Below are 57,485 nucleotides of genomic sequence, written 5' to 3' on the forward strand. Positions count from 1 at the left end.
CGGGGTCGCCTCTCTCATTTCATGGGGCCAACGGCATCAGCCCAGCTTGGCGCGGCCCTCCACTCCCTGCTCCGGGATGGCTATCACCACGGCAACTTTCTGGCGTACCCGCTGGGCGATGTCGTGGCTGTGGTTGCAGATGTTGCTTTGGTAGTGGCGCAGGCGCCAGATAGCAATGACGCGGCCCGGGGCCGCGTCATCTTCAAAGAGGGTTTGCTGTTTGGCATAGATCGCAGCTATTACTCTGCGTCGAAATCTTCGATCTCTTTACCCAGCGCTTCCATGATGGCGCGCACCTCAGCGGGAACGCTGTCCGGATGATCCTTGCGCAGATCGTCGTCGCAGGGCAGCGGTTGGCCGGTGAAGGCGTGCAGGAAGGCTTCACAGAGCAGCTCACTGTTGGTCGCATGGCGCAGGTTGTTCACCTGGCGACGGGTGCGCTCGTCGGTCAACACCTTCAACACCTTGAGCGGGATCGAGACGGTAATCTTCTTGACCTGTTCGCTCTTCTTACCGTGTTCCGCATAGGGGCTGACGTAGTCGCCGTTCCACTCTGTACCCATGTTCCACCTGTTCTCGTTTGGCCGTGAGCACGGATTTTAACCCTTAAGGAAATTAATGGCAATCCAACAGCAAAGCCATTTAGACGTCTAGAAGTGTTGACGGCTTTTTTATGCTGGCGTATGGTGGTTCACCATAGGCCAGCAATGGCAGGATAGCCGTGGCAGAGGCAGAGCGGCCATCGCCCAGAGACAGTTCAAGGAGAGAGTGACATGACCCACAAGGCCACCCAGGCGGTACGCACCGGGATTGAGACAGACACACAGCACGGTGCCGTGGTGCCGCCCATCTACCTCTCCAGCAACTACACCTTTGCCGACTTTGGCGAGCCCCGTCAATACGATTATGCCCGATCCGGCAACCCGACCCGCACCAATCTGGCGGACGCACTGGCGGCGCTGGAAGGGGGCGCCGGCGCCGTGGTGACCGGCACCGGCATGGGCGCCGTTCATCTGGTCACCACTGCCCTGCTCAAGGCGGGGGATCTGCTGATCGCCCCCCACGATTGCTACGGCGGTACCTGGCGTTTGTTTGAGTATCTGGCGGCCAAAGGCCACTACCGGGTGCAGTTCGTCGATCAGGGTGATGCAGCCGCGCTGGCCGAGGCGCTGGCGCAGAAGCCGGCGCTGGTGTGGGTGGAGACCCCCTCCAACCCCCTGCTGCGGGTAGTGGATATCGCCGCCATCGCCGCCGCCGCCCATGAAGTGGGTGCCCAGGTCGTGGTGGACAACACCTTCCTCTCGCCCCTGCTGCAACAGCCGCTGGCGCTGGGTGCGGATCTGGTGGTGCACTCCACCACCAAGTACATCAACGGCCACTCCGACGTGGTGGGGGGCGTGGCCATTGCCAAGGAGCAGACACTGGCCGAGTCGCTGGGGTGGTGGGCCAACTGTCTGGGGCTCACCTCCGGGGCGTTTGACTCCTACCTCACCCTGCGCGGTCTGCGCACCCTGGCCCCCAGATTGCGCGCCCATCAGGAGAACACGGATCGCATCCTTGCCTTCTTGCAGCAACAGCCTCTGGTCAAAAAAATCTATCACCCCAGCCTGCCGACCCATCCGGGCCACGATATTGCGCGCCGTCAACAGTCCGGTTTCGGCGCCATGCTAAGTTTTGAACTCGATTGCAGCGAGGCCGGATTGCGTACCTTCCTCGCAGCACTCACCCTCTTTTCGGTGGCCGAGTCCCTCGGCGGGGTGGAGAGTCTGGTGGCCCATCCAGCCAGCATGACCCACAGGGCCATGACCCCGGCGGCGCAGCAGGCAGCAGGCATCAGCGCCCAGCTGCTACGGCTGTCGGTTGGCATAGAACACGGTGAAGACCTGGTGGCCGATCTGGCTCAGGCTTTTGAACAGGTGCAGCAGGCAGAGCAGGTAGCGAAGTAATGGAACAGCAGCAAGGAGAGATCGCGGTGGTAACAGTAGCAGGATTGAAGCGGCGCCATGTGCACAAGTTTGGTGGCAGCAGTCTGGCGGATCCGGTCTGCTATCGCCGGGTCGCGGCGATAGTCGAGCAACAGGTCGGCGGGAACGAGCTGATCGTGGTCTCCGCCGCTGGCAAGACCACCAACCGGTTAATTCAGCTGGTGGAGCTGGCCGAGGTGGGGGATGAGGCCGCCGGTGAAGCCATCTCCGCCCTGCAAGCCTATCAGCAGAGCCTGATCGACGGCCTGCTGGAGGGGGAGCTGCAGCTCGATCTCAGCCAGCAGCTGGCCGACGACATGCAGCTGATCGCCAAGACCCTGGAGGGGCAGTTTGACCGCTTCGCCCGCAACGGCCTGCTCGCCTTTGGCGAGGTGTGGTCGGCGCGCCTCTTGGCGGCCCTGCTCACCAGCCGCGGCGACAAGGCCATCTGGCTCGATGCCCGCAGCTTCCTGCGCGCCGAGGACGGTGCCCTGGTCAAGGTGGATACCGCCCTTTCCAGCGAGCTGCTCAAGGCGCGGCTGGCCGAACATGCCGGTCGTATCGTGGTGACCGGTTTTATCGCCGCCGACATGGAGGGGCGTTCCCTGCTGCTCGGGCGCAATGGTTCAGACTACAGCGCCAGCCTCCTGGCCCTGCTGGCGGATGGTGAATCCACCACCATCTGGAGCGATGTGGCGGGGGTCTACAGCGCCGACCCGCGCCGGGTCAAAGAGGCGCGTCTGCTGGAGCGCCTCAGCCTGGCAGAAGCGAACGAGCTGGCTCGGCTTGGCTCCTCGGTATTGCACTCGCGCACCCTGCAACCGGTGGCTGACAGCCGCCAGCGCCTCACCCTGCGTTGCAGCTACAACCCGGACGAAGGCTGCACCCATATCCTGCGCCGTGCGCCGCGCTCCGGCGGTGCCCGCATCGTCTCCTCGGTGGATCAGATAGCCCTGATCGAGCTGAAAGTGCTGCCGCAGACCCACTTTGATCAGACAGTCGCGGTCATCGAGGCCCATCTGGCCCGTCATCGCCTCAATCCGCTCACCCTGCAACGCCAACCGGATCGGCGGGTGCTGCGTCTGGCCTACACCCTGGAAGTGGCGGAAGGGGCGTTCGAGATACTGCGCGACTTCCAGTTGCAGGGCAGCTTCACTGGCCTCATCCAGAAAGAGGGGTTCAGTCTGGTGGCTCTGGTGGGGGCCGGGGTAACCGATAACGCCGAGCAGTGTCACCGCTTCTATCAGCTGCTGGCGGATCAGCCACTGGAGTTTGTGCAGGTAGCCAGAGATGGCCTGAGTCTGGTGGCTGTAGTGCGCCAAGTGGTGCTGGAGCCACTGCTGATCGCCCTGCACAGCGCCCTGTTCAGCCGCCCGACCCGGGTTGGGCTGGTGGTGTTCGGCAAGGGGAATATCGGCGGCCACTGGCTGAGCCTCTATGGCCGCGAGAAGGCCCGACTCGAACATGAACTCAATCTGGCGCTGACTCTCTACGGGGTGTTCAGCTCGGAAGGGGGCTTGCTGGACGAAGAGGGGATGGATCCCCTCAAGGTGCAGGACAAGTTCAACCCCAAGCCGCTGATCTGGCCCGAGCTGCTGGCCCAGCTGGAGCAACACAGCTTCGATACCCTGATAGCCCTCGACATGACCGCCAGCGAGACGGTGAGTCGCTACTACCCGGATTTCGCCCAGCTCGGCATCCACATCATCGCCGCCAACAAGTTTGCCGGTGCCGCCGACAGCGAGTTTTACCAGCGCATCAAACAGACCTGCCGCGACCATCAGGTGCAGTGGCGCTATAACGCCACCGTGGGGGCCGGGCTGCCAATTCAGTCCAGCATCCAGATGCTGCGCCAGAGTGGCGACCGCATTCAGGGGGTCTCCGGCATCTTCTCCGGCACCCTCTCCTGGCTGTTCCAGCAATATGACGGCACGCGCCCCTTCTCCGAGCTGGTGGACGAGGCGTGGCAGCACGGCCTGACCGAGCCGGATCCCCGCGAAGATCTCTCCGGTCAGGATGTGAGGCGCAAGCTGCTCATTCTGGCGCGGGAAGCGGGCTTTGAGCTCGACTCCGCCGACATCGAGCTGGAAAATCTGGTGCCCGTCTCCCTGCGCAAGGCGAGCACGGATCAGTTCATGGACAGGCTCAAAGAGCTGGATGGCCCGATCCAGACCGCCTTCGAGGGAGCCAGGCGCCTGGGCAAGGTGCTGCGCTACGTGGCCCGCTTCGAGCACGACGGCAAGGCCAGGGTTGGACTGGAAGCGCTGGAGCCCCACCACCCGTTCGCCAACCTGCTGCCGTGCGATAACATCTTCGCCATCGAGAGCGACAGCTATCGCACCAACCCGCTGGTCATTCAAGGGCCGGGCGCAGGCCGGGAAGTGACGGCTGCCGCCATCCAGTACGACCTCTGGCAAATCTGCGCCAGCCTGTAAGAGCGGATAAGCAGTTCAACAACAGAGGCGCCAATGGCCAATGCCAGTCAGTTAAGCATTTTTTTGTGACTGAATATTCTAAATTTTGAATAACAGAAACGGTGCCATGGTTAACGCGTCAATTTGGCTGAAACCTTTGCCCTGACTGTCATCCAATAAAAAGAGGGAGGCATTATGCCTCCCTCACTCTCTGACCCTTATACCTAGCGGGTTGGTACTCAAACTCTCTTAACTGACTTGCATTAGAGCCACTGGCGCTTTTTTTTATTTCGGGTCAGCCAATTTGCAAGAGGATGCGCCTTTAATGCGGAGTGCCGGTAACAGCTGCTGAGGGGAAGTATGGCAGGCAAAGGCGTGGACTAAGCACAATACAGGAAATCACATGGCAGGCCACTGGCCGTTCAAGGTAATGCAATCCTGACGAAATTTTTCCCATGGTACAGGATCCTTGACCCCGTTCAGGTTCAACCCCATGTTGATCAACATGCTTTGAAAGATGCGCAACTGACGCAGAACATGGAATTCCGCTTGTTCCCGAGAAAGGTTGGCCACAAGCACTTGGGCAACCACGTCGTCAACGGCGTAACCGTACTTATGACGAAAATCATCTAGGGTGCTCTCGAATGTCGAATCTCTGAGCTTTTTGAGGGTGGCTGGTGGCATTGTGGAATAGGCTTGGGCTTTAGTAATCAGACCATCACAGATCATGATGGTGTCAGCGGTATTGGCACCTGCAGCGAAAGAGGCGAGGAGAGCCAGCAGATAGAGTGGGCGCATGGAGAGGGGTCATCCGTTGAAGATGAAGTTATTATGCTGCAATCAAGTACCTGTGAAAAGGGCGCCAATCTGGCGCCCTTTTCCTATTTGCATTGCTGCCAGCCATCAACCCGTGTTGCGCATACCTGCCGCAATACCGGCGATGGTAACCATCAGCGCCTGATCCAGCTCGGGGTGCAGGGTCTCCGGGTTCTTGCGCGAGCGACCCAGCAGCTCGACCTGCAGCACGTTGAGCGGATCCGTGTAGGGGTTGCGCAGCTTGATGGACTCCTTGATCCAGGGCTGGTCGTCGAGCAGATCGCCCTGCGGGCGCAGCTCCAGCACCACCTGAATGGAATCGGCAAGCTCCTGGCGCAGCTGTTTGCCCAGGCCCCACAGCTCCTTGGGTACCAGACGGGTGTCGTAGTACTCGGCGAGCCAGAGGTCGGCCTTGAGGAACACCATCTCCAGCATCTCGAGGCGAGTGCGGAAGAAGGGCCACTGGCGGCTCATCTCTTCCAGCACGCTCTTCTGACCGTCGGTGATGGCCTGTTGCAGCCCCTTGTGGGCACCGAGCCATGCCGGCAGCATCAGCCGGTTCTGGGTCCAGGCGAAGATCCAGGGGATGGCGCGCAGGCTCTCGACGCCGCCGTTGGGCTTGCGCTTGGCCGGGCGCGAGCCGAGCGGCAGCTTGCCGAGTTCCATCTCGGGGGTGGCGGCACGGAAGTAGGGCACGAAGTCCGGGTGGCCGCGAACTATGCTGCGGTAGTGATCGCAGGAGACGGTGGCCAGCTGCTCCATCACGGCGCGCCAGCACTCCTTGGGCTTGGGTGGCGGCAGCAGGTTCCCTTCCAGCACGGCGCTGGTGTAGAGGTTCAGGCTGTGGATGGCCACTTTCGGCAGGCCGAACTTGAAGCGGATCATCTCGCCCTGTTCGGTCACCCGCAGGCCACCGCGCAGGGATCCCGGCGGTTGTGAGAGGATCGCCTGATGGGCGGGGGCGCCGCCACGGCCGACGGTGCCGCCACGGCCATGGAACAGGGTGAGGCGCAGCTTGTTGGCCTCGGCCAGTGCCACCAGGGATTCCATGGCGGCGTACTGGGCCCAGCCAGCGGCCATCATGCCTGCATCCTTGGCGGAATCCGAGTAGCCGATCATCACGTACTGACGACCCTGGATGTAACCGCGATACCAGTCCACCGACAGCAGGCGTTCCATCACGGCGGTGCCCGCCATCAGGTCTTCCTGGGTCTCGAACAGGGGGGCGACCGGCATGCGGAACTTGCAGCCAGCCTCTTTGAGCAGCAGTTGCACCGCCAGCACGTCAGATGGTGCGCCGGCCATGGAGATGATGTAGATGCCGAACGCATCCGGGTCGTGTTGGGCGATCACCCGACAGGTGTCTATGGTCTCGCGGGTCTCGTCGCTCGGTTCCCAGTCGGTAGGGATCAGCGGGCGGCGGGAGTTCAGCTCGTTGAGCAGGAAGGCTTGCTTGTCGTCCTCGCTCCACTCGGCGTAGTCGCCCATACCGAGGTAACGGGTCAGCTCGGAGAAGACCTGACCATGGCGTTCACCATCCTGACGGATATCCAGCTTGACCAGATGGATGCCGAAGCAGGCCAGCTTGCGCAGCACGTCCAGCAGCATGCCGTCGGCGATGTTGCCCATGCCGCAGGCGTGCATTGAGTGGTAGCAGAGCTCCAGCGGCTCGCGCAGCTGGGCCGTGGTCTTGACCAGATCCCGGCTCTCGCTCACCTGACCCTGCACCTTGGCGGTGAGAAATTCCTGGGTTTCGCGCAGCTGTTCACGCAGCTCACGCACCAGCGCGCGGTAGGGCTCGGGGTGATCGCCCACCCGCTCGCGCACGGCGTCGGTGCAGTCTGACATGGAGAGCTCGGAGGTGAGCTCCTTGATGTCCTTGTAGAAGAGGCTCACTGCCATCCAGCGGCCCAGCTCCAGTACTTCTGCGGTCACCTTGGCGGTGACGAAGGGGTTGCCGTCACGGTCACCGCCCATCCAGGAGGTGAACTTGACCGGTGCGGCATCCAGCGGTAGCCGCACACCCAGGTGCTGTTGCAGACGCTCGTCCAGGTTGCGCATGAATTCGGGAATGGCCGGCCACAGGCTGTTTTCCACCACGGCGAAGCCCCACTTGGCTTCGTCCACCGGGGTCGGGCGCTGCTCGCGGATCTCGTTGGTGTGCCAGGCCTGGTTGACCAGCTGTTCGATGCGATTGAGGATCTTGTCCCGTTCGCGGGGCAGCAGGTCGGAGAGTTCCAGCGCCTCCAGGCAGTCGTTGAGCTGGACGTGCTTGTGGATCAGGGTGCGACGGGTCACCTCGGTCGGGTGAGCGGTCAGTACCAGATCGATATCCAGCTCGCGCACGGCCTGGATGATGGCCTCCTGCGTCAGGTTGGAGGCCTTGAGCTTGGCGAACATCTGCTCCAGCGGGTCCGGGGTGCAGACCTGCTCTTCGCAGCGACGGGAGATGGTGTGGAACTGTTCGGCCACGTTGGCCAGGTTGAGGAACTGGCTGAAGGCACGGGCTACCGGCAACAGCTCGTCATCGCTCAGGGTGCGCAGGGTATCGAGCAGACGTTCCCGGTCAGCCTCATTACCTTTGCGGGAGGATTTGGCCAACTGGCGAATGGTTTCGATCTTGTCGAGGAAGGCTTCTCCTTGATGATCCTTGATGGACTTGCCCAGCAGTTGACCCAGCATGCCTACGTTGGCGCGTAGCGCGGCGTACTTTTCGTTCATTCCACATCCTTATCTGGTTGGTGTCTCTCTCCATCCGAGGTGAGAGACAGCCTCACTTATTGTTGTGTGATTACAACATATGCTCCGTCATCTTAGGGCGACAATCTACCCAGATTATCTGCGCAAGGTCAAATAACAGGCCGATTCAGAACATGTATTTCCCTCACCTGTCCCGAGGCGGCATGTTATGTAACTTACTTACATTTCCGTCAACTCAGAGGCAAAACCGGCGGATCAGGTGTTGCAGCACCGCCGTGGTCGGCTTGACGAAGGAGAGATCCAGGTATTCGTCCGGTTGATGGGCCTGAGTGATATGGCCTGGGCCCAGCACTATGGTCTGGCATCCCAACTGCTGGATAAAGGGCGCCTCGGTGCAGTAGTTGACCGACTCGGCGGCGCGACCGCTCGCCTTCTCGGCCTCGCGCACCAGCTCTGAGTCATCCGCGCAGGCATAGGCGGGGATGGGTTCGTGCAGGTGTTGCAGGTGCAGGCAGCCCGGCTGGTGGATTTCGATGGGGGAGAGCGCCTCCTTCAGCATGCCCATCAGCTCGTCTGGCCCCACCTGCGGGGTGGGGCGCATATCTATGTGCAGTTCACAGCAGCCGCAGATGCGGTTCGGGCTGTCGCCACCCTGGATGTAACCGAGGTTCAGGGTCGGTTGCGGCACCGCGAATCGGTAGTCGGCATAGGTCTCTTCCAGATGCAGCTGCAGGCGCAGCACCCGACCCATGGCCTGATGCATGATCTCCAGCGCATTGACGCCGTTGGCGGGATCCGAGCTGTGACCGCTCTTGCCGGTAATGCGGATCGCCTCCGACATATGCCCCTTGTGGGCCACCACGGGCACCAGTCCGGTGGGTTCGCCGATCACCGCGTAGTCGGGTTTGATCTCGGCTGCGGCGGCGATGGCGCGTGCCCCCGCCATGGTGGTCTCTTCGTCGGCGGTGGCCAGGATGCGCAGCGGCTTGCTCAGCTTGGTGAGATCGATTTCTTTGAGCGCTTCCACTATGAAGGCGAAGAAGCCCTTCATGTCGATGGTGCCGAGGCCATACAGGCGGTTGCCCTCTTCGGTCACCTTGAAGGGATCTTTGCTCCAGGCGCCCTCGTCGAACGGGACAGTATCGGTATGGCCAGCCAGTAGCAGGCCGCCCTCGCCCTGGCCGATCGTCGCCACCAGGTTGAACTTGCCGGGCAGGTCCGGCAGCGCCGTCACTTCACACTGAAAGCCGAGCTGGCCGAACCAGTCGGCCAGCAGCCTGATCACCGCCTCGTTGCTCTGATCCCAGCGGGGATCCGTGCTGCTAATAGAGGGAATCGCAATAATATTCTTATAAAGTGCAAAAAAATCCAGATTGGCCATCAGCTCCTCCTTGCGTCCCCGGAACGTTTCTGTTAGAAAATACAAATGCAAAGTGAGTGCATGAATATTCTGTGAGTTTGCCTGAATTCGTGGCTCATCAACAAGGCTTCTAGTTGTAAGGGAAAGTTAATGTTCTGTCACCTGATCTATAACCGACGACACAACCCCGCCTGAATTGCCCCTCCGCACTCGTTGCATTGAAGGGGCGGTTCCTCACCCCTTGCACTGTCTGCAGCGCCATGCTGTGAATTTCGAACCCTGACTTGGAATACTCAATAATGCTTAACACCGTTATCGTCGGTGCCAGTGGCTACGCGGGAGCCGAACTGGCCGCACTGGTCCAGAACCATCCACAACTCAAGCTGTTCGGCCTCTACGTGTCGGCCGGCAGCCAGGATGCGCACAAGCCTTTCTCTTCTCTCCATCCCCAGTGGGTCGGTGCGCTGGATCTGCCGCTGCTGCCGCTGGACGAGGATGGCATGACCCGGATCCTGACCCAGGCCGATCTGGTGCTGCTGGCCACCGCCCACGAGGTGAGCGCCACGCTTGCGCCCCAGTTTCTCGCCAAGGGTCTGCCGGTGTTCGATCTCTCCGGTGCTTTCAGGGTCAAGGATCAAGGCTTCTACGACAGCTTCTATGGCTTCACCCACGACAGCGAGCAGTGGCTGGATCAGGCCGCCTACGGTCTGGCGGAATGGAACAGCGATGCCATTGTCGCCGCCCAACTGATCGCCGTGCCGGGTTGTTACCCGACCGCCTCCCTGTGTGCCCTCAAGCCGCTGCAGCAGGCTGGCCTCATCGCCAAGGGGTGGCAGCCGATCATCAACGCCGTGTCCGGGGTCTCCGGCGCCGGTCGCAAGGCGGCCATCAACACCAGTTTCTGCGAAGTGAGCCTCAACCCCTACGGCACCTTCAACCACAGACATCAGCCGGAGATCAGCCACCACCTTGGCTGCGAGGTGCTGTTCCAGCCTCACCTTGGCAACTATGTGCGCGGCATCCTGGCCACCATCTATGTGCAGCTGGCGGATGGCGTGACGCCGACTCAGGTTGAGCAGGCCTACCTCAAGGCCTACGAAGGCAAGCCGCTGGTGCGCCTCACCGGCCAGATGCCCTCCATCCGTGGTGTGGCAAGCACCCCTTACTGCGATATTGCCTGGCAACAGCAGGGCAACATGCTGGTGGTGGTCTCTGCCATCGACAATCTGCTCAAGGGTGCCGCCTCCCAGGCTGTGCAGTGCATAAATATCAAATTCGGATTTGAACCGGCCACCGGCCTGATTTAAGGACTTAAGGAAGGATTGCAACGATGGACAAACAGACGCTGGTTATCAAGCTGGGTGGCGCCCTCATCGAGAACGACGAGGCGCTGACCGCCCTGTTCGCCACCCTCAAAACGTTTCTGGATGAGCAACACAGACCCCTGGTGCTGGTGCACGGTGGCGGCTGTCTGGTGGATGACCTGCTCAAGGGCTTGGGTCTCTGCTCCACCAAGAAGAACGGCTTGCGGGTGACCCCGTTCGAGCAGATCCCCTTCATCGCCGGCGCCCTGGCGGGGACCGCCAACAAGCAGATGATGGCCAAGGCCATCGCCACCGGTATTCCGGCCGTGGGGCTCTGTCTGGCCGACGGCGGCTTGTGTCAGGTAACCCAGCTCGACCCGGATCTCGGCGCTGTGGGCGACTGCAAACCGGGTAACCCGGCGCTGGTGACCGGCATCCTGGGGCAGGGTTTCCTGCCGGTGGTGAGCTCCATCGGCATCACGGCCGACGGCCAGCTGATGAACGTCAACGCGGATCAGGCGGCCACGGCGATTGCCGAGGCGCTCGGCGCCGATCTGGTGATGCTGTCGGACGTGAGCGGCATTCTGGATGGCAAGGGCAAGCTGGTGCCGCAGCTGAACAAGGCGACGGCACTGGATTTGATGGAGAAAGGGGTGATCAGCGACGGCATGGCGGTCAAGGTGAAAGCTGCGTTGCACGCGGCTGAGACCCTCGGTAAGCCGGTTTGTGTCGCCAGCTGGCGCTACCCGGATCAACTGCTCAAGCTGCTGGCAGGCGGTGCCGTCGGCACCCAGGTCACCCTCTAACCCGGTCGTAACAAGGAACATCCGATGCAACATCTTCTGAAAGACAGCGATCTGAACAAAGCCCAGATCGAGGCGCTGATTGCGCTCGGCAAAGCGGTCAAGGCCGATCCGAAAAAGTACAGCCAGGCACTGGCAGGCAAGAGCGTGGTCACCCTGTTCGAGAAGCCCTCCCTGCGCACCCGGGTCACCTTTGACATCGGTATCGCCCGGCTCGGTGGCCACAGCGTCTATCTGGATCAACAAAACGGCGCGCTGGGCAAACGGGAGTCGGTGAAGGATTTCGCCGCCAACCTGTCACGCTGGTGTGATGCCATCGTCGCGCGGGTGTTCGACCACCAGACGCTTGTTGGATTAGCGGAGCACGGCACTGTCCCTGTGGTGAACAGCCTGTGCAACCTCTACCACCCCTGCCAGGGGCTGGCCGACTTTATGACCATTGCCGAGCACTACGACGATCTGTCGAAGGTGAAGCTTGCCTACCTCGGTGATGGCAACAACGTCAGCCACTCTCTGCTGCTGCTGGGGGCGACCCTGGGCACAGACGTGACCCTGATCTGCCCCAAGGGCCACGGCCCGGATACCCAGATCTTCCTGCAGGCGCAGGCACTGGCGGCCAAGTCGGGGGCGACCATCCACATCAGTGATGACGTGGCAGATATTGAAGGGTTCGACGTGGCCTACACGGATACCTGGGTCTCCATGGGCGACAACACCCCGATGGAGCAGGTCACCGAGCTCTTTATGCCTTACCAGATCAACCAGGCCCTGCTCGACCGCACCGGCATTCAGCATGTGCTGCACTGCCAACCGGCGCACCGGGAGCTGGAGATCACCTCGCAGGTGATGGATGGCTCGGCCTCCCTCATCATGGACGAGGCTGAAAACCGGATGCATATCCAGAACGCCGTGTTGCTGACCCTGCTTGGCAACAAATAGCGGAATCAGTAACGCGGCACTCAACCTGAATCACGACACCTTTATCGAATCATCATGGAGAGAAGTAAAATGAGCGGAATCAACAAGATCGTACTGGCTTACTCGGGCGGACTGGATACCTCGGCCATCATTCCCTGGCTCAAAGAGCACTACGATGCCGAAATCATCGCCTTCGTCGCCGACGTGGGTCAGGAGCGTGACGATCTGGAAGGGATCGAGCAGAAAGCCATCGCTTCCGGTGCGGTCAAATGTATCGTCAAGGATCTGCGGGAAGAGTTCGTCAAGGAGTACGTCTACCCGACCCTGAAAACCGGTGCCGTCTATGAAGGCACCTACCTGCTGGGCACCTCCATGGCCCGCCCGATCATTGCCAAGGCGATGGTGGAAGCGGCCCTGGCAGAAGGGGCTGACGCCATCTCCCACGGCTGTACCGGCAAGGGCAACGATCAGGTGCGTTTCGAAGGTGCCGTGGCAGCCCTGGCGCCCCAGCTGAAAGTGATTGCCCCGTGGCGGATCTGGGACATGCGCTCCCGGGAAGATCTGCTGGCCTATCTGGAGACCCGCAACATCCCCTGCAAGGCGACCCTGAAGAAGATCTACAGCCGCGATGCGAACGCCTGGCACATCTCCACCGAGGGTGGTGAGCTGGAGAGCACCTGGAACGAGCCGTCCGAAGCCGTCTGGCAGTGGACCGTGCCGGCCGAGCAGGCACCGAACGAGCCGGAGTACGTCAAGCTGACCGTGGCGCAGGGTGAAGTGGTTGCCGTTGATGACCAGCCGCTCAGCCCGCACCAGATCCTGATGACCCTGAACGAGCGTGCTGGCAAGCACGGCGTGGGCCGTATCGACATCACCGAAAACCGCATGGTGGGCATGAAGTCCCGCGGCTGCTACGAGACCCCGGGTGGCACCGTCATGGTGGCGGCACTGCGCGCCGTGGAAGAGCTGGTACTGGACAGACCGACCCGCGCCTGGCGCGAGAAGCTGGGTGCCGAGTTCTCTCACCTGGTCTATGACGGTCGCTGGTTCACTCCGCTGTGCAAGGCCATCGTCGCCTCTGCCAACGCCATCGCCGAGGATCTCGACGGTGAAGTGGTGCTGAAGATGTACAAGGGTCAGGTTACCGCGGTGCAGAAGAAGTCACCGAACAGCCTCTACTCCGAAGATTTCGCCACCTTCGGTGCCGACGAGGTGTATGACCAGAGCCATGCCGAAGGGTTTATCCGTCTCTTTACCCTGGCCAGCCGGATCCGCGCCATGAAGGAGCAGCATCAGGCCATCGGTGGTGATCACACCCACGGTTGATTGGCGACATTAACCCGTAGCATAGGTGGGGGGCTGAGCCCTCCACCTAATACCAATACTCGGTGATTCAGGCCTCTCCCAACGTGGGCAGGCCTTGATTTTTTCACCTGAACCAACAAGGACATTAGGGCATTTATGGAATTTTTTTGGGCACAGTTAGCTGTCGTGCTGGTATGTATCGCCATTGGTGGAAAATTCGGCGGTATTGGTTTGGGTGCCGCAGGGGGGCTGGGGTTATTTATCCTATCCTTCATATTTCATTTGGCACCAGACTCTCCCTCTGTCAGCGTCATCCTCATAATCATCTCCGTTATTACCTGTACCGCGATTTTACAAGCCGCAGGGGGGTTAGATCTGCTGGTGGGATTGGCAGAAAAAATATTACGGGCCAGACCCAATTCCATCACGTTTCTCGGGCCATTAATTTGTTATATTTTCACCCTGTTGTGCGGCACCTCCTATATTGCTTTCTCGGTTTATCCGGTCATTTCTGAAATAGCAACAGATGCAAGAGTGCGTCCCGAAAGAGCCATGTCCATGTCGGTGATTGCCGCCAATATGGCACTGGTCGCAAGTCCAATTAGCGCCGTAGTCGTGGGGATGCTGGCAAAAGCTGCCTCATTGAATATCTCGCTCCTGGATATTTTATCTATTACGATTCCCGGAACCCTGCTGGGTTGTTTGGTTGGCTGCCTGTTCGTCTATAAAAAAGGCGCCGAACTCGCTGATGATGAGGAGTTTATCCGTCGCCAGAAAAGTGGTGAATTCGACCAGCAAAAGGTGTCCGCAAAGCAAGTCGACAACCCGGTGCAAGCCAAGCTAGGCCTTGCCATTTTCGCGATTGGGGTATTGCTTACCGTCATTCTGAGCTCTTTTGAGGGACTGCGGCCTGTTTTTGATAATCAAACCATGACAGTTGCCACCACCTTGCAGATCGTGATGCTGACAACAGCCTGCCTCATTATGCTTCTTTGCCGGATTTCACCTGATGCACTTCATGAAGGCTCAACCTTTAAATCAGGGTTGGTCGGCGTAGTGGGTATTTTTGGTTTGTCGTGGATGACCGGCACCTTGTTTGGGCATTACAACGATGTGTTCATCGTCAATTTTTCGAGTGTTCTCAATGAATATCCGATGCTGTTTGGTCTGATTCTATTCTCGCTATCCATATTAATATATAGCCCAGCGGCAACCATTATTGCCTTAATGCCACTGGGGGTTTCAATGGGATTGCCCGCATATACCCTGATTGCATTGTTACCCGCTGCCTGTGCCGTATTTATTATCCCGGGTGGCGCTCAAATTGCTTGCGTGGCATTTGACAGGACGGGTTCCACCAGATTGGGTGGATATGTTGTAAACCACAGTTTCTTAATGCCAGGCATGGTATCATTGGTCATGTCGGTCATATTTTGCATGATAATAGCGAACACACTATTTTGATTATCTGGGTATGACAAATTAGTGCAGTACAAGATTATTTCACGCTCGGGGGCCAAGCTGCCGCCGACAACGCATTCAAGGAGAGCAGTATGGCACTTTGGGGTGGACGCTTCAGTCAGGGAGCCGATAGCCGGTTCAAGCAGTTCAACGATTCGCTGCGGTTCGATTACCGGTTGGCGGAGCAGGATATTCAGGGCTCCATGGCCTGGGCCAAGGCGCTGGTGAAAGTGGGCGTTTTGACCGCCGATGAGCAGGGCAAACTGCAACAGGCGATGGAGGTACTGCTCGCCTCGGTGCAGCAGGATCCGCAGCAGATCCTCAATTCGGACGCCGAAGATATCCACTCCTGGGTCGAGAGTGCGCTTATCGCTGCCGTCGGCGATCTCGGCAAAAAGCTGCACACCGGCCGCTCGCGCAACGATCAGGTCGCCACCGACCTCAAACTCTGGTGCAAGGCGCAGGGCGAGCTGCTGCTCGGCTCCATCAGTGCCCTGCAATCCGGGCTGGTCGCCTCTGCTCGTGCCAATCAGGCCGCTGTGCTGCCGGGTTACACCCACCTGCAGCGCGCCCAGCCGGTCACCTTCGCCCATTGGGCGCTGGCCTATGTGGAGATGCTGGAGCGGGACTACTCCCGTCTGCAAGATGCCCTCAAGCGGCTCGACACCAGCCCGCTTGGCTGCGGCGCGCTGGCGGGCACTGCCTATGCCATCGACCGCGAAGCCTTGGCACTCGACATGGGCTTTAGTGGCGCCACCCGCAACAGCCTGGATTCAGTGTCGGACAGGGATCACGTGGTGGAGCTGATGCACGTGGCGTCGCTCTCCATGACTCACCTGTCGCGCTTTGCCGAAGATCTCATCTTCTACAACACAGGCGAAGCGGGTTTTGTCGAACTCTCCGATGCGGTCACCTCAGGCTCCTCCCTGATGCCGCAGAAGAAGAACCCCGATGCGCTTGAGCTGATCCGTGGCAAGACAGGCCGGGTGGTGGGCGCCCAGATGGGCATGTTGATGAGCCTCAAGGCACTGCCGCTGGCCTACAACAAGGACATGCAGGAAGACAAGGAAGGGCTGTTCGATGCCCTCGACACCTGGCACGACTGCCTCGACATGGCGGCGCTGGTGCTGATCGACTTGAAGGTAAATGGCGAGCGCACCATGGCGGCGGCACAGGGCGGTTATGCCAACGCGACTGAGCTGGCGGATTATCTGGTGGCCAAAGGGATACCCTTCCGCGAGGCGCACCATATCGTCGGCGAGGTTGTGGTTTATGCCATTGGCGCGAAGAAGCCGCTGGAAGATCTCTCTTTGCCTGAGTTCCAGCGCTTTAGCCCGGTGATTGGGGCAGACGTCTACCCCAATCTGGAGCTGGAAGCGACCTTGGCCAAACGGGTCGCCAAAGGCGGCGTCGCCCGCGAGCTGGTGGATGCAGCACTGACTGCCGCCGAACAGTGGCTGGCAAAACGGGCGGGTTAAGCCAATCGGCTTGTTATCCAAAGTAGAAAGCAAAACGGCAACCCGAGGTTGCCGTTTTTTATATACCCTCGCGCACGGAGTGGCCCCTAACAAGGGCATTCAGCCCCTGCACATAGGACGGGTCTGATGCACTGCATTTGTGAGCAGGCGTTGCAATAAGAGTTCGGCCTCATCGGCCTCATGGCTGGCGCTGAGCAGCACGACACCCAAGGTGCCAGGTGACGGCAACACGCTACCTAGGGTAGCGAGGCTGGCCGGCATGCCGATGGCCGAGCGCACTGTGATCCCGAGCCCTGCCTGCAAGGCTGCCCAGATCCCGCCCAGGCTCTGGCTGGTGAAGGCGATGCGCCACGGGATACCTGCGTCGTCCAGAGCCTTGATGGCCCGTGAACGCATCAGGCAGGGGGCATCGAAGAGCACCAGGGGCAAGGGCTCTCCGCGTGCCAGCAGGGGCGCCGGATCCCAGTTCGGGTGAGCAATCCATTGGAGTGATGCTATGTCGATTAGAGCGGTGTCCATCCTCTCTTCAGTGGGCTGCCAAGCTAGTACAATGTCGAGGGTTCCCTCCCTGACCCCTTTCATCAGCGGTGCATTGCGGTCGATGCGCGTCGTCATGCGCAGCGCGGGATGCTGACGACAGAAGGGGCCCAGCACAGCAGGCAATAGGGATTCACCAAAGTCTTCCTGAACTCCCAGCCGGATCTCCCCTTGCAGCAGCTCCCCTTTCAGAGCGAGTACAGCTTCGTCATTTAGATCCAGCAGCCGTTTGGCATAGCCCAGCAGTCTTTCTCCACTGGCCGTAGGGACTAAGTGGCGACCCTTCTTCAGGACCAGTTCTGTTCCACATTGCTGTTCGAGTTTCTTCAACTGTGCACTGACCGCCGAGGTAGAGCGGCACAGCCGCTGTGCTGCCAGCGCAAAGCTGCCGCACTCCAGCCCCAATACGTAGCTGCGCAGGGCATCGAGATCCAGGCTTTGGGGAAGAGGTGACATAATAATCCTCATAATCAGGACTATCACTCCTGAATATTTCGATTTTATAAATAGTATCAGTGAGCGAAAGTTGCGTCACCAACCAAGGAGACTGCAATGGTACACCCTGCACTTAACCCTGATGACCTCGCGCTGATAGCGCCGAAACTATCCCAGTTAGCAAAAGAAGTGCTATTTGGCGATATCTGGCAAAGACCGGCTCTGTCTGCACGCGAGCGTAGCCTGATCACCCTGGCCATACTGGCGTCGCTGGGCCGGGTGCAACAGCTGCCGTGGCACATAGCGTTTGCCCAGCAAAACGGCCTGACACGGGAGCAGCTTGAGGAGCTGTTCACCCATCTCGCTTTCTACGCCGGATTGCCAGCAGCGGTTACCGCCGTGAGCTACCTGCCTGCCCAAGGGGATGCTGCATAATGATCGCAATGCATTACAGATTTACCCTGCCTGCTAACTACGACATGGCTCTGATCGAAGAGAGGATAGCTTCGAATGGAGCAAAACTAGACGGCTTTCCCGGATTAATATTCAAGGCATACCTCTATAGCCGGCAGGATAACGATGAGTCACATAAACGGGAAAATCGTTATGCCCCTTTTTATGTCTGGGAAACTCTAGAGGCTATGCATAGTTTTTTGAATAGCGAAGGATTTTCCGCATTGATAAATCACTTCGGTCGGCCACACATCGAAACATGGTATGTAGTGTCATCTCCTTCATTGGAGGCGGTGCATAACGCAACCATAGCTGTATTGCAGCGTAAAAACATGGTGGCTCCATGCAAACCAGCAGACATTACAACCCCACAAACGCTCAGTGGATGGGATGTATCTCGGTGGCAATGGTTAGACATCTATTTCCTACAATCCCCCCCATCAACGCTGACAACAGAATCTGATGTTTATCAGATTGGATATGTAGCCAGAGGAAAGATATTAAGCACAAATAAATGAAGGCATCTGTGATACCACCAGTCTGTAACTTCTAGACACAGTCCAGATAAATGTATTGTCTGTTAATTCACTATCACCAAGTTACAACGGCAACCCCGGTTGCCGTTTTTTTATTGCTCACCACCGGTCAGACACTGGCATTGAGCAGCTTGCCCACTCCTTCCCCCTTGCCATTGGGCAGGGTCTGTTTAAAGGCGCCGAGCAGCTGATCCAGATTGAGATCGCTGGCACCAAGGGTGCCCTTGAGGGTATTAAGCTCGCTCTGCAGGGCGTCGAGACGGGTGCTCTGGGTGCCGTTAGCCAGCTGACTGCGGGCCGTGTTTATGGCCTCGGGCAGGGACTGGCCATTGTTCTCCTGCCCCAGGGTTTGCAGCAGCTCGCTCATGAAGTGATTGATGGCCGAGCGGTTCTGCTCGCTGTCGGCATCCTTGACCCCCAGCCGCTGGAACAGGCTCTGGACTGTGGGCGGCAGGCGTTCTTCCTGTACCGGCTCAGGTGCGGGCTGGGCTTGGGCGTTGCTGCTCAGCAGATAGCTGCCCAGCTTGAGGGCGATCGAGGCGATGGGAAGCAGGGTGCTGATCATGGTGTCACTCTCCGGTACGGCTGGTGACAGTGATAGAGCAGGGATTGGGCCAGTTTGGTTAAGAATGCGGCAGTCGTGGGCAGGTCGCTGATCCTGCTTCGAATTTAGTTTTTGGGGCGAGACGGGGGAGGGGGAAGGAGTGCGGGAGAAGCGGCAAACCCTTGCAGCGCCAGGCTGGCCGGTTTGCCGCCGTGGCTGCCAGCTCACAGATTCTTGAACGGGCGGCGCTTCTCCTCTTCGATGACGATGGCTTCCAGATTGGCAATCCGTTCCTGCAGCTCCTTGATGAGCACATCTTGTTTGCCGAGGCGATCCGTGATGCGGATATCCCCCAGCTGATAGCGGGCGCGCTTGCTGAGATAACCAAACAGCATGCTGATAAAGACGATCAGGACTATGCCTGTCCACATGGTCATGGGTGACTCCTTGTCGATAAACACGCGAGAAAACCTGCTTTGCAGGCCCTTTGTTGTCTCATACGCCGGGATGGGCCGCAATGCCCGCGCTGGTAGGAAGTATGAGCCTTCAGCTCAGGACAGTGCCGATGCACAAACCGCCTCACTCTTTTGATTGTCTGGCCGCTCGTAGTGCTGGCGCTCCTTAAATCCCTTGCCAGAGTGGTCGGCCGAGCCAGAGTCCCCACAGGGTGAGGTGCAGCAGCACGATAAACCAGAACACCAGCCGGTAGCTGCCCTTCTGGGTCTTGTGGCGCAGCCAGTGACGGGCCACCAGGGCCCCGGGCCAGCCGCCGCACAGCTCAAGCAGGTGGAGGCGGGATTCGGGAATGCGCCAGCCACCGCGAATGGCTTGCCGCTTGTCGTGGGCATAGGCCAGCGCCGTCAGCAGGCTCATGGTGGTGACGATGGCCAGCGGCCACCAGTTGGCGTCAGCAAGACCAAGCCAGGCCGTCCCGAGCAGGGGGAGCAGGGCAAGCCAGATCACAGTGCCAGCTCCTTGTTACGGTGGGCATCCGGGGTCAGGGTGCGGATCACCTTGGCGGGGTTGCCCACCGCTACCGAGTCTGCCGGTATGTCGCGGGTGACCACGGCACCGGCGCCTATGATGGATCGCGGTCCTATGGTGACGCCGGGGCAGATGATGGCGCCACCACCGATCCAGCAGTCGTCGCCTATGTGAACCGGCTTGCTGTAAGCGGCCCAGTTGCGCCGCTCCAGATACTCCGTACTGTGGGTGGCGGTGTAGATCTGCACGTTGGGGGCCAGCAGCACATGGCTGCCGATATGCACCTCGCCCACGTCGAGTATGGTGATGTTGAAGTTGAAGAAGGTCTTCTCGCCGATATGGATGTTGCGGCCAAACTCGCAGGTGAAGGGGGTGCTGATCCAGCAGGAGTCGGGGCAGTGGCCGAACAGTTCACGGCAGATCTGCTGGCGCAGGGGCTGATCCCCGGCCGGGGAGGCATTGAGTTGTGCCAGCAGCGCCTGGCCGCGGATCCGGTCGTTCGCTATCTCCTCGCTCTGGCTATCCAGGGCGCCGCCCGCCAGTACCTTGTCCCAATCGCTTGCCATGCCTACCTCCGAAAGATGCAAGAGGCGCCATTATACGCGAGCACTCCGGCGGCGTCAGGCTGTCACTTACAGCAACATCAGGCTCCCGGCCAGATGAGCGGCAGGATCAGCAGGGCAGAGATGAAGTAGGGCAGCAGCACCCTCAGCCCCAGCCTGCGCCCGCCGATCCCGAGCGCCAGCAGCCCCTTCACCAGCGAGTTGACCAGCCCGGCGAGCAGGATGCCGCGGGCAGCCACCTCCAGCGCCAGCTCCTTGTGGGAGAGCTGGGAGAGCGACAATGTGATGGCGTCCACGTCCGTGATCCCTGATACCAGCGCGAGCAGATAGACCCCGGAGTTGCCCACCTTGCTCTGTAGCAGGGTGGCCATGAAGCCGATCAGCGCCAGCAGCAGGCCGAACTTGATGGCGGTGGCGAGATCGAGCGGGTTGCTGGTTTGGGGCTGCACCGGGCTATCGGTCAGCTCCTCGCGCTGGCGCCAGAACCAGAAGGCGAAGCCGTAGACGGTCGCCGCCAGCAGCAGCAAAGGCGCCGCCAGGCGCATCGCCAGCTCGCTGTGAATGAGCAACACCAGCACCAGCAGCCGCAGCCACATGGTGGCTCCCGCCAGCAGGATGCCGGTGGCTAGCAGCCGCTCCAGCCCGCCCTGTTCCCTGTTGAGGCGGGCAAACTGCAGGGTGAGGGCGGTGGAAGAGGCGAGCCCGGCCAGTATGCTGGTGAGCACCAGTCCCGACCGGGTGCCGAGCAGACGTACCGCGAAGTGTCCCGAAAACGAGATGCCAGCGATCACCACCACCATCAGCCAGATTTTGAAGGGGTTGAAGGCATTGAGGGGGCCCATCTCCTCGTTGGGCAGCACAGGTAGCAGCACCAGGGAGATGAGCAGAAAGCGCAGGGTCGCGTGGAATTCGGTCTCGCTCAGAAACAGCATCCCCTGCTGGATCTTGCCCTTGAGCCCCATCAAGAGGGCCGCCAGCACGGCGCAGGCCACCGCCTCGCTCGGGCTCAGCAGCACAGACATCAGGCCAAGCAGGTAGGTGAGCAGCATGGCGACCGAACTGGTGAGGCCGAACTCCCCCTGCCAGCGCTGTGCCAGCCAGACCGAGAGGCCGCAGCCCGTCACCACCGCCAGCAGGCCGAGCAGCGGCAGCCAGGGGCCCAGCGTCGGTAGCAGCAGGGCGCAGACACCGCCGAGCAGACCGATGAGGCCGTAGGTCCGCATCCCGGCGATGCGCTGGTTGTCTCCCAGCTGGCGCACCTGCCAGCCGCGTTCCAGCCCTATGATGAGGCCGATGGCCAGCGACACCATGGCCCCATTGATGGGGTCTGCATTGATCCACATAACGACTTCCTTTTCGCTGTGTCATGGCCTGGATCCCATGATGGCACAGCCAGCCGGGGGGCAGGGAGTCATGGCTCACAGAGTGTGCGAGCGGCGCCGGTCGGCGGGTTGATATGAGCAAAAGAGATAAGCAAAGCGTTATTTCTTGGTTCTCGGCATAACAAGCCCACGGCATGCTGCATTCAACCCAACGATATGGAGTATCACCATGACACTGCGAATGACCGCCCTCACCCTGTTTTCTCTGCTGGCCCTCGGCCAGGCCAACGCCGCCGAGATCCGCCTGCTTAACGTCTCCTACGATCCGACGCGCGAGCTGTTTCAGGAGTACAACGGCGCCTTCGCCAGGGAGTGGAAAGCCAAGACGGGTGACGACGTCGTGGTGAGTCAGTCTCACGGTGGTTCAGGCAAGCAGGCCCGCGCTGTGGTGGACGGGCTGGAAGCAGATCTGGTGTCGCTGGCGCTGGCCTATGACATCAACGCCGTCGCCAGGCAGGGTTTGATCGCCGCCGACTGGCAGAGCCGGCTGGCCAACAACGCATCTCCCTATACCTCCACCATCGTCTTTCTGGTGCGCAAGGACAATCCCAAGCAGATCAAGGATTGGGGCGACCTGGTGCGCAAGGACATCGCCATCGTGACGCCGAACCCCAAGACCTCCGGCGGGGCGCGCTGGAACTATCTGGCGGCCTGGGGCTATGCCCTGAAGCAGAGCGGCAGTGAGGAGGGAGCCAAACAGTTCGTCGGCGATCTCTACAAGAATGTGAAAGTGCTGGATTCCGGGGCCCGTGGTGCCACCACCAGCTTCATCGAACGCGGCCTCGGCGATGTGCTGCTGGCGTGGGAAAACGAAGCCCTGCTGGTGCTGGGTCAGCCCGGCAACCGCGACAAGTTCGAGCTGGTCGTGCCGTCGGTCTCCATCCTGGCGGAGCCGCCGGTGGCCGTGGTGGACAAGGTGGCCAAGAAACATGGCACCGAAGCGGTTGCCAAGGCGTACCTCGAGTACCTCTACTCCGACGAGGGGCAGCGCATCATCGCCAAATATCACTACCGCCCCAGCAATCCGGCGATCCTGAAGGAGACTGCGGCCCAGTTCCCGCAACTGACTCTGTTTACCGTCAAGGATCTGGAAGGGGATTGGGACAAGGCCCAGAAGAAACACTTCGCTCAGGGTGGTCTGTTTGACCAGATTTACCAGCCGGGTCGTTGATAGCCGCCATATCCATCACTGAACTGGCCCCTGTGCCAGCTGATAGGAGTACCAAGATGAACAAGATCCTCCTGGTTCCCGGTCTGCACAACAGTGGGCCGGATCATTGGCAGAGCCGCTGGCATCAATATTTCCCTCACTGGCAGCGTATGACTGGCCTGCCGTGGGACAAGCCGGATCTGACGGTCTGGAGCGCCAAGCTGGCGAGCAAGCTGCGCAGTCGGCGCGGCCGGGCCCATCTGGTGGCTCACTCCTTCGGTGCGCTGGCGGCCATCATGGCGGCGCGTCAGCAGCCCGACAAGGTGGCCTCGCTGTTTATCGTGGCGCCGGCCGACCCGGCCCACTTTGGCATAGTGGATGAGGCGCTGGCGGGTTCGCTCAAGGTATCGGCCCAGCTGATCGCCAGTCGCAACGATCCCTGGATGAGCTTCGAGCGGGCCGAATACTGGAGCCGCCAGTGGCAGGTGCCGCTGTTCGATGCCGGCGAAGTGGGCCATATCAATGCCCAGTCCGGCCATGGAGAGTGGAAGCAGGGGCTCAATCTGCTCGGCACTCTCTATCGGCGGGCCGAGATGGTGGTCGAACCGGCGCCGGCCATGTGGGGGCCGCGCGCAGCTCTCAGTTTCCGTTGATGTTCTCGCGGATCCAGTTCAATACGCTGACAAGGAGAGAGATAGCGCCAGACACCATAACAGTTGATGTGTGATGGCTTGATACATTGCACGACGCGCCATTTTTTAGGTCTTTTATTTATATAAAAGACCTTTTTTTCATTTTATGGCTCTAAAAGCCTGATCCGCCGTTGTTAGATAAAAAAGTGCTTAGCAAAGGCATTATTGGTGTTTGTTGCCCCAAACAGGAATGCGCAGAATCGCGATATCGAATGTTTTTCATAACAAACGGAAGCGTTATGCGATTTGGTTCTTACTCCGTCCTGCCGGGCTTTGGCCCAACCCTCGGCTTCAGCCTGCTCTACCTGGGCGTGCTGGTGCTGCTGCCGATCTCCGCGCTGGTGCTGTTCGCGGTGAACAATCTCACCCTCGCCGAGTTCTGGCAGGTGATAGGTTCTCCGCGGGTGCTCGCCTCCTTTCGCCTGAGTTTCGGGGCCGCTTTTATCGCGGCGCTGCTCAACAGCCTGTTCGGCCTGATCCTGGCCTGGGTGCTGGTGCGTTACACCTTCCCCGGTCGCCGGCTGGTGGATGCGCTGATCGATCTGCCGTTCGCCATGCCCACCGCCGTCTCCGGTATTGCCCTGTGCGCCATCTTCGCCCCTAACGGCTGGATCGGACAGTGGGTTGCCCCGTTTGGGATAGAGCTCGCCTACAACCCTATCGGGGTGGTGATTGCGCTCACGTTCATCGGTCTGCCCTTCGTGGTGCGCACCCTGCAGCCCGTGCTGCGGGAAGCAGAGACAGAGCAGGAGGAGGCTGCCGCCAGCCTGGGTGCTGACCGCTGGCAGACCTTCCAGCGCGTGCTGTGGCCTACCCTGGTACCTGCGTTGATCACCGGTTTTGCGCTGGCATTTGCCCGTGGGGTGGGGGAGTACGGCTCCGTCATCTTTATCGCTGGCAACCTGCCCATGGTTTCCGAAATCGCGCCGCTGATGATCATGAGTCATCTGGAGGAGTACGACTATGCCGGTGCCTCCGCCATCGCGGTGGTCATGCTGCTCATCTCTTTCATCCTGTTATTGCTGATCAACAAGTTGCAGGCCTGGAGCTGGGCGCGCATAGGAGGGAGCCGGATATGAGTTCATCTGCCATCACCATTGAGGTTGCCCCTGTGGAGGCGACGTCCGGCCGCAAGGCACCGACCGTGATCCGTGAACCCCAGTGGGTCAAGTGGTTGCTCATCACGGTCGGCCTCGGCTGGTTTGCCGCCCTGCTGCTGCTGCCGCTGGCCACCGTCTTCATTCAGGCGCTAAGACCTGGGCTGGCCTTCTTCTGGCACGCCATCAGCGAGCCGGATGCCCTGAGTGCGCTCGGGCTGACCGCCCTGGTGACGCTTTGCGCGGTTCCCCTCAACCTGCTGTTCGGGCTCGCGGCGGCCTGGGCCATAGCGCGCTTCCGCTTTCCTGGCCGGCAGCTGCTCATCACCATCATAGATCTGCCGTTCTCTGTCTCGCCTGTGATTGCAGGGCTGATGTTCGTGCTGATGTTTGGCAGCCGCGGCTGGTTTGGCGACTGGCTGAGCGAGCACGACATCAAGGTGATCTTCGCCACCCCTGGCATCATTTTGGCGACCACCTTCATTACCGTGCCCTTCGTGGTCCGCGAGCTGCTGCCCCAGATGGAGGCGCGCGGCCCGGAAGAAGAAGAAGCCGCCATCATGCTGGGGGCGAGCGGTTTGCAGATGTTCTGGCGGGTCACCCTGCCCGGCATCCGCTGGAGCCTGATGTATGGCCTGCTGCTCTGTACTGCCCGGGCGGTGGGGGAGTTTGGTGCCGTCTCTGTGGTCTCAGGCCATATTCGTGGCCAGACCAATACCCTGCCGCTGCACATCGAGATCCTCTACAACGAGTACCAGACAGGCGCCGCCTTCGCGGTGGCCAGCCTGTTGGCCCTGTTCGGGATCTTCACCCTGCTGGGAGAGACACTGCTGGCCCGGCTGCGTGGGCAGCCCACCAAGTCCCATTGATGTTATTGCGACACGGGTCTGGCTGCACGGTCAGCCCGACCCGGATACCCCATTGATATGGATTGGGGAGTGATGGCGAGCATGGCCAGCTGAGCGGGCTGGCCAGCTCAGAGACGCCATCCACCCCGATTTAACGGTTTAGAGAGGCAGCCATGAGCATTCAGGTTCAACAACTCAACAAGCATTTCAATCAGTACGCGGCCCTGGCCGATATCAACCTCGACTTTCATGATGGCGAGCTGGTGGCCCTGCTCGGCCCTTCCGGCTGCGGCAAGACCACCTTGCTGCGGATCATCGCCGGGCTGGAGCAGGCCGACAGCGGCAGCGTCATCATTCGCGGGGAAGATGCCTCGGATCTCCATGTGCGCGATCGCAACGTCGGCTTCGTGTTCCAGCACTATGCCCTGTTTCGCCACATGACGGTGTTCGAGAACGTGGCGTTCGGCCTGCGGGTCAAGTCGCGCAGCGAGCGTCCGGCCGAGGCGGCGATCCGCATCCGGGTCAAGGAGCTGCTGGATCTGGTGCAGCTCAGCCACGTGGCCGAGCGCTATCCGACCCAGCTTTCCGGTGGCCAGCGCCAGCGGGTCGCCCTGGCCCGCGCCCTGGCGGTGCAGCCCAAGGTGTTGCTGCTGGACGAACCTTTCGGCGCCCTCGATGCCCAGGTGCGCAAGGAGCTGCGCCGCTGGCTGCGCGAATTACACGACGAGTTGCACGTCACCAGCCTGTTCGTGACCCACGATCAGGAGGAGGCGCTGGAGGTGGCGGATCGGGTGGTGCTGATGAACGCCGGCCGGGTCGAGCAGATTGGCACCCCGGCCGAGGTCTATGACCAGCCCGCCAGCTCCTTCGTCCACAGCTTTCTCGGCAGTGTGAATCAGTTTCGCGGCCGGGTGGCTGAGCAGGGCCTGGGTATTGGCGAGCAGTGGCTGGGCGGCCCCATCAGCGCTCATCATCTTGCTCAGGGCAGTGCGGCTATCGCCTATGTACGCCCCCACGAGCTGGAGATACTGCCGGCGGATGCGCCCGGCGGGATCAGCGCCACCATCACCCGTCTGTTACCCATGGGGCCGCGCATCCGGGTGGAACTGCGTGGTAATGGGGATACAAACGGTGCACACTTCGAGGCCGAACTGAGCAAGGAGGAGGCCAAAGCCTTCACATCGGGTCAGGGGGTACGACTGGTCGCCAAACAGGCTCAGCTCTATCCGGACTACCAGATCTGACGGTCATCGACGATTGAAATGGACAGATAGGATGGCGGTGTGAGCCCGCCTGGGATACAAGGGTGTCAGGCCGTTGCCGGACTCGATGAGGAGTCAGGTCAGGCAGATAACAAGAAAACGGCGGCGGGGTCGACCCCGACCGGCCAGTCAGCGCAGGAGGCGATGACGTGAATTTTCAGCAGTTACGTATTATTCGGGAGGCGGCGCGGCGGGATTACAACCTGACCGAGGTCGCCAATGCCCTGTTCACTTCCCAGTCCGGGGTCAGCCGCCATATCCGCGAGCTGGAGGAGGAGCTGGGGATAGAGCTGTTCATTCGCTATGGCAAGCGGCTGCTCGGCATGACGGAGCCGGGCAAGGAGTTGCTGGTGATCGCCGAGCGCATCCTCAACGACGCCAACAACATCCGCAAACTGGCCAGTACCTTTGCCAATCGCGAATCGGGCAGGTTGCTGGTGGCGACCACTCACACCCAGGCACGCTACGCCCTGCCACGGGTGGTGAAGGCCTTTCGTGAGCAGTTTCCGCTGGTGCAGCTGGAGCTGCACCAGGGCAGCCCGGAGGAGATAGTGCGGCTGGTGCAGGCTGGCGAGGTGGACATAGGTATCAGCAGCGAGCAGCTCGACAAGAGCGAAGGAGTGGTGGCGTTTCCCTATTACCGCTGGCACCACAACATAGTGGTGCCCGAGCAGCACCCCCTCACCGCCGAGCGGGAGCTGACACTGGCGGCGCTGGCGAACTGGCCCATCATCACCTATCAGGCCGGGCTGACCGGACGGGCGCGGGTGGATGAGGCGTTTGCCGAGGCGGGGATTGCGCCGCAGATCCTGCTGACCGCCCAGGATTCCGACGTCATCAAGACCTATGTCGAACTGGAGATGGGGGTCGGCATACTGGCGGACATGGCGTTCGACACCCAGCGTGACAAGGGGTTGGTACAGCTCGACGGCAGTCGGCTGTTTGCGCCGCACACCGCCTGGATCGGTCTCAAGCAGGGGCAGTTCCAGCACAACTTCGCCTGGCAGTTCATCCAGCTCTGCAACCCCGAGCTGGCGCTGGCGGACATTCAGGCTCGCGCCATGGGCGGCGAGCCGGCCCTCGACTTCCAGATCTGAGGCTTGCCACACCATACACAACGGGGAGCCAGTGGCTCCCCGTTTTCGTGATGGCGTGATGGCTTGGCGCTGGATCAATTCAGCACAATCCAGGCGCCTTGCCAGTGGGTACCGATGCCAGGTTCATATTGGGTGGTGCTGGCTGACCACTGGCTGCACCAGCCACTGGAGGGGAAGGGCCTGCACTGATAGACCTTGCCGTTCTTGGGTTGCAGCACCTTGGTGCCGTCGGTGTAGGACTTGAGCCCTTCCGGGAAGGTGAACTGGTAGTCACCACCGGACGGATCCTTGAACATCAGATCCAGCGTCTGCTGCAGGGCTTCGCCACCCGCCTTCGGCTTGGCCTCGATCACCAGCTGATGGTGGCCGGCGCTGAGTCCCGCGAGCGGCATGGTGAAGTTCTGGCTGCTGTCCTTGATGTCGGCAGAGGAGTGGCCCTTGGCCACACCACCGTGGTCATACAGGGTGTTGGTGACGGCCAGATCCCCTTGTGCTGTGACGGTGAAGTCGAGGGTCAGCCTGCCGTTGTCGAGCAGGTATTCGCTCTCCAGACCGCTCACGCTGATGTCGTTGCCCACCGGTGGCTCCAGCTGTTCGAGCTGGATCTCGACCCGTTCCAGCGTGCTGCCTGCCTTGAGGTAGACGGGGTTCTGGCCGTAGACAGGGTTGAATTGGCCGTCGGCGTTCTGCTGACCGGCGCGGATCTGGCTCTGCTCGGTATTGATTTTGCTGGCCAGGGCATGGGCCCAGTTGTTTTTCTGGCCCTGTTCCGTGGTGGTGATGGTCAGCTCGGTCTGCAGATCGGGGCGTACGCCATTGGCGTCGAATACCAGGGTTCTGGCTCTGTCACCGGCCGCCAGATCGGTGGAAGGGTAGATGGTGCCGCCCTGGCTCCAGCTCAGTGGTGGCTGGGTGCCACCCTTGAAGTTGGCGTCGATCAGGTTGTAGAAGCTGTTGCTGGTGTCGCCCACTTCCCACACCCCCAGGATCAGCTGATAGCCGGTACGTTCTGGCAGGGTGCACCTGTGTGTGACCTGTTTGGGCGGCTGTACCATGTTGCCATCCACCACGCAGAAGGGGGTGAGATCGAAGGCCGCGCGGGTCAGCGACTGGTTCGGGTTCCAGTCCTGTTTAGTGAGGTAGTAACGCCAGTTGCGGGTGACGTGGTTGGCGGTGAAGGTCCAGCTGATGGCGAAGGGGCCGGCCTGCACTTCCCGCCGGGCCCAGCGATCGCTGGTCTGGGCGTTGAGTTCGCTCCAGTTCGGACTGCCCGCCGAGGCAATCTGACCATCCTGAGGGCCGGATTGCGGGAAGCCGGAAGGGCCTTCCACGCTCTGGGGCTCCCACTGCACCGCGCCACACTGGCTGTTGCCACCGGTCTTGCACAGATAGTTGCGCGATTCCGGCTGGCTGATATAGCCGTGGGCAAGCACGCCCCCGCTGGCCAGCAGTGCCAGCGCCGTCGCGATATGATTGAGTTGGATTTTTGCTGCCATACAGTCCTCTGTTCGATAGATGTGGGCAGTCAAGTTGGCAGGGGAGTTCCCCGATACACACCTGCGTGTGGCAACCCCGCTATCCTGGACGACATGTCTTTAGACCGGAGGCTTTGCGTCCTGGCCTTTCAACCAGTTTGCCAAATGACTACATAAAGAGTCATGCCGTCTCGTTTGACGACAATCCCATCATGACTAGTTTTGATTAAATAATTAAATATAAATGTTTGAGCTTAACCGCCTTGGCGTGGTGCGAATGCCTAACTTGATGTTCTTAAATGTATATTTAAGCTACTCACCTTGCTGAATGTCGTGAATCATGTCGATAAGATGCAAAAAGACGACATTTTTTATCAATAAAAAAATCCCTGCCAGCGAGGCTGGCAGGGATGGGCATTGCGACAGGGCCGGACGGATCAGTGGCGAATGCGGGGACGTTCGGTTTGACCGGTCTGCGGATGCAGGGGCGCCCGTTGCCGGTCTATGGTGTTGCCGAGTTTGAACACCGCCAGCCGCTCGTCCAGGCTGCGGGAGAGGCCGGCCAGCAGCTCGCTCTCCTGGGCCAGTTGCGAGGCGGACTGGGACATTTCCAGTGCCGAGTCGTTGATGCCGCTGACGTTGCGGTTCATGTCCTCGGCCACCATGCTCTGCTGTTCGGCGGCGGTGGCTATCTGGGTTGCCATATCGCTCACGTGCTGGATGTGATTGACGATGAGGGAGAGATCCTGCCCTGCCTTCTCCGACTGGCTGACGCTGCTCGCCGCCAGCTTGCGGCTGGTATCCATGGCGCTGGCTGCGGTGACGGCCCGCTGTTGCAGTTGGGCTATGGTGCTCTGGATCTCCTCGGTAGACTGGCGGGTACGGCTCGCCAGGTGGCGCACCTCGTCGGCCACCACGGCGAAGCCGCGTCCCTGTTCTCCGGCGCGGGCTGCCTCGATGGCGGCATTGAGCGCCAGCAGGTTGGTCTGTTCCGAGATGGCGCTGATGACGGTGGTCACCTCGCTTATCTGCATCACCCCCTCCTTGAGCTGATTGACCTGCAGTGTGGCCTGCTCCACCTCGGTGGCCAGTGCCTGAATGCCATGCACGCTGGCATGCACGTCCCGGTTGCCGAGCCCGGCCTCGCTGGTGGCATCCTGGGTATCGCGGGCAGTATTTTCCGCGTGGCCCGCCACATCCGAGATGGTCGCGCTCATCTCGTTCATGGCGGTGGCGAGCTGAGCCAGCTGATCCCGCTGGCTGTTGACCGCCTGATTGGTCTGCTCGGCGGCTGCGGCGATGCGCAGGGCGGCATCCGCCACGTTGCGGGCACCCTGGCTGGCCTCGATCAGCGCGTGACGGATGGCGTCGAGCCCCTGGTTGGTGCAGGTGGCGACGACCCCCAGCTCATCCTTGCCGTGTATCGGTATGCTGACCACCAGATCCCCGGCCGCCACCTGCTGCATGGCCCGCTTGATCTCGGCCAGCGGATTGACGATGGATCGGCTGATGGCAAACCCCAGCAGCCCCATCAGCAGGATCACCAGCAGGGTGGCGCCTCCCATCAGCTGGTACTGGGACCAGATGGTGGCCTCGATGTCTTGCAGCGGCACGCCGGATCCCAGGATCCAGCCCCAGGGCTGGTAGCCCGCCACCAGCGACATTTTCTGGGCCGTCTCACCCGTGGGGGCAATCCATTGATATTCCAGCCGGCCACGCTGGCCCCCCTTGCCAAGATCCACCATGCGCTGCCAGTGCGCCCCGGTGGTTGCGCCGCTCTCTCCCATCTGCTGGCCGACCAGCTCCGGTTTGGTGGGGTGCACCACCACGTGGCGGGTCTCATCGATCACGAACAGATAGTTGTCGCCATCGAAGCGCATGCTGCTGAGCATGGCCTTGGCTTCGGCCTGGGCCTGAGCGGCGGGCAGTGTAGTAGCGAGGGCCTGGATCCGGCTCATGGCGAGATCCAGCACAGCCTGCAGTCGTGCCTCCCGCTCACTCATCAGATTGCGATGCAAGGCACTGGCCGAGATGAGCAGCAGTGCGATAAAGCCGACCAGTGCCAGTGAGAGCAGCAACATCAATTTGCGGCTCACGGCGATATCACCGAGCTTGAACATAAGCTATTCCTTCTTTCCCGTACGGGTCTGGTTATGGCCAGTCATGACGATGGCCCTGATTATTTCGGCGTTAACATTTAATTAACTTTCAATGATTTGTGGTGACTGAACGCTAATTGAGCGTGTTGACAATTAGTATAGCCAGCAGACAGAAACCCTCACTTTTGGTAGTGTGGTTGTGCGCATCCCGGCGCACTATTTGCCTGCCCTATTTGCAAAAAGTGTGAATGAGTTGGCATTTCACCAAAAAAAGGAGTGGGCGCCCCAGGGGGCTGCCCCATAACAAGAGGGAATTTATGAGTTCCATTGCCAGGAATTACTTGAACCAGCTCAACGCCGACTACCTGCAGGTACACAGGCGCAAGGAGGACCTGTTCTGGTCCACCTACATGGGCACCAGTGACAATCAGGCCGGTTTTACCGCCGCCGAGCAGGCCTATAAGGCCTTCTGTGCCGATCCTGCGCGCCTGCCGGTACTGAGGGAGATGCAGGCCCTGGCCGAAGAGACAGATCTCAAGCGAGGTCTGGGGGGCTGGATTGCCTTCTTCGAGTGCAATGTCATCGAGGATCCGGCGGCTGCCGCCCTGATGGACGAGCTGGTAGCAGCCGAGGCGGCGCTGTTCGCCCGTCGCCGGGAGCTGAAGCTGACCTTGCTGGACGAGCAGGGCCGCCAGGTGTCCGGCAGCCTGCCCGCCGCCAGCACGGCACTGGCTGCCAGCGCCGATGAAGCGGTGCGCCAGAGCGCACTCGCCATGTTCCATACCCTGGAGCAGTGGGTGGTCGACAACGGCTATCTGGAGATAGTTCTGCTTCGCAACCGCTTCGCCCGCGCCATGGGCTATCGCGACTATTTCGATTACAAGGTGCGCAAGAACGAGCAGATGAGCCCGGCGCAGCTGTTTGCTGTGCTGGATGACTTCATCGCCCGCACCGAGCAGCGGGTGCAACAGAGCCTGGCGGAACTCAAGGCGGCCAAGGGGGAGGCGGCGCTCTTGCCCCACAACCTGCGTTACTTCGTCAGCGGCGACGTGACCCGTCAGCTCGATCCCTATGTGCCCTTCTCCCGGGCGCTGAAGGATTGGGTCGAGAGCTTCCGCCGGCTCGGCATCCAGTATCGGGACGCGACCCTCACCCTGGATCTGCTGACCCGGGAGGGGAAATACGAGAACGGCTTCTGCCACGGCCCTGTGCCCAGCTTCTGGCAGGAGGGCAAGTGGGTGCCCGCCGTGGTCAATTTCACCAGCCTGGCCAACCCATCTCAGGTAGGCAGCGGCTGGAGCGGCCTCAACACCCTGTTCCACGAGGGGGGCCACGCAGCCCACTTTGCCAATGTGACCGGCAACGCACCCTGTTTCTCCCAAGAGTTCCCGCCCACCTCCATGGCCTATGCCGAGACCCAGTCCATGTTCTGCGACAGCCTGCTGGACGATGCTGACTGGCTCAAGCGCTATGCCAGAAACGAGGCGGGGGAGGCGATCCCCGATTCGCTCATCAAGGCGATGATAGAGGCGCGCCAGCCCTTTCGTGCCTTCAACGAGCGCCAGATAGCGCTGGTCTCCTACTTCGAGCGAGATCTCTACGCCATGGCCGACGGCGATCGCACCCCGGCCGCCGTGCTGGCGCTGGCTCGCCAGTGGGAGCGCAAGATCCTCGGCACTGAGAGCCCGCGTCCGCTGCTGGCCATTCCGCACCTCCTTAATCAAGAGTCGGCTTGTGCCTACCACGGCTATCTGCTGGCGCTGATGGCGGTGGAGCAGACCCGCGCCTACTTCCTCAAGCGTGACGGCTATCTCACCGACAACCCGCGCATCGGGCCGGATCTGGCCGCCCACTACTGGGGGCCGGGCAACGGCATGACCCATGACCAGACGCTGCAGAGCCTTACCGGCGAGGGCTTCAGCGCAGCCCCCCTGGCCTGGGTATGCAACCAGAGCGTGGCTGATGCCTGGGCGCAGGCCCAAGCCTGCATGGTTGCGGCGCAGCAAAGGCCGCCGGCCGGTAAGGGGGCGCCGCTCAATGCCCGCATCCGGGTGGTGCACGGGGATCTGCTTGTCGCCGACAATAGCCACTCGGAGGCGGCCATGCTGGCCGACTTCGAGGCCTGGATCCGGCGCTATGGCGAGGCCGAGCACGCCACCCTGAGTTAGGAAACCCCGCCTGCAAAAGAGCCCTGCCAATTGGCAGGGCTCTCTTTTTAGATGACGAGCGGGGGCGTCACATCTTCAGCAAGGTCACCGGCTTGCCCTTGAGGGCGACCAGCAGCTGCCTGCCCGGCAGCTTGTGGCCATCGAGTATCATAGTGCTTTGGCTGAAGTTGGCCACCAGCCGGCTGCCATCGGAGAAGTGGGTCTCCTGCACCCGGCCCACCCCGTCCCGCCAGCGGAATCCCACCAGCGCCTTGTCCCACAGCGCCTCGTGCAGCGGGGCAAACTGGCTGTCGAGCCTCACCAGCTCCGGCAGGCGACTGTCCAGCGTACTGCGGCTCAGGTTGACAAGCGGTGGCGTGTTGTAGAGCAGGCCGAGCAGGGCGCGCTCCTCCTTGATGCCCGGGAACTTGAGGTTGTCCAGCAGCCAGTGGTGGCTATTGAGCACAGCGTCGTGGAACACGGCCTGGTAGAGGGGCAGTCGATCCGCCGGGTTGAACACGGTTTTCAGGTAGCGCGGCTTGAGCCGGGCAGGCTGGAAGAAGAGCTGCGGCGCCTCGTCCGGCCACCATTTGCCGAGGTAGTAGGGGGACTTGGCCTGCTGGCGCATGGCGGCATCCTCCCAACCGAAGCCCCAGCTCTGGATGCCGTGGGCAAACATCAGCGGCTTGCTGGTGAGGGCGTTGCCATCCTCCGAGCCCAGCACCAGCCCTAGCCGCTCCCCCACCCAGCTCATGCGGGCGTTGCGGTCGGCGATCATGGCCTGGCTGCCCTGCTGGTGAGCCGGGTTGTCATCGTTGGAGGCCATGGCGGTGCCGTCCACGTCGAGGAACAGGCTGTTGATGCCGCTGGCTTTGGCTAGCTCGCTCATGCGGCTCTTGGCGAAGGGCAGGGTGCAGCCCGGGTTGAGGTAGACCCCTTCTCCGCCGAATCCGGGCTTTGGTTTGCCGTTGGCCTCGACGATGGCGCAGCGCTTGCCGATCTCGACAGGCAGCTGGGCGGTGAGCCAGCTGTCGTTGCTGCCGGGGGGGATGGCGGTATCGTAGGAGTCATAGCTGCTCACCAGATAGCCCAGGCGCTGAGCGGCGGTGAGGGCATCACCCTGTTGCAGGGCAGCCGTCCATTGCGGTGTGCCGAGCCAAAGCTTGCGCAGCCCCGCCTGTTGCAGCGCCTCTACCACAGGCAGTGATAGCCCCTGGCCCCAGCGCTCCTGCGCCACCAGCTGCTCGCCGAACTGGCCCTGGACCCACTGCTGGCGCAGTGCCAGCACCTTGCTCTGGCTCAGGGGGCCCTGCTGGGCAGGCAGGGGCAGCAGGCTGGCAATCAGCCGGTTGAGGCCGGCCATGATCAGCGTCTGCTGCCAGGGCTCGGGCGCTGAAGCCGCCAGTGCCGCTCGCTCCTCGCCGCTGAAGCCTTGCAGCCAGGCCGGCTGTTGCCGGAGTGTGGCCTGCAGGCCGGGCCAATCCTTCACATCCTGCCTGTCGAGCAGGGCATCGCCCCACAAATAGACATGGCTGGCGCCGATCAGCCGCCGACCGGCAGGAATGCGGGCAAACTTGTCGGCGAGTGACTGCCAGGCTCCCTCGCCCTGCAACCACTCCCGGTAGCGGCGGGCGCCGGCCAGCCAGTCATCCCCCACGCTCAAGCGCACCACCATGGGGGCCTGCCGGTTGACGCTGCTGAACTCGTGCTGGGCGCTCAACTGCAGCCGTCCCCCCTTGCGGGTGAAGCTGAGCTGGTTGTCATAAGGCGTCTGCAGGATCCAGCTGTAGGTCTGCTTGCCCGCATCCTGGCTCCAGAGCGGCAGCTTGAGGTCGTGGTGGGTGTTGAGCTCGGCCAGCTCGTCGCCGACATAGCCGAGCCAGTCGCTGTCGCGTACCGAGAAGCGGCTGCCCTCGCCAAAGGCCAGCGACAGGTGGGTCTGGTTTTTCGGCAGGCTGTACCAGGCCAGTTGACGGGGACTGTCGCTGACCAGCGTCAGCAGCAAGTCATCGCCGTCCAGCTTGACGTTCACCCTGGCGTCCTGGGCGGGCCAGTGCCAGCTGGCCTGCTGCTCGTCCTGTTGCAACTGATCGACCTGGCGGGCGGGTTGGCCCGCGCTGACCGGGATCGTGTTGACCGAAATGGCCAGGGTGTCGGGATCTATGCTGTAACTTTGTGTCTCACCCTGCAGCGTCAGGGGGGCGGCGGCCAGCGGTGCCGCCAGCAGTGACATCAGCAGCCAGCCCAGTGCGGGTGACGTTGTCTGTAAACCCTTCATTCAACATCCTCGACCTGATTGATGGCTCAGGGTACGCCGTTGCCAGCACCCCGGTACAGCCAAATTTGCTTAACCCATATGGGGTGAATGGCATCGAGTCCGCCGTTTTTTAAGTCGTTCCATTTCGAATAAAAAGCATCATTTGAACCCCTTTGCAGCCCCCGCCAGCACTGGTTTCATTGACCTTCACAGGGGGCTGGATCTGCCACGCCTCCTTTTGATAGACGCCCCATATAGGGGGATGCCAGCCTGGTCACCAGTTTCTAGCATGCCGGCTCATTTTGAACTCAAGACCTTGTTTTATAAGATTTGTTTCTGACTGGAGTATCAATATGAAGGCGACAAAATGGGGTGTGGGGCTGGGGTTGTGCACCCTGCTGGCCGGGGTGATCGGCTGGTGCCTGTGGCCGCAGCCGGCGACGCCGGACCTGGAGGCTGGCCACAGCGGCGAGCGGTTGGTGGACTCCCCCGAGCTGGTAGAGCCGGCTCAGCTTGCCGTGATGTCGGCACCCGAGATCAAGTCCGCGCCGGCAGAGGCGGCCGCCAAACCTGGCCGGCTGCGTGCGGATGGGAGCCAGCAGCTTGATGTTCCCTGGCAGGTGGCCGAGGTGGATGCCGACTTTCCGCTGGTGGAGCCTGGCGAGGGGGTGGAACAGCTCCTGCCGATCGCTTTGCAGGGCAGCGAGCTTGGGCAGGCCCAGGTTGGCGACCACGTGACCCTGCTGCTGCCGGACAGCAGCACGCTGGAAGCCAGGGTGACCAAGGTGGAGCTGCAGCGCGGCGGGGAGCGCAACTGGCAGGGTGAAATACGAGTCGACGGTGACAGCTATCCGGTCAATTTCACCGTCGGCAAGCAAGCCACCTTCGGCTTCATCGGCACGCCGCAAGGCAGTTACTCCGTCGAGACGCTGGGGGGCAAGGGCTGGGTTTACAAGAACCCGCCACTGGATCGGGGTCATGGCGGCAGTGACGCCCTGATCCCGACTCATCAATAACAACAGCAGAGGGAAAATCACATGCAGAAAACGACATTGGGGATCATGATTGCGGGTTTGCTCGGTGCCACGCCCGTACTGGCGGAAACCATCGACCTGATGGTACTGCACAGCCCGGGGCTGGCGGCCCGTTATCAGGGGGATGCCCAGACCCGGATCCAGCACATGATCAACGTCACCAACCAGATCTATGCTGCCAGCGGTCTGGATCTGACGGTGCGTGCCGTGCATAGCCAGCAGGTGAACTATCCGGATAGTGGCACGGACGGCCAGGCACTCAGGGATGTGACCAAGCAGCGTGTGCCAGCCTTCAAGGATGTGCCTGCCCTGCGGACCCGCTATGGCGCCGACATGGTGGTGCTGATGCGGCCCAACACGGGTGACCACGGCAGTTGCGGGCTGGCCTGGCTGGGGGGCTCGGCCACCTATGCCGATGGTCGCAAGGCGTATGCTGACGGGGATGTATCCAAGGAAGCCGACAGCATGTTCAGCCATATCACCGCCACCGGCTGCGGCGACGTAGTGCTGGCGCACGAGCTTGGCCACAACATGGGGCTCAACCACTCCCGTCTGCAGGATGGCACGGGTGGCACCTACCATTATGCGCTGGGGCACGGGGTGCAGGGCTCCTTCGCCACCGTGATGGCCTACCCCTCCAGTTTCGGGGTCTACAGCCACGAGTACAAGTTCTCCAGCCCGGATCTGGTCTGCAAGGGCCAGCCCTGCGGCGTGGATCACCAGGATCAGGCCAATGGCGCTGATGCGGTGCGGGCGCTGCGGGTCACCACGCCCCAGATCGCCAACTTTTATCCCACCATGGTGACGGAGGAGATACCGGATATGGGTGAGCTGGAACGCTCGCTCGAGGCTCGTCGTCAGGATCTGGCGATGGCTCAGGCCCACTACAGCCAGCAAGTGGCAGCCAGTACCGCGCTGCAGGACCGGCAGCAGGCGCTGCTGGCCAACTTCGATCGCTACCCGCGCGAGCAGGCCTCCCTCCATCAGCGCAGCAACCAAGCCCTTCAGGAACGCAACCGGCTGGTGCAGCAGCACAACAGCTACAACGGCAGCTACAGCCCTGCCGAGTATCAGCGGATCCGCACCATTCAGGCGGGGCTGATTACCCGGATCAACCAGTTGTGTGACGAGAGCAATGCACTGATCCGCCAGTACAACGAGATCAGCCAGCGCTTTAATGATGAGGTGGCCGAGTACAACGGCAGCTGGGATCGCTACAACCAGCTGATGGCGGCGGTGAAGCGTGCCGAAGACAAGGTAGGAGAGGCGCGTCGCGAGGTGGAGCTGGCCGAGCACAGATATCAGCTGGCACTGGCCCGTCAACCGGTCAAGACGCTGTCTGCCTGATATGAGCCGCGCCCTTGGCTGCACGCAGCCAGGGGCGCGGTGACTCATGTTGTTGCTGCCTGCCATACCCTCGCCCTTCTGCCATGGCGTCAGCGCCCCTGATCCCGAATTGCCCCGCTTTCCCCACGTGACAGGCCCATTGTTCCCCTATCTTGCCCTGTTGCTCGGCATCTTGCTGCTGAGCGCCAACTACAATCGGCTGCTCTCTCGCCTGATGAGCAGGCGGGCATTGCGCAAAGCCGGTTAACCATGGGGCCATAAGGCCCCATTTTTGGGTCTGCCCTCTTGTCACACTCTGTCACCAAGTCGCCTCTGGCTGGCAAAGTCTTGTCATGGCACAGGCGTGTAATGGGGCAAGGATACTAGCGTGGCCGTTGGGTGAGCCGGGCGAGCAATGCACAATAAGACGGGACAAGGAGCAACAAATGGTGACCAAGCGGGCGTTATGGCTGCTGCCGGTGTTGGCGACAGTGATCTGGTGGGCGGGATATGCAGGGGATGCCAATGGCGTCTGGCCATGGCGCCATGAGATGTTGTTGCTGACCGGCCTGCTGGGGTTGGGCTACATGGCGCTGACCCTGTTGCTGGCGCTGCGTTTGCCGAGGTTGGAAGTCTGGTGTGGCGGGCTGGATCGCATGTTGCGATTCCATCGTCACAGCGCCATGGCCGCGACCCTGGCCCTGACCAGTCACTGGTTGCTGGTGGAGGCGCCCAAGTGGGCGGTGACGGCCGGCTGGTTGACCCGGCCTGTCCGCCGGGCTGCGGACAGCGGAGCGGGGACAGGTAATGGCCTCTCCCTGCATGCCCTTGGCAATACGCTGGGAGAGTGGAGCTTCTATCTGCTGATCGCCCTGGTGGTGGTGAGCCTGTTGTCACTGGTGAGCTATGGCCGTTTTCGGGTGATCCACCGTCTGGCGCCGCTCATCTATCTGGCGGGGTGGATACACGCTCTTTGCCTGTTGCCCCAGATTGGCCTGCTGACACCCGTGGGGCTCGGCATCGCTCTGCTGGGCGGTGCAGGGGCGGTGGCTGCCGTTTACTCCCTGCTGGGTTTGACCGGTCAGCGGGATCGTCATCAGGGCCGCATAGTGGCGCTGCGCACCCTGGCGGACAGTACCCGTGAATTCACCTTGCAGCTGGAGACGCCGCTGTCGCACTACAGGCCAGGCCAGTTTGCCTTCTTCGAGTTTGATGCGAAGGAGGGCCCTCATCCTTTCACGCTGGTGCGGGTGTCGCCGGACAAGCGTCAGCTGGTGATCGCGGTGCGGGCGCTGGGAGACCATACCCGTCAGTTGGTCGAGGCGGCCCGGTTCGATGACGCTGTGACGGTGACAGGGCCTTATGGTGCCTTTGTCTGTCCCGCTCGCCGGGGGCAGTCGCTCTGGCTTGGCGCCGGGATCGGTATTACGCCCTTCGTCGCCTGGCTGGAGGGGTTGGTAGCCTGTGGTGAACGGGGGGAGGGGATCACATTGATCCAGTGTGCACCGGATCTGGCCGGCGCCGTCTATCACCAGCGATTGGCCGAGTTGTGTCAGCGTACCGGGGTTCGCTATCAACTGCACCTGGACCGGGAGGCGGGGCGGCTGGACTTGGCCAGCCTTGCGCAGAACAAGCCTGCTGCCGTCTGGTTCTGTGGGCCGGAAGGGATGGCAGACGCCCTGGCCCGGTTGTTGCCGGGCGGGCGTCTGCATCGCGAGCTATTTCGCTTTCGCTGACAACTGGGCGAGGGCGGCCTCTACCGCGGCTTCCAGCTGGGGATCTCGCCCGCCTACCATGTCGGTCGGGGTGAGCGCCACCTGCACGTCCGGGATCAGCTCCTGATTTTCGTAAAGGGTGCCGTCCGGATTGCTCAGCCCCAGGGTCGGGATGCCATAGGCCAGTCCCGGGATCAGTCTGGATGCGTGGGCATAGACCATGGTGCCCGTGCCCGGCACAGGCTCGCCGACGATGGGGCCCACCTTGAGGGTGTGGTAGTACTGGGGGAAGGCCGAGCCTTCCGAGTAGCTGCCTGCGTTGACCAGTACCACAGAGGGCTTGGTCCATTGGCGGGTGGCGGCGTCCGTCTCCCCCTTGCCGAGCCGTGGCCAGCTGCGTGCCATCCCCTTGGCGCTGCCGTTGCCCGTCAGAAATTCCACCAAGGTGTTGGCCAGGTAGCCGCCCTTGTTGAAGCGCACGTCCACGATCAGTGCCTCGCGATTGCGCTGACGGCCGAGGGCATCGGCAACCATCTCCTCATACACGGCGCTGCTCATCTCCGGCAGATAGACATAGCCAACCCGCCCCTGACTCAGTTGCGCCACCTGTGCGCGGCGCTTGGCGACCCAGCCATCCAGTTGCAGACGGTACTCCTGCGGCAAGTCCATGGCGGTGACATCGAGCTGCACCGTATCCTTGCTTCCCTTTGGCAGCAGGGTGAGGGCCAGTCGCTGGCCGGCCTGGTGATTGAGCAGGGCATCCAGCTCGTTCAGGCTGTGCAGCGCTGCGCCGTTGATGGCCAGCAGGCGGGCGCCCGGTACCAGATCCGTCTCCTGATCCAGCGGGCCGCCAGCCAGCAGGGCCGTCAGTGTTACCCCGTGCTTGTCTTCGTGCCAGTAGCCGCCGAGGCTGGCGGTCTCATCGGGCAGCCGCGGGAAGGGCGCCGGGCCATAGCCCCAGGTGTGGGAGACGTTCAGCTCGCCGGCCAGCTCCGCCAGCAGATTGCCAAAGTCCCGACCATTGCGGATGCCGGGCAGCTGGCGACGATAGGCGGCCACATAGCCATCCCAGTCCACCCCGTTCATGTCGGCCCGATAAAATTCGTCCCGGGTGAGCCGGGTGATCTGGTCGAAGACGGCAGTCATCCGATCTCGCCAGCTGGCGGTGATCAGCAGGTTGTAAGGGTGTCTGCTGGCTTCGCCGGAGCGGGGGTCGATGAGGGCAATTTCCCCCTCCCGCACCAGGGTGGCTAGGCTGGCGTCCTCATTGAGGCTGGCCAGCGCAGGGCCAGGCTGTTCGGCGAACAGCAGCCGGGTCTCTCCCTTGCGCAACGCCTGGGCGTATCCCTTGATCTCGCGCTCGCCATTGGCATCTGTCTCCTCCACCAGATAGATCAGGTGATCATCGACGATGCGGCTGGCGAGGACAGGGCCGCGTGGTTGCAGCTGCAGTGCCTCCCTGTGGGCCAGCTTGTCGCTCTCGAAGCCGTAACCCGCCTTGGGGGGCGCCTGTTCAGCGAGGAAGTCGCTCTTGGCGGCACGGCTGCTGTAGAGGCCGAGCAGGCTGCCATCCAGCGGCTCGCCGTCGGCGCCGAGCTTGCCGTATTTGGCGGATTGCCAATAGAGGATACCGCCATCCTGACTCCAGGCCGGGCTGCCGTCCTGATAACCGTTGAGGCTGACGTTGACCGGCTTGGCTCTGGCGTCCCGGGTGTCGATGACGGCGATCTCCTGCTGGGCCGAGTCGGGCTGTATGGTCAGTGCCAGATGGTGAGCGTCGGGGGCGAAGGCCAGCTCCACCGCGTGGCGAGAGGGGTTGAACTCGGCGGCGACCAGCGGTCGCTGCTTGCCGCTGGCCAGATCCAGCAGGTGCACGGCCTGACCGTCCACCACGAAGGCGAGCTGCTTGCCGTCGGGGGAAAGGGTCGGCTTGCTGATGGCAACGCCCGGCATGGCCAGCAGCTTCTCTTCGATGAGGGGGCCGGGCTCGCTGAACAGCCGGTCCGGTTGCGCCTTCTTAAGGCGATAGAGGGCGGCCGGCCCCTCCTGCTCGGAGAGATAAATGAGCTCCTGTTCCTTGTCCACGTAGCGCGGCGATGACTGCTCGCTGGGGTGGCGGGTGAGCTGGCGTACCCGCTCACGGCGGGTGTCGACCGCAAACAGATCCCCCTGACTCACCAGGATCACCTCCTCCCCATCCTGGCGGGCGAGGGCCTCGTCGATGACGACGGGGGCGTCGCTCTGTTCGTCGGGAGCCTGGGCCCAGCGCGGCCGGATCGCCAGCTTGCGGGGCGCCTCGCTGCCGGCATCGAGCCGGTAGAGCTCACCTTGCCAGGACCAGACCAGATCGCCGTATCGGGAGGCGCTGAGGCCACGTACCGGATGGCCCTGATAGTGGGTGAGCTGGCGATCCTGACCGCTGGTCAGCTCCCGTTGCCAGACGTTGAAATCGCCGCTGCGCTCGCTCAGGTAATAGAGTGCCTCGCCCTTGTCATCCCAGACGGGATCGCTGGCGGCGACCCTGTCTTCGGTCAGCTGGCGATGCTGTTTGCCATCGAACAGCCAGAGGCGAGAGACGGCAAAGGAGCGCTGGTGCTTGCGAAATGGCTGATCCATGCCTGGCATCTGATAAGCCAGCTGGCTGCCATGGGGACGAGCCAGGGTAGCTGGCAGGGGCTGCGCCGGGGTCAGTGCGCCGCCATCTATGGGGGTCCAGTAGAGGGCGCTGGCTTGCAGCCCCTCTGCCACGAAGTGATCCGCCTCCGGACTGGTCAGGCGCTGGCTGCTCAGCAACAGCTGCTTGCCATCGGCGCTGAATGCCTGGGGCAGATCGGGGCGCGAATCCCGGGTCAGCCGCACCATTTCGCCCCCCTCGCTCGGCACCACGAACACATCTTCATTGCCATAGAGATTGGCGGCGAAAGCAATCTGCTTGCCGTCCGGTGACCAGATCGGGCGCTGGCTCAGGTAGTCGCTGCCGGTGAGCGGCGTGGCGAGGCCGCCGTCCCCTGCGCTCAGGTAGATGCGTCCCTGCCAGGTGAATGCAAGCTGCTTGCCATCGGGGGAGAGAGCTGGCTCGCGCAACCAGATCGGCTCGGCAGCCTGCAGGGGGGCGCAGATCAGCAAGATCAGCAAGGAGAGTCGGTATCGCATCATGGAGATTTCCTGATAGGTGAAAAGCGCCTTATCTTCCCCCAATCGCCAGGGGGGGACTATCCCGAGATAGGGGGGATATCCCATTGTTTTGGCTGTTAATTGTAACAATTCTTAAAAGCTGGCGCGGGATATGTTTCTCTGGATATATTGAGTATTGATGGCGATCCAATATGATGGCGCTCGCCCGCCGCTCGGGGCGGTGCAGTTCAGATGATTTGGTAACAAGAAAAGCCCTTATCAGAGGCTTGTCGAGGGATGGAATGAGAGTCGTATTACTGTGTTTGCTGGGGCTGTGGCCCGCACTGAGTTTTGCCACCCTGTCCGCCGATATGGTGGTGGTGAAAAAGTCGAGTTATAGCCTGACCCTGATGAAGGACGGCAAGGAGGTCAAACGCTACTGGATCGCCCTGGGGCCGGCCCCCAAGGGTCACAAGCAGCGGGAAGGGGATCAACGTACGCCGGAAGGGCGCTACATCCTCGACTACAAGAAGACCAACTCCAACTATTACAAGGCCATCCACATCAACTACCCGAACCTGGACGACATCAAGGCGGCCAACGAGATGGGTGTGTTACCGGGTGGCATGATCATGATCCATGGTCAGCGCAACAGCATAGGCAACACCCGTTTGCAGCCGTCCAACTGGACCAATGGTTGCATCGCCATGCTCAACCATGATCTGGACGAAGTGTGGAACGCCATCGAACCCGGAACCCCCATTGTCATCCAGCCCTGATTGCCTGTCGCGCGCCACCATCAGGGTGGCGCGCGACTGTTCGGCTGCCTCCATACCTTCTCTGTCTGCTGTCCCCTTGCTGTGCTAGTTTTCCGGCTTGCCGTAGATGTAACAAGGATGATCCCATGCCGTCAGCAACCAGTACCCAATCAGTTGTAGCCGAGCGCACCCACGTGCTCTGGTGGCGCGCCACCCTGGATATGCTCCCGCTCTCCATTTCGGTGATCCCCTGGGGGATCCTGTGTGGCGCCCTGGCGCTGCAGGCGGGGCTTAGCCCATTGCAGGCGCAGCTGATGTCACTGCTGGTCTATGCCGGTGCCGCCCAGCTCTCGGCCACCACGCTGTTCGGGGCGGGCACGCCTCTGCTACCTATCATGGGTTCCACCATGGTGATCACCTCCCAGCATCTGCTCTACGGCTTCACCTTCCGCCGCGATGTCTTGCCGCTTTCTCTGCGCTGGCGGGCTAGCCTGGCCTTCTTCCTGACCGACGAGATGTTCGCGGTGGCGCTCAAGGATAGGGAGCGCAGCGGCAGCTTCAACCCGGCCTATGCGCTGATCGCCGGTTTCATCTTCTACCTGTTCTGGAATCTGGCGACCCTGCTCGGTATCGCTGCTGGTCAGTACATAGACGGGCTGGACAAGATGGGGCTGGACTTTGCCATCGCCGCCACCTTTATTGCCATGACCATACCCGCCATGAAGAACCTGCCCATGGTGGCGGCGACCCTGGTGAGCGGCGGCACTGCGCTGCTCACCAAGCCACTGCTGGCGGAGGTTTACATCATCATCTCGGCACTGGCCGGCATGGTGGTGGGTTATGTGCTGCATCGGATGAGGAGGTGACCATGAGCTGGCTGATGATAGGCCTGCTGGCCCTGATCACTTTCTTCAACCGCTTCGCCTTCTTCTCGCGGCTGACCCGCTATCAACCGGGTGCCGAGATGGGGGCGTTTCTCAGCTTCTCGGCCCAGTCGGTGTTGACCGCCATCTGGCTGCCCATCGTCTTTAGCTATGAGTCGGGCAAGGGGCTGGTGTGGGATCAGGACTACCTGGCCGCCACCCTGCTGGTGACGGCGCTGACCCTGCTGCGGCTACCGACTCTGCTGGTGGTCGTGGTGGGCATGGGGGGCTTCTTCCTGCTGCGCTGGCAGGGGGGGTTGGCGGCGCTGCTGCCCTGGTTCGGCTGAGCCGTGATCCCGCATGGTGGATGTCTTTTATGGATATCCACCATGTTGTGAATGTCACTTCAAAAAACACCTCTCAAGTGTGAGGATTTAGGGACCATCCGCCAAGGAGCTCCCCCATGTCTTTCACCGAAACCTGTCAGCGCATAGTGCGTGATCACCACCTCTCTGCCGCCCAGAAGAGTCATGCCCTGGCGCTGGCCGCCGAAAATGCGCTGCCTTACCCCGAGCTGCCACCGGCGGTCGCCGAGGCGATGGTGCAGGGATTTATCTGCGACATGTTCGAGGGGCATGCCCCCTACAAGCCGCGCTATGTGCTGCCGGACTATGAAAAATTCCTGAGTCAGGGATCTGCCTGGCTGGAGCTGGCGCCGCCTCGGGATGTTGACGAGGCGCTCGATGCCCTGCGCATTCTCTATCACCATGTGCCCTCCGTCACCGGTATGCCGGTCTGGCTGGGGCGCCTCGATCATCTGCTGCTGCCGTTTGTCAGGGATCTGGATGACGAGACCCTCTATCGCAAGCTGAAGGGGTTCTGGGTCTATCTGGACAGGGTGCTGCCGGACGCCTTTATGCACGTCAACATCGGGCCGGATGACAACCGTATCTGCCGTCTGATCCTGCGTATCGACAACGAGCTCAAGCAGGTGGCGCCGAACCTCACCTTCTTCCACGATCCCGGGCAGACCCCGGACGATCTGTTGCTGCAGGCGGTGAAGAGCATCGCCGAGTGCAGCAAGCCGCACATCGCCAACTACCCGATCCACCGCGATACCTTCGATGCTCGCGGCTTTGGCATCGTCAGCTGCTACAACGCCCTGCCGCAGGCCGGTGGCGCTAATACCCTGGTGCGCATCTCTCTCAAGCGGGTCGCCGAGCAGTGCCAGGGGATCGATGATTTCCTCGGCTGCCTGCTGCCTCACTATTGCCGTCTGGCCTCCCAGTTGATCGCCGTGCGTGCCGCTTTCCTGCATCAGGAGTCCGGCTTCTTCGACAGCTTCCTGGTCAAGGAGGGGCTGCTGGATGAGGATCGCTTCGTCCCCATGTTCGGCATCTATGGCATGGCGGAAGCGGTCAATATCCTGATGGATAAAGAGAACCTGCCGGATCGCTATGGCTATGGCGAGGAGGCGAACCAGCTTGGCTATCGCATCTCGGCCCAGCTCTCGGAATATGTCACTGCGACGCCGCAAACTCACGCCTGGGGGGGCCGCGCGCTGCTGCACTCGCAGGGTGGCCTCAGCATCGATGTGGCCGTCACCCCCGGGGTGCGCATCCCTTACGGCCATGAGCCGGATCCGGCCAGCCATGTGCTGGCGCTGGCGCCGCACCACAGTTATTACCACTCGGGGATCAGCGAGATCCTGACACTGGATCCCACCATCCGCCAGAACCCGCAGGCGCTGTTGCAGCTCTGCAAGGGGGCGCTCGCCATCGGCATGCGTGAGTTCACCGCCAACGTGGCCGACAGCGATCTGGTACGGGTGACCGGCTACATGATCCGCAAGAGCGACGTGGCCCGTTTCGCAGAGGAAGGCTCGCGGTTGCAGACCACCTGCCTCGGTGCCGAGGCGAGTGAAGTGACCGCCATCCGGCAGCGGGCGCCGCGGGTGGTCGCCCACGAATCGACCATCTGCGAGTATTGAGCTCGCTCCTGATGGCTGACGCCTTGCCAACACGCAGCGCCCTGGTGAGCAGGGTGCTGCCGTTTTCCTGCGTCGATGGGCCGGGCAACCGGCTGGTGCTGTTTCTGCAGGGGTGCAACTTTCGCTGCCCCGGTTGCCACAACCCGCACACCATAGGGCTGTGCGACGATTGTGGCCACTGCCTCGCGGTCTGCCCGAGCTGTGCCCTCACTCTGGATGAGGGCTGCCTTGGCGAGCGCAGAGTGTGCTGGCAGGCGGCGCTCTGCACCGATTGCGACGCTTGTCTGGATGCTTGCCCCCGTAGTGCTAATCCCAAGACCGCCACCATGACGGTGGCCGAGGTGCTGGCCCTGCTGCGCCGCTACGGCCCCTTGCTGACCGGGATTACCGTCTCCGGCGGTGAGGCGACCACCCAGCTCCCCTTCGTGGTTGCACTGTTTGCCGCCATCAAGGCCGCGCCGGATCTGGCCCATCTCACTTGCCTGCTCGATAGCAACGGTTCGCTGGCCGAAACCGGCTGGCAGCGACTGCTGCCGGTGCTCGACGGCGCCATGATCGATCTCAAGGGGTGGCGCGACTCGGTGCATCACGCTCTGACCGGTTATGGTCGCGAGCGGGTATTGGCCTCGCTGCACCTGTTGGCAAGCCACGGCAAGCTGGCCGAGCTGCGGCTGCTCCATGTGCCGGGACGCAGCGATTTCATCGATGCCGATGGCAAGCTGGAGGCTGGCCTGGCCAGCTTTCTGCAGAGCCTGGGGCCAGTGCCCATTCGCCTCAACGGTTTTCGCCATCACGGGGTGCGCGGGGTGGCGACGAGCTGGCAGGAGGCGGACAGGGAGGCGTTGACCCGGCTTGCCACTGAGCTGAGCGCAAGGGGGCTGGGGCCTGTGTCCCTGCCGGCGTTCTGCTGAGTGGTCACTCGATGCTAATAAACTGATCGCATAGGTATTTTGGTGTTTTCTTGGTTGGTATCCGGCGAGTAGGCCGCAAGTTTGTGGCCTGACCCCGGGCTTTTGGCGCCGTGAGTCTCAAGATGACGTAACTGTGATTGCTGTCTATTTGAGCTCCGCGAAGGGGCGGCTAGAATGGGGCATTCGCCCACTATCAACAGACGAACATGAGTAAATCCAACGTCCTATACCGAGTGCAGTTCATTTGTCACAATGAGCGTTACGAAGTCTATGTCAGGGAAGTGAGTCAGGGTCAGCTGTTCGGCTTCATCGAGATAGCGAACTTCGTGTGGGACACCCACACGGCGCTTATCGTCGATCCCAGCCACGAGAAATTGAAGAGTGAATTTGCCGACGTCAGCCGCACCCTGGTCCCCATGCACCATGTGCTGCGCATCGATCAGGTGCGCAAGCAGGGGGCGGCCCGCATCACAGAGCTGGGCAACAAGGTCACGCCCTTTCCCAGCCCCATCTATACCAAGAAGCCGTGAGGCTTGCTCCTCTCTGAGCGCCTTGCCATGGGGATCCCCTGGCGAGGCTCTCCCCTCTTCGGGTCGGTCATGGCGCCCGCAGGATCTGCAATGTGTGCAGCCTGGGTGCGCTAACCCAGGTCCCGGGCCAGTTGCAGGATCCGTTGGCGGAACCAGCACCGCGCGGGCTCTTCACCTGCCGGGCCATACCACACCAGGCTGTGAGTGACGGCGCCATAGTCGAACGGGACGGGGCGGATCACCAGATCCCGGCTCATGGCTTGCTCGGCCCAACCTTTGACGGCGGTGAGGATGAGATCGCTCTGGCGCAGCAGGGCTGCCGCGCTGCCAAAATCCGGCAGGGTGGCACTGATCTGGCGGCGCACCTGCAACTGGGCCAGGCTCTGCTCGAAGAAGGGGTTGGCCAGTTCCTGATCGCGAATGGCGATATGGCGCCAGCTCAGGTAGGCATCCAGATCCCAGGGTTTGTCCAGTGCCGGGTGGCCCGCACGCAACAGGCAGACCAGCTTGTCTTCCCGCAGCGTCTCCCATACTAGACCCGGTTGGCGGGGCAGGGGCTGGCTCTGATCGTGGGGCAGGATAACAAAGTCGAGCTTGCCCGCCGCGAGCGCCGTCAGCCCCTGTTCATCCTTGTTCCAGATGTCGGGCACCAGGCCGGGCACCTCCCGCATCAGCTGGCCTAGAATGGGGCCCATGGGCCAGACCATGCCGCTTTCCCGCAGTGCAAATTTCAGTTGTCCCTGCCAGGTAGCAGGGTCGAAACCACCCTGGCTGGTGAGGCTGTTCAGCTCGCTCAGCAGCCGGTGCAGGGTGGGGCCGAGTCGCTCGGCAAACGGGGTCAGCAACAGCTGGTTGCCCTGGCGGTAGAGCAGCTGATCGCCGAGCAGACCCCGCAACTGGTTGAGGGTCTTGCTGACGGTGGAGGGGGTGGTACAGAGCCGCTCGGCTGTGCGGGTGACGCTCTGGCTGTCGAGCAGCAGGTGCAGGGTGACCAGATGACGGCCTCCCAGCCTGGACAGTGCAATCAGATCCATGACAGCTCCACAACATAGGGACACATGAAAAGCCCCGCTTGAGCGGGGCTTGCACGGATTAGCCTTTGAGCACGGCTGCCATGGCGTCGGCCACATAGTCGACGTTGCGGCTGTTAAGGCCAGCCACACACATGCGACCGGAGCGCACCAGATAGACGGCGAACTCTTCGCGCAGGCGGTCAACCTGCTCCGGCGTGAAGCCGGTGTAGCTGAACATGCCACGCTGGCTGATGAAGTAGCCAAAATCACGGCCCGGCACCTTGGTGCTCAGCACCTCGAACAGCTTCTGGCGCATCGCCTTGATGCGGGTGCGCATCTCGGTCACCTCATCGACCCACAGGGCGTGCAGTTCAGGCTGGCTCATCACAGCCGCAGTGATCTGGCCACCGTGAGTTGGGGGGCTTGAGTAGTTGCGACGCACGGTCGCCTTCATCTGGCCCAGTACCCGGCTCGCCTCTTCGGCATCTTGGCAGATGACCGACAGGCCGCCGCAGCGCTCGCCGTAGAAGGAGAGGTTCTTGGAAAACGAGTTGCTGACGAAGAAGCTGACGCCGGCGGCCACCATGGCGCGGATGGCGTAGGCATCCTCTTCCAGCCCATCACCGAAGCCCTGATAGGCGATGTCCATAAAGGGGATCAGGTTCTTCTCGACCACCAGCGCGATCACCCGATCCCACTGGGCAGAGGAGAGGTCCACCCCGGTCGGGTTGTGGCAGCAAGGGTGCAGTAGCACGATGCTTTTCGCTGGCAGGGCGCTCAGGCAGTCGATCATCCCATCGAACTGCACGCCGCCGGTAGCGCCATCGTAGTAGGGGTAGTCGTGGACCTTGATGCCAGCCCCTTCGAACATGGCCTTGTGGTTGTCCCAGGTCGGATTGCTGACCCATACCTCGGAGGTCGGGAAGTAGCGCTTGAGCAGGTCTGCGCCGATCTTGAGCGCGCCCGAGCCGCCTATGGTCTGGATGGTGGCGATGCGGCCGGCCTTGACCGCCTCATGCTCGGCGCCAAACAGCAGGTGCTGCACTGCTGTGCGGTAGTTGGCGGCACCCTCCATCGGTTGGTAGGGGCGCGGTGCCGGGGCGGCGGCGCGCTGCGCTTCGGCCTGCTGCACCGAGGCCAGCAGCGGAATGCGGCCCTGCTCGTCGTAATAGAGACCGATCCCCAGGTTCACCTTCTGTGCGCGGGGATCTTTGTGGAAGGTCTCGACCAGGGTCAGTATGGGGTCGCCAGCGTAGGCATCGACGTGTTCAAACATGGGGGGTCCTTGCGAAGTGGAATCCAGAATAAGGCGATCAACGATCGGCGGTCATGATGGCGTAAAGCGGGCGAGGGCTCAAGTCTGAAACGGGCCAAGGATGCCCGGTCGGCTCAGCTTTGCTGTCAAGCGGCCCGCGATGCCGACGCGTTTAACAACCGGCATGCAAGCTGGCCATCCTGGCGCTGGTGGGGGGGATGCTGTGGGGGGCCGACTGGCTGGATCCCCTGATGGGCATAGCGGGCGCCGTGCTGGTGGCCGTGTGGGCCTGGGGTCTGCTGCGCGACTCGGGCCGGGTGCTGCTGGATGCCGAGATGGATACCCCGCTGGTGGCTGAGATCCACGAGGTAATCGCCGAGCTGCCGGGCACCGAGATCCGCGATCTGCACGTTTGGCGGGTAGGGCAGGAGCAGTATGCCTGCGTGCTCTCTCTATTGATGGCGACGCCCATCCCGGCTGGCCAGATCCGTGAGCGGCTCGCCATTCATGAGGAGCTGGTGCACGTCACCATAGAGATTGCCCAGCCCTGATCATCCCAGCTTGCCAGCATGAGATATGAAGAAGGGGCCCAGGTCCCTTCTTCATCTCAATGGTGCTGGCCGTGGTCATCGTCCGGCTTGTGCTGCCAGATGGCCCCCAGCAGCAGCTTGAGTAGCAGCTGGGGCGGGTTGTCCAGCAAGGATCCCGACTCCAGCAGCAGGTGGCCATCGGCCCGAAAACCCAGGCTGGCGTGGACGACGCCATCTTCGCTGCGTACCTGGATAAGGCCGGTCAAGGTGCCACGCTCCCCCGGCTGGCAGCGCAGGTGCAGCTCGCGCGGCTCTCCCAGCAGGGTGAAGGCCCGGCAGAGGGGCGGTGTGTCTTCATAGTCGGGCCAGTTGAAGAAGTGGTACTGTTCTGCGAGAAGGCCTGCCTGCTGGCAAAATTGATCAAACAACAGCGCGATCGCCTGATACTCCTGATCCAGTCGTTTGGCTTGTTCCTCAATTCGCTTCATATGCTGTGACTCCCTCTTTATCCATATCCATTTGATCGGAAATTGATTTTTCCGGCATGGACCCGTCTGTCTGCTGGTATGGGCCTAAAGTGAGGCCGGGTCTGTGAGCCCGATCCAACTTTCGTTATGAAAACGTTATCTTGTTGAAAAGGGTTGGTTTTTTGCCCTGCCGCTCACATTTCAAACGATTCCCGCTGATTAATATGGCACCGCTCGGCAATGACCGGGTACTCGACTATCGAGATTAACTACAGCGGGAATTATAAAAAAATGGATATGAAAAAGACCAAAGTGGCGCTGGTAATAGCCTCACTGCTCGCGCTTTTGTCCGGCTGCAATGACAACAGCTCCTCCCCCTCTACCCCTGACGGCCCCGTTGCCCGTCTGCCCAATGTACAACCTCCTGCCGAGCAATTGGTGGCCGGGCCCGATCAGGCGGTCATTGCCCTGGTGGATACCCAGACCAGCGCCGCGCGCGGGGTGGATGGTCCCTTTGCCAATTACAGTCTCCACCTGTGGAACAACGACGCCTGCAACGCCACCGCCGGGAGCGGTATCAACGCGGGCTGGGATGACAAGGTCAATACCCCGGCGGCGGCCGACGGCTTCGGTCCCAGCTGGGTGGTACCGCTGGCCAAGCTGGAAGGCTGTATCAACTTTATTGCCCGCAACGGTGACCTGGCCAACCTGACCGGTGCCAACATGAAGGTGATCTTCAGCGATCATCCGGATCGCACCGTGGCCATCGTCGCGGGCAAGAGCGAAGTCTTCGGCAGTCGTGCCGACGCCTTTAACGCCGCCTTTGGCGTGGCGGGGGCCAGCGCCCATCTGATTGATGGCAACACCCTGATCTGGCAAGGGGGCAAGGACAAGCCTCATGTGCGCCTCTATTACACAGCGTCGGGCACCATCAAGGCCAATGGGGAAGGGGTATTCGACTTCCCCTACATCACTCTAACGGCTACCAGTCTCACTGCCGAGCAGCAGGCCAAGTATCCGCACCTCAAGGATGCCACCGCCTTCGCCCTGCCTTTGGCTGCAGATCTCAAGCCTCTGCTCAAGGGCGAGTTGGTGGCCATCGGCACAGATACTGACGGCATCTTGCAGGGGGCGACCCTGGTGCAGAGCGCCGGTGCCCTCGATGCCCTCTATGCCGACGCCGCCGCCAAACTGGCCTATGGCGCCATCGTCGAGGGGGGTAACGTCACCTTCCGGCTGTGGGCGCCGACCGCCAAGTCGGTCAAGCTGGCGCTGTTCGATGCTCAGCATAGGGCGCTGGGCGTGCGCACCATGACTCGGGACGAGGCCAGCGGCAGCTGGAGCGTGCAGGGGGGTAGCGAGCTTGTCGGCAAGTTCTACCGCTACGACATCCAGGTCTATCACCCGGTCAGCCGCAAGCTGGAGTCCTATCAGGTGACAGACCCCTACTCCCTGAGCCTGGCGATGAACTCCGAGTTCAGTCAGGTGGTGGATCTCGACGATCCGGCCCTCAAGCCGGAAGGGTGGGACAGCCTCAAAGCGCCCCACAGTCAGCAGAACCCTGCCGACATCACCATCTATGAGGCCCATGTCCGCGATCTGACCGGCAATGACGACTCCACCTTGCCTGCGCACCGCGGCAAGTTCCTCGGCCTGACCGACAGCGACAGTGCGCCGGTCAAGCACTTGCAGGCGCTGGCCAAGAGCGGCGTCAGCCACCTGCATTTGCTGCCTGTGTTCGACCTTGCCACCGTCAACGAGGATCCGGCCAAGGTGGCCAACCTTGGCGATGATTTCAGCAAGTTGTGTCAGATCAACCCGGAGGTGCTGGGTTCCAAGTTTGGCGGCTACTGCGGCGGCGGCCAGACCATAGCGGCTGTGCTGACCGATCTGCAGGGGGCCGACAGCAAGGAGAACCCGCAGGTGCAGGAGCTTTATGGCTATCTGCGCGGGGTAGACTCCTTCAACTGGGGTTATGACCCTTACCACTACACCACGCCGGAAGGCTCCTACGCCACCAATGCCGAAGGTAGCCAGCGCATTCTGGAGTTCCGCGAGATGGTCAAGGCCATCAAACAGAACATCGGCATGAACGTGGTGATGGACGTGGTCTACAACCACACCCACGACGCTGGCCTGGGTCCCAAGTCGGTGCTCGACAAGATAGTGCCCTGGTACTATCAGCGCCTCAATCCGGAGACCGGCTCGGTCGAGAACTCCACCTGCTGCTCCAACACGGCGCCGGAACACGCCATGTTCGCCAAGCTGATGGATGACTCGTTGGTGACCTGGGCCCGTGACTACAAGATCGATGCCTTCCGCTTCGACCTGATGGGCCACCACCCGAAAGATCAGATGGTGCAGGCGCTGGCCGTGGTGAAGCAGGTCAATCCCGAGATGTACTTCTACGGCGAGGGCTGGAACTTCGGCGAGGTTGCCGATGACAAGCGTTTCGTGCAGGCGACCCAGAAGCATCTGGGCGGCACCGGCATCGGCTCCTTCTCCGACCGGCTGCGAGATGCGGTACGCGGCGGCAGTCCGTTTGACGGTGGCGACACCATTCGCAAGACCCAGGGTTTTGGCAACGGCGCCCTGGTGGATGCCAACGAGATGGACGGCGTCGATCTGGCCACCGCATTGCACCAATCTGACCTGGTTCGCCTCGGCATGGCCGGTAACCTCAAGGATTTCGTGCTGACCGACAAGGATGGCATACCGAAGAAGGGCTCAGACATCGACTACGACGGTCAGCGCGCGGGTTATGCCCAGGATCCGACCGAGATCCAGAACTATGTCGACAAGCACGACAACCAGACCCTGTTCGACAACCTGATCTACAAGGCGCCGGAAGGAGCCGATCTGGTGCGGATGCAGGGGGTGTCGCTCGCCACCGCCATGTTGGGACAGGGTATTCCGTTTACCCACGCCGGTGTCGAGCTGTTGCGTTCCAAGTCCATGGAGCGGGATAGCTTCGACTCCGGTGACTGGTATAACAGGGTCGACTACACCCTGGCCGACAACAACTTCGACAAGGGGTTGCCGCGCAAGGATAAGGATGGCGACAACTATCCGCTGATCGAGCAGGTGCTCGGCAAGCATGTCAAGCCGAGCGGGGCCGACATGGCGACCATGGTGGGCTTCTACCAGGAGCTGGCCGAGCTGCGTCAATCCTCCCGTCTGCTGCGTCTGGGCAGTGGCGCCGAGGTGATCAAGCGGGTCGATTTTCGCAATACCGGGCCGGATCAGGTGCCGGGCCTCATCGTGATGACGGTGGATGACGGCGTGACCTCAGGTGCGGATCTGGATCCTGCCATCGAGGGTCTGGTGGTGATGATCAACGCCACCAACCAGCCCCAGAGCATTGGCGACTTCCGTGACGGCAAGGATCAGCCCATCGACCTGAGCACTCTGCAGCTGAGCCCGGCCCATCACGTCGGCGAGAGCATAGCCCGTGACGCTGCCGCCAATGGTGGCACCCTGACGCTGGGGGCCTGGTCGGCGGCAGTGTTCGTCAAGCCGCAGGCCGGTGCCCAGGGCGCGGGTCTGCCGGTGAGCAAGAAGATAGATCTGAGCACTGTGCCGTCGTTCGGTAACGCTGCGACCAAATAAGTACACCCATCGAGTCCGGGGTTGGCTCGGCATCCCCGGGTTGAATTCCACCTTGCCAAGGGTGGGATAACGCCGAGAGAGTAAGCAAAGCGCGACTGCCAACCGGCAGCCGCGCTTTTTCTTTGCTGGTGTCAGAAGGAGGGGAAAGGGAAAAGCCGTCCCTGGCGGGGGACGGCTTTGTATATGGGTACTTCGCTTGCGGGCTGGATCAGCGCTTGCGTAGCAGGCGCAGGGCGTTGGCCGTCACCAGCGCGGTGGCGCCAGTATCCGCGAGTACGGCAATCCACAGGCCGGTGAGGCCGAGCAGGCTGGTGACCAGGAAGATGGCCTTGAGCCCCAGCGCCAGTGCTATGTTCTGGTGGATGTTGGTCAGTGCCGCCCGCGACAGGCGGATCATGGCGGCGATGCCACCGAGCTGGTTGTGGGTCAGGGCGGCATCGGCCGTTTCCAGCGCTACGTCTGTGCCGCCGCCCATGGCGATGCCAATGTTGGCACGCTTCATGGCGGGGGCGTCGTTGATGCCATCCCCTATCATGGCGACCTTCTGGCTGGTGGCCAGCTTGGCTATCTCCTCGACCTTATCCTCCGGCAGCAGGCTGGCACGCCAGCCCATGCCGAGTTCGTTGGCAATTGCCTCGGCGGCGCGGGGGTTGTCGCCGGTCAGCATGATGCTGCGCAGTCCCAGCCCCTTGAGCTCCGCCAACGCCGCTGCTGCGTCGGGCCGGATCTGATCTCGCAGTGCCAGCAGGGCCGCCGGCGCTGAGCCCGGCTGGCCGAGCACGACCACCGTCTTGCCCTGCTGCTCCAGGGTGGCTATCTGTGTGTTGAGGGCATTGTCCAGCGAGGCAACCCGGTTCGGCGCCAGCAGTTGCCAGAGGGTGCCGTCGATGCGCCCCTCAACCCCCATGCCCGGCAGGGCGCGCAGATCCTGAGCCGTGGGCAGGCTCAATCCCTGCTCCTTGGCGTTGGCTACCACGGCCCGGGCCAGCGGGTGGTGGGAGCCCTGCTCGATGGCGGCCGCCAGCGCCAGCAGTTCGGCCTCCGGTCGGCCATTGAGGCTAACGAGCTCGGTCAGTTGCGGCTTGCCCAGCGTCAGGGTGCCTGTCTTGTCAAACGCGACTGTCTCGATATGGGCCAGTCGCTCCAGCGCGGCGCCGCCCTTGATCAGGGCACCCTGCCGGGTGGCCGCTGCCAGGGCGGAGGTGACCGCTGCCGGGGTGGAGATCACCAGGGCGCAGGGGCAGCCGATGAGCAGCAGCGTCAGCCCGCGATAGATCCACTCATCCCAACTCTGGCCGAAGGCCAGTGGCGGCACTATCACCACCAGCAGGGCGACCAGCATCATGGCCGGGGTATACCAGCGGCTGAAGCGGTCGATGAAACGCTCTATGGGCGCACGCTGGGTCTCGGCCTCCTCGATCAGATGCAGTATGCGGTCGATGGCGTTATTGCCGGGTTCGGACACCACCTCGAGACGCAGCACCCGATCCGCCGCCACACTGCCGGCGGGCACCTTGTCGCCCTGATGACGTTCCACCGGAATGGATTCACCGGTCAGTGCGCTTTCATCAAACGTCCCGAGGGCGTCGAGCAAACGGGCATCTGCGGCCAAGCGGGCACCCGGGGCGATTTCTATGATGTCGCCGGGACGCAGCACGTCGGCCGCCACCTCTTCCCGGATGTCACCGTCAACCCTGGTGCGGATACGCATTGCCTTGTCGGGCACCAGCGCCATCAGGGCCGTGACGCCAGCGCGGGCACGGCTGGCGGCGTAGGCCTCCAGATGTTCCCCCAGCATGAAGAGCAGCAGCACCATGGCTGCCTCGGCGGTTTCGCCGAGGAAGAGGGCGCCCAGCGCCGCTACCGTCATCAGGGTCTCGATGGCGAAGGGGGAGCCGCTCTTGGTCAGCGCCCAGGCCTTGCGGGAGATGGGCCACAGGCCCCAGAGGGTGGCCAGGGTAAACAGCGGCTGGCCGAACTCTTTTGGCAGCAGGGCCGCCACCCCCATCAGGCCGGCCAGCGACAGGGGCTGCCAGTATTTGCCGAAAAAGTTGCCGAGCAGGGTCAGCAGCGGGCCGCCCTTGCTGGTGGCTTGCTGTTTGCCCCTGTTTTCCCCCTTGAGCCGGAAACCGGCGGCCAGCACGGCGGCGGTGACGGGATCAGGGGAGAGGCCGGGGGCCAGATCCACCACCAGTTTCTCGGTGGCAAACAGCACGCGAACCTGCTGCACACCAGCAACGCGGCTGACAGCGGTCTCGATCTTGCGGGCACAGCTGGGGCAATCCATTC

Annotated in this window: 46 protein-coding genes, 2 pseudogenes and 1 riboswitch (1 of these 49 only partly in view); of the genes and pseudogenes, 30 read left to right on the forward strand and 18 right to left on the reverse strand. The window is 61.8% G+C overall.

Annotation, left to right across the window (positions count from 1 at the left end; genetic code table 11):
• Positions 1-239: 239 nt before the first annotated feature.
• A complete protein-coding gene (gene metJ / locus BN1129_RS19210; RefSeq protein ID WP_005315809.1) occupies positions 240-563 on the reverse strand; it encodes a met regulon transcriptional regulator MetJ in 324 nt (107 codons plus the stop codon).
• Between the two features lie 210 nt (positions 564-773).
• On the opposite strand from metJ, the gene metB reads away from it, so the two are divergent.
• Together metB and BN1129_RS19220 are read left to right on the forward strand one after the other, a co-directional pair.
• Positions 774-1,946, forward strand: coding sequence for a cystathionine gamma-synthase (gene metB / locus BN1129_RS19215; RefSeq protein ID WP_042038710.1), 1,173 nt, complete (start codon positions 774-776; stop codon positions 1,944-1,946).
• Entirely contained in the window at positions 1,946-4,399 is a 2,454-nt protein-coding gene (locus BN1129_RS19220; protein WP_042038711.1) for a bifunctional aspartate kinase/homoserine dehydrogenase II, read from the forward strand. The genes metB and BN1129_RS19220 overlap by 1 nt, the downstream gene beginning before the upstream one ends.
• Positions 4,400-4,777: 378 nt before the next feature.
• Here BN1129_RS19220 and BN1129_RS19225 read toward each other — a convergent pair whose 3' ends face one another.
• The 3 genes from BN1129_RS19225 to argE form a co-directional block, all read right to left on the reverse strand.
• Positions 4,778-5,176: a hypothetical protein gene (locus tag BN1129_RS19225; protein ID WP_042038712.1), complete on the reverse strand. Its 399-nt coding sequence runs from the start codon at positions 5,174-5,176 to the stop codon at positions 4,778-4,780.
• Positions 5,177-5,281: 105 nt separating this feature from the next.
• On the reverse strand, positions 5,282-7,915 hold the full coding sequence (gene ppc / locus BN1129_RS19230) for a phosphoenolpyruvate carboxylase (protein WP_042038713.1): 2,634 nt from the start codon (positions 7,913-7,915) through the stop codon (positions 5,282-5,284).
• Positions 7,916-8,129: 214 nt separating this feature from the next.
• Entirely contained in the window at positions 8,130-9,275 is a 1,146-nt protein-coding gene (gene argE / locus BN1129_RS19235) for an acetylornithine deacetylase (RefSeq protein WP_042038715.1), read from the reverse strand.
• A 278-nt stretch (positions 9,276-9,553) separates the two neighbouring features.
• Between argE and argC the strand changes: the two genes are divergently transcribed.
• From argC to argH, 6 genes are all read left to right on the forward strand, one after another.
• The gene (argC, locus tag BN1129_RS19240) at positions 9,554-10,561 is read left to right on the forward strand and encodes an N-acetyl-gamma-glutamyl-phosphate reductase (RefSeq protein WP_042038717.1); all 1,008 of its coding nucleotides are present in this window, start codon (positions 9,554-9,556) and stop codon (positions 10,559-10,561) included.
• 23 nt (positions 10,562-10,584) lie between these two features.
• Positions 10,585-11,364, forward strand: coding sequence for an acetylglutamate kinase (gene argB, locus BN1129_RS19245; RefSeq protein ID WP_042038718.1), 780 nt, complete (start codon positions 10,585-10,587; stop codon positions 11,362-11,364).
• A 24-nt stretch (positions 11,365-11,388) separates the two neighbouring features.
• On the forward strand, positions 11,389-12,300 hold the full coding sequence (locus BN1129_RS19250) for an ornithine carbamoyltransferase (RefSeq protein WP_042038719.1): 912 nt from the start codon (positions 11,389-11,391) through the stop codon (positions 12,298-12,300).
• Positions 12,301-12,369: 69 nt separating this feature from the next.
• A complete protein-coding gene (locus BN1129_RS19255) occupies positions 12,370-13,605 on the forward strand; it encodes an argininosuccinate synthase (protein WP_042038721.1) in 1,236 nt (411 codons plus the stop codon).
• A 135-nt stretch (positions 13,606-13,740) separates the two neighbouring features.
• On the forward strand, positions 13,741-15,048 hold the full coding sequence (locus BN1129_RS19260) for an anaerobic C4-dicarboxylate transporter family protein (RefSeq protein WP_042038723.1): 1,308 nt from the start codon (positions 13,741-13,743) through the stop codon (positions 15,046-15,048).
• Positions 15,049-15,137: 89 nt separating this feature from the next.
• A complete protein-coding gene (argH, locus tag BN1129_RS19265; protein ID WP_042038724.1) occupies positions 15,138-16,523 on the forward strand; it encodes an argininosuccinate lyase in 1,386 nt (461 codons plus the stop codon).
• Positions 16,524-16,622: 99 nt separating this feature from the next.
• Here argH and BN1129_RS19270 read toward each other — a convergent pair whose 3' ends face one another.
• A complete protein-coding gene (locus tag BN1129_RS19270) occupies positions 16,623-17,516 on the reverse strand; it encodes a LysR substrate-binding domain-containing protein (protein ID WP_042038923.1) in 894 nt (297 codons plus the stop codon).
• Between the two features lie 96 nt (positions 17,517-17,612).
• On the opposite strand from BN1129_RS19270, the gene BN1129_RS19275 reads away from it, so the two are divergent.
• Both BN1129_RS19275 and BN1129_RS22825 read left to right on the forward strand, forming a co-directional pair.
• Positions 17,613-17,930 (forward strand): carboxymuconolactone decarboxylase family protein, encoded by a 318-nt coding sequence (locus BN1129_RS19275; RefSeq protein WP_042038725.1) that lies wholly within the window; start codon positions 17,613-17,615, stop codon positions 17,928-17,930.
• Positions 17,930-18,466, forward strand: coding sequence for a DUF4865 family protein (locus BN1129_RS22825; protein WP_084204702.1), 537 nt, complete (start codon positions 17,930-17,932; stop codon positions 18,464-18,466). The genes BN1129_RS19275 and BN1129_RS22825 overlap by 1 nt, the downstream gene beginning before the upstream one ends.
• A 127-nt stretch (positions 18,467-18,593) precedes the next feature.
• On the opposite strand, the gene BN1129_RS19280 is transcribed toward BN1129_RS22825, so the two are convergent.
• The 5 genes from BN1129_RS19280 to BN1129_RS19300 all read right to left on the reverse strand — a co-directional run bounded on the left by BN1129_RS19280 (position 18,594) and on the right by BN1129_RS19300 (position 21,918).
• Positions 18,594-19,049 (reverse strand): hypothetical protein, encoded by a 456-nt coding sequence (locus BN1129_RS19280; RefSeq protein WP_042038726.1) that lies wholly within the window; start codon positions 19,047-19,049, stop codon positions 18,594-18,596.
• Between the two features lie 203 nt (positions 19,050-19,252).
• On the reverse strand, positions 19,253-19,465 hold the full coding sequence (locus BN1129_RS19285) for a hypothetical protein (RefSeq protein ID WP_042038728.1): 213 nt from the start codon (positions 19,463-19,465) through the stop codon (positions 19,253-19,255).
• A gap of 184 nt (positions 19,466-19,649) precedes the next feature.
• Entirely contained in the window at positions 19,650-19,991 is a 342-nt protein-coding gene (locus tag BN1129_RS19290) for a DUF1294 domain-containing protein (RefSeq protein ID WP_042038729.1), read from the reverse strand.
• Entirely contained in the window at positions 19,988-20,578 is a 591-nt protein-coding gene (locus BN1129_RS19295) for a sugar O-acetyltransferase (protein WP_042038730.1), read from the reverse strand. Before BN1129_RS19295 ends, BN1129_RS19290 begins: the two co-directional genes overlap by 4 nt.
• A 77-nt stretch (positions 20,579-20,655) precedes the next feature.
• Positions 20,656-21,918: an MgtC/SapB family protein gene (locus tag BN1129_RS19300; RefSeq protein ID WP_042038732.1), complete on the reverse strand. Its 1,263-nt coding sequence runs from the start codon at positions 21,916-21,918 to the stop codon at positions 20,656-20,658.
• Between the two features lie 208 nt (positions 21,919-22,126).
• Between BN1129_RS19300 and BN1129_RS19305 the strand changes: the two genes are divergently transcribed.
• The 7 genes from BN1129_RS19305 (at position 22,127) to cbl (ending at position 28,103) form a co-directional block, all read left to right on the forward strand.
• On the forward strand, positions 22,127-23,128 hold the full coding sequence (locus BN1129_RS19305; protein ID WP_042038733.1) for a sulfate ABC transporter substrate-binding protein: 1,002 nt from the start codon (positions 22,127-22,129) through the stop codon (positions 23,126-23,128).
• Between the two features lie 56 nt (positions 23,129-23,184).
• Positions 23,185-23,760, forward strand: a complete 576-nt coding sequence (locus tag BN1129_RS19310; protein WP_042038735.1) for an RBBP9/YdeN family alpha/beta hydrolase — start codon at positions 23,185-23,187, stop codon at positions 23,758-23,760.
• A 278-nt stretch (positions 23,761-24,038) separates the two neighbouring features.
• Positions 24,039-24,878: a sulfate ABC transporter permease subunit CysT gene (cysT, locus tag BN1129_RS19315; RefSeq protein ID WP_181364798.1), complete on the forward strand. Its 840-nt coding sequence runs from the start codon at positions 24,039-24,041 to the stop codon at positions 24,876-24,878.
• On the forward strand, positions 24,875-25,765 hold the full coding sequence (gene cysW, locus BN1129_RS19320; protein WP_042038737.1) for a sulfate ABC transporter permease subunit CysW: 891 nt from the start codon (positions 24,875-24,877) through the stop codon (positions 25,763-25,765). Before cysT ends, cysW begins: the two co-directional genes overlap by 4 nt.
• Positions 25,766-25,917: 152 nt before the next feature.
• A complete protein-coding gene (locus tag BN1129_RS19325; protein WP_042038739.1) occupies positions 25,918-26,988 on the forward strand; it encodes a sulfate/molybdate ABC transporter ATP-binding protein in 1,071 nt (356 codons plus the stop codon).
• A gap of 39 nt (positions 26,989-27,027) precedes the next feature.
• On the forward strand, positions 27,028-27,159 hold the full coding sequence (locus BN1129_RS24415) for a hypothetical protein (RefSeq protein ID WP_258224749.1): 132 nt from the start codon (positions 27,028-27,030) through the stop codon (positions 27,157-27,159).
• Positions 27,156-28,103: an HTH-type transcriptional regulator Cbl gene (gene cbl / locus BN1129_RS19330; RefSeq protein WP_042038740.1), complete on the forward strand. Its 948-nt coding sequence runs from the start codon at positions 27,156-27,158 to the stop codon at positions 28,101-28,103. Before BN1129_RS24415 ends, cbl begins: the two co-directional genes overlap by 4 nt.
• Positions 28,104-28,177: 74 nt before the next feature.
• Here the strand turns inward: cbl and gbpA are convergent, their stop codons facing one another.
• On the reverse strand, positions 28,178-29,599 hold the full coding sequence (gbpA, locus tag BN1129_RS19335) for an N-acetylglucosamine-binding protein GbpA (protein ID WP_084204703.1): 1,422 nt from the start codon (positions 29,597-29,599) through the stop codon (positions 28,178-28,180).
• A 66-nt stretch (positions 29,600-29,665) separates the two neighbouring features.
• Positions 29,666-29,751: riboswitch (cyclic di-GMP riboswitch) on the reverse strand.
• Positions 29,752-30,015: 264 nt separating this feature from the next.
• A complete protein-coding gene (locus tag BN1129_RS19340; RefSeq protein ID WP_042038742.1) occupies positions 30,016-31,698 on the reverse strand; it encodes a methyl-accepting chemotaxis protein in 1,683 nt (560 codons plus the stop codon).
• A gap of 296 nt (positions 31,699-31,994) precedes the next feature.
• Here BN1129_RS19340 and BN1129_RS19345 point away from each other — a divergent pair, with 296 nt between their 5' ends.
• Complete coding sequence (locus BN1129_RS19345) at positions 31,995-33,845, forward strand: M3 family metallopeptidase (RefSeq protein ID WP_042038743.1); 1,851 nt, start codon at positions 31,995-31,997, stop codon at positions 33,843-33,845.
• Positions 33,846-33,912: 67 nt separating this feature from the next.
• On the opposite strand, the gene BN1129_RS19350 is transcribed toward BN1129_RS19345, so the two are convergent.
• Entirely contained in the window at positions 33,913-36,102 is a 2,190-nt protein-coding gene (locus BN1129_RS19350; RefSeq protein ID WP_042038744.1) for a glycoside hydrolase, read from the reverse strand.
• A gap of 332 nt (positions 36,103-36,434) precedes the next feature.
• Between BN1129_RS19350 and BN1129_RS19355 the strand changes: the two genes are divergently transcribed.
• From BN1129_RS19355 to BN1129_RS19370, 4 genes are all read left to right on the forward strand, one after another.
• Complete coding sequence (locus BN1129_RS19355; RefSeq protein ID WP_042038746.1) at positions 36,435-37,097, forward strand: hypothetical protein; 663 nt, start codon at positions 36,435-36,437, stop codon at positions 37,095-37,097.
• A 21-nt stretch (positions 37,098-37,118) separates the two neighbouring features.
• Positions 37,119-38,462 (forward strand): zinc-dependent metalloprotease, encoded by a 1,344-nt coding sequence (locus tag BN1129_RS19360; protein WP_042038748.1) that lies wholly within the window; start codon positions 37,119-37,121, stop codon positions 38,460-38,462.
• A gap of 46 nt (positions 38,463-38,508) precedes the next feature.
• Positions 38,509-38,709 (forward strand): hypothetical protein, encoded by a 201-nt coding sequence (locus tag BN1129_RS19365; RefSeq protein ID WP_042038749.1) that lies wholly within the window; start codon positions 38,509-38,511, stop codon positions 38,707-38,709.
• Positions 38,710-38,887: 178 nt separating this feature from the next.
• A complete protein-coding gene (locus BN1129_RS19370) occupies positions 38,888-40,177 on the forward strand; it encodes a ferredoxin reductase family protein (protein WP_042038751.1) in 1,290 nt (429 codons plus the stop codon).
• On the opposite strand, the gene BN1129_RS19375 is transcribed toward BN1129_RS19370, so the two are convergent.
• Entirely contained in the window at positions 40,160-43,309 is a 3,150-nt protein-coding gene (locus BN1129_RS19375; protein ID WP_042038925.1) for a S41 family peptidase, read from the reverse strand. The two genes, BN1129_RS19370 and BN1129_RS19375, sit on opposite strands and share 18 nt — an antisense overlap.
• 263 nt (positions 43,310-43,572) lie before the next feature.
• On the opposite strand from BN1129_RS19375, the gene BN1129_RS19380 reads away from it, so the two are divergent.
• The 6 genes from BN1129_RS19380 (at position 43,573) to BN1129_RS19405 (ending at position 48,322) form a co-directional block, all read left to right on the forward strand.
• On the forward strand, positions 43,573-44,049 hold the full coding sequence (locus tag BN1129_RS19380) for a L,D-transpeptidase family protein (protein WP_042038753.1): 477 nt from the start codon (positions 43,573-43,575) through the stop codon (positions 44,047-44,049).
• Positions 44,050-44,174: 125 nt separating this feature from the next.
• The gene (locus tag BN1129_RS19385) at positions 44,175-44,894 is read left to right on the forward strand and encodes an AzlC family ABC transporter permease (RefSeq protein ID WP_042038754.1); all 720 of its coding nucleotides are present in this window, start codon (positions 44,175-44,177) and stop codon (positions 44,892-44,894) included.
• Positions 44,895-44,896: 2 nt separating this feature from the next.
• Complete coding sequence (locus BN1129_RS19390) at positions 44,897-45,238, forward strand: AzlD domain-containing protein (protein ID WP_042038755.1); 342 nt, start codon at positions 44,897-44,899, stop codon at positions 45,236-45,238.
• 116 nt (positions 45,239-45,354) lie between these two features.
• Positions 45,355-46,881: a YjjI family glycine radical enzyme gene (locus tag BN1129_RS19395; RefSeq protein WP_042038758.1), complete on the forward strand. Its 1,527-nt coding sequence runs from the start codon at positions 45,355-45,357 to the stop codon at positions 46,879-46,881.
• A gap of 11 nt (positions 46,882-46,892) precedes the next feature.
• Positions 46,893-47,792 carry a YjjW family glycine radical enzyme activase gene (locus tag BN1129_RS19400; RefSeq protein WP_042038759.1) on the forward strand — a complete coding sequence of 300 codons (900 nt, stop codon included), beginning with the start codon at positions 46,893-46,895 and terminating at the stop codon, positions 47,790-47,792.
• Between the two features lie 206 nt (positions 47,793-47,998).
• Complete coding sequence (locus BN1129_RS19405; RefSeq protein ID WP_042038760.1) at positions 47,999-48,322, forward strand: DUF1820 family protein; 324 nt, start codon at positions 47,999-48,001, stop codon at positions 48,320-48,322.
• 110 nt (positions 48,323-48,432) lie between these two features.
• Here the strand turns inward: BN1129_RS19405 and BN1129_RS19410 are convergent, their stop codons facing one another.
• Both BN1129_RS19410 and BN1129_RS19415 read right to left on the reverse strand, forming a co-directional pair.
• Entirely contained in the window at positions 48,433-49,356 is a 924-nt protein-coding gene (locus BN1129_RS19410; protein WP_042038762.1) for a LysR family transcriptional regulator, read from the reverse strand.
• A gap of 58 nt (positions 49,357-49,414) precedes the next feature.
• Complete coding sequence (locus BN1129_RS19415) at positions 49,415-50,611, reverse strand: amino acid aminotransferase (protein WP_042038764.1); 1,197 nt, start codon at positions 50,609-50,611, stop codon at positions 49,415-49,417.
• A 170-nt stretch (positions 50,612-50,781) separates the two neighbouring features.
• Between BN1129_RS19415 and BN1129_RS19420 the strand changes: the two are divergent.
• A pseudogene (locus BN1129_RS19420) lies at positions 50,782-51,141 on the forward strand (cation diffusion facilitator family transporter); the annotation flags it as partial.
• A gap of 56 nt (positions 51,142-51,197) precedes the next feature.
• On the opposite strand, the gene BN1129_RS19425 reads toward BN1129_RS19420, so the two are convergent.
• A complete protein-coding gene (locus BN1129_RS19425) occupies positions 51,198-51,608 on the reverse strand; it encodes a hypothetical protein (RefSeq protein ID WP_042038765.1) in 411 nt (136 codons plus the stop codon).
• Positions 51,609-51,878: 270 nt separating this feature from the next.
• On the opposite strand from BN1129_RS19425, the pseudogene pulA reads away from it, so the two are divergent.
• Positions 51,879-55,181 (forward strand): annotated as a pseudogene (pulA, locus tag BN1129_RS19430) (pullulanase-type alpha-1,6-glucosidase); the annotation flags it as partial.
• Between the two features lie 223 nt (positions 55,182-55,404).
• Here pulA and BN1129_RS19435 read toward each other — a convergent pair.
• On the reverse strand, positions 55,405-57,485 hold the 3' portion of the coding sequence (locus BN1129_RS19435) for a zinc/cadmium/mercury/lead-transporting ATPase (protein WP_042038767.1). It continues 346 nt past the right edge of the window; the window shows 2,081 of its 2,427 coding nt (coding positions 347-2,427); its start codon lies beyond the right edge, outside the window — the gene reads right to left on this strand; it ends in the stop codon at positions 55,405-55,407.

This window comes from Aeromonas popoffii (assembly GCF_000820025.1).
In the GTDB taxonomy this organism is placed as follows: domain Bacteria; phylum Pseudomonadota; class Gammaproteobacteria; order Enterobacterales; family Aeromonadaceae; genus Aeromonas; species Aeromonas popoffii.

What these genes read in the sequence shown, in the direction of transcription:
- BN1129_RS19425 (WP_042038765.1), bottom strand. Translation starts at nt 51,608, where the DNA reads ATGAAGCGAATTGAGGAACAAGCCAAACGACTGGATCAGGAGTATCAG.
- argC (WP_042038717.1), top strand. Translation starts at nt 9,554, where the DNA reads ATGCTTAACACCGTTATCGTCGGTGCCAGTGGCTACGCGGGAGCCGAA.
- BN1129_RS19400 (WP_042038759.1), top strand. Translation starts at nt 46,893, where the DNA reads ATGGCTGACGCCTTGCCAACACGCAGCGCCCTGGTGAGCAGGGTGCTG.
- gbpA (WP_084204703.1), bottom strand. Translation starts at nt 29,599, where the DNA reads ATGGCAGCAAAAATCCAACTCAATCATATCGCGACGGCGCTGGCACTG.
- BN1129_RS19405 (WP_042038760.1), top strand. Translation starts at nt 47,999, where the DNA reads ATGAGTAAATCCAACGTCCTATACCGAGTGCAGTTCATTTGTCACAAT.
- BN1129_RS19385 (WP_042038754.1), top strand. Translation starts at nt 44,175, where the DNA reads ATGCCGTCAGCAACCAGTACCCAATCAGTTGTAGCCGAGCGCACCCAC.
- BN1129_RS19260 (WP_042038723.1), top strand. Translation starts at nt 13,741, where the DNA reads ATGGAATTTTTTTGGGCACAGTTAGCTGTCGTGCTGGTATGTATCGCC.
- BN1129_RS19355 (WP_042038746.1), top strand. Translation starts at nt 36,435, where the DNA reads ATGAAGGCGACAAAATGGGGTGTGGGGCTGGGGTTGTGCACCCTGCTG.
- BN1129_RS19250 (WP_042038719.1), top strand. Translation starts at nt 11,389, where the DNA reads ATGCAACATCTTCTGAAAGACAGCGATCTGAACAAAGCCCAGATCGAG.
- BN1129_RS19255 (WP_042038721.1), top strand. Translation starts at nt 12,370, where the DNA reads ATGAGCGGAATCAACAAGATCGTACTGGCTTACTCGGGCGGACTGGAT.
- BN1129_RS19345 (WP_042038743.1), top strand. Translation starts at nt 31,995, where the DNA reads ATGAGTTCCATTGCCAGGAATTACTTGAACCAGCTCAACGCCGACTAC.
- BN1129_RS19305 (WP_042038733.1), top strand. Translation starts at nt 22,127, where the DNA reads ATGACACTGCGAATGACCGCCCTCACCCTGTTTTCTCTGCTGGCCCTC.
- ppc (WP_042038713.1), bottom strand. Translation starts at nt 7,915, where the DNA reads ATGAACGAAAAGTACGCCGCGCTACGCGCCAACGTAGGCATGCTGGGT.
- BN1129_RS19395 (WP_042038758.1), top strand. Translation starts at nt 45,355, where the DNA reads ATGTCTTTCACCGAAACCTGTCAGCGCATAGTGCGTGATCACCACCTC.
- BN1129_RS19310 (WP_042038735.1), top strand. Translation starts at nt 23,185, where the DNA reads ATGAACAAGATCCTCCTGGTTCCCGGTCTGCACAACAGTGGGCCGGAT.
- BN1129_RS19280 (WP_042038726.1), bottom strand. Translation starts at nt 19,049, where the DNA reads ATGATCAGCACCCTGCTTCCCATCGCCTCGATCGCCCTCAAGCTGGGC.
- BN1129_RS19370 (WP_042038751.1), top strand. Translation starts at nt 38,888, where the DNA reads ATGGTGACCAAGCGGGCGTTATGGCTGCTGCCGGTGTTGGCGACAGTG.
- BN1129_RS19350 (WP_042038744.1), bottom strand. Translation starts at nt 36,102, where the DNA reads ATGAAGGGTTTACAGACAACGTCACCCGCACTGGGCTGGCTGCTGATG.
- argB (WP_042038718.1), top strand. Translation starts at nt 10,585, where the DNA reads ATGGACAAACAGACGCTGGTTATCAAGCTGGGTGGCGCCCTCATCGAG.
- BN1129_RS19360 (WP_042038748.1), top strand. Translation starts at nt 37,119, where the DNA reads ATGCAGAAAACGACATTGGGGATCATGATTGCGGGTTTGCTCGGTGCC.
- BN1129_RS22825 (WP_084204702.1), top strand. Translation starts at nt 17,930, where the DNA reads ATGATCGCAATGCATTACAGATTTACCCTGCCTGCTAACTACGACATG.
- BN1129_RS19300 (WP_042038732.1), bottom strand. Translation starts at nt 21,918, where the DNA reads ATGTGGATCAATGCAGACCCCATCAATGGGGCCATGGTGTCGCTGGCC.
- BN1129_RS19325 (WP_042038739.1), top strand. Translation starts at nt 25,918, where the DNA reads ATGAGCATTCAGGTTCAACAACTCAACAAGCATTTCAATCAGTACGCG.
- cysW (WP_042038737.1), top strand. Translation starts at nt 24,875, where the DNA reads ATGAGTTCATCTGCCATCACCATTGAGGTTGCCCCTGTGGAGGCGACG.
- BN1129_RS19415 (WP_042038764.1), bottom strand. Translation starts at nt 50,611, where the DNA reads ATGTTTGAACACGTCGATGCCTACGCTGGCGACCCCATACTGACCCTG.
- BN1129_RS19225 (WP_042038712.1), bottom strand. Translation starts at nt 5,176, where the DNA reads ATGCGCCCACTCTATCTGCTGGCTCTCCTCGCCTCTTTCGCTGCAGGT.
- BN1129_RS19220 (WP_042038711.1), top strand. Translation starts at nt 1,946, where the DNA reads ATGGAACAGCAGCAAGGAGAGATCGCGGTGGTAACAGTAGCAGGATTG.
- BN1129_RS19285 (WP_042038728.1), bottom strand. Translation starts at nt 19,465, where the DNA reads ATGACCATGTGGACAGGCATAGTCCTGATCGTCTTTATCAGCATGCTG.
- BN1129_RS19410 (WP_042038762.1), bottom strand. Translation starts at nt 49,356, where the DNA reads ATGGATCTGATTGCACTGTCCAGGCTGGGAGGCCGTCATCTGGTCACC.
- BN1129_RS19275 (WP_042038725.1), top strand. Translation starts at nt 17,613, where the DNA reads ATGGTACACCCTGCACTTAACCCTGATGACCTCGCGCTGATAGCGCCG.
- argE (WP_042038715.1), bottom strand. Translation starts at nt 9,275, where the DNA reads ATGGCCAATCTGGATTTTTTTGCACTTTATAAGAATATTATTGCGATT.
- BN1129_RS19380 (WP_042038753.1), top strand. Translation starts at nt 43,573, where the DNA reads ATGAGAGTCGTATTACTGTGTTTGCTGGGGCTGTGGCCCGCACTGAGT.
- metB (WP_042038710.1), top strand. Translation starts at nt 774, where the DNA reads ATGACCCACAAGGCCACCCAGGCGGTACGCACCGGGATTGAGACAGAC.
- BN1129_RS19340 (WP_042038742.1), bottom strand. Translation starts at nt 31,698, where the DNA reads ATGTTCAAGCTCGGTGATATCGCCGTGAGCCGCAAATTGATGTTGCTG.
- BN1129_RS19270 (WP_042038923.1), bottom strand. Translation starts at nt 17,516, where the DNA reads ATGTCACCTCTTCCCCAAAGCCTGGATCTCGATGCCCTGCGCAGCTAC.
- argH (WP_042038724.1), top strand. Translation starts at nt 15,138, where the DNA reads ATGGCACTTTGGGGTGGACGCTTCAGTCAGGGAGCCGATAGCCGGTTC.
- BN1129_RS19295 (WP_042038730.1), bottom strand. Translation starts at nt 20,578, where the DNA reads ATGGCAAGCGATTGGGACAAGGTACTGGCGGGCGGCGCCCTGGATAGC.
- BN1129_RS19390 (WP_042038755.1), top strand. Translation starts at nt 44,897, where the DNA reads ATGAGCTGGCTGATGATAGGCCTGCTGGCCCTGATCACTTTCTTCAAC.
- BN1129_RS19375 (WP_042038925.1), bottom strand. Translation starts at nt 43,309, where the DNA reads ATGCGATACCGACTCTCCTTGCTGATCTTGCTGATCTGCGCCCCCCTG.
- cysT (WP_181364798.1), top strand. Translation starts at nt 24,039, where the DNA reads ATGCGATTTGGTTCTTACTCCGTCCTGCCGGGCTTTGGCCCAACCCTC.
- metJ (WP_005315809.1), bottom strand. Translation starts at nt 563, where the DNA reads ATGGGTACAGAGTGGAACGGCGACTACGTCAGCCCCTATGCGGAACAC.
- BN1129_RS19365 (WP_042038749.1), top strand. Translation starts at nt 38,509, where the DNA reads ATGTTGTTGCTGCCTGCCATACCCTCGCCCTTCTGCCATGGCGTCAGC.